Consider the following 40,870-nt stretch of genomic DNA (forward strand, 5'->3'; position numbering starts at 1 on the left):
TCGACCGGTTGAATCCGCAGCCAGAAGCGGCCACTGAAGACAAACGACCCTATGTCCGCTCAGGATCGACAAAGCGCCTCCCGGACGCAAGCGGTCAGGAATTGGGCTTTGCTCCACGCTCATAATGTCATTCATAAAACATGGTTCCTGCGAGGGTGACCGTCGTTTGTGGGTCGACTGCCATGTATATTGACGTATTGCACATCAGTTCGGAATGCCATGGCGACCAACCAAGAACACGATGAGATGACGGCGCGCTATTTGGCGGCAATGGAGAAAGAGTCCCGCGAGCGGCTAGCCAAAGCGGCTGACTTAATTTCGAATTTCACAGCGCTGGCTGCATCTAAGGGAGTGATTCTGGGCAGTGAGTCGTATGAGTACATCCAGACCATCGGCATCGTCGCCAAGGCCCCAGGCATTGCAAGGATGCTGCTGGGACCGATAAAGACCGAGCGTGACGGACTGCTATCGTTCGACGAAATTGCGAGTCGACTACCTCCCAGCCCACATTCCGAAGGCTGCTTCGCCGGTCCCGACTTTATCTTGATGGCCGATCCCTGTTACCGACGTGGGATGCACCCAGTTAACAACTGGGCTCCGAGGTTCATCGATCTGTTTTGGCAGTTCGACGGCCTCGGCATTGAAAAATTCATCGCCCTTGACGATGATCGGGTCCGGATTGATGTTGACCGGCTGGGTTATTTCGAGTTCGATACTTGGTATGGGGCCCCGTTCGACGAGGATATTCGAAAAGTCAAACTTGGCATCGCTAAGCTAAGCCCCCCCATGGACATTGAACCTCGGCATGTCTCGTTCTTGTTTGCCAACATGTATTGCTTGGACATCAAATGGAGCGAATCTGATGGCCTCAAGTCGTTTCAAGCCCTAGAAATGAAGACGGAGGACGTCCAGATTGAGATCGGTGGACAGCGCTACTTTCCAGCCCGCTACTTACACGCCGAATTCGACCTCGTGGCCAACTGCTTCAGACACTTTGATGGCGCAATCCAACTTTTCACGGAAGATGAATACTTCCAACGACGAGATTCCGACTTCAACATGACGTTGAAGAACCTTGCGCACATCAAGGCCAGATCGAGAAAAGTTTTCAAAATTAATGGTCCTTTGAAAACGGGAAAATGGGTCGAATTCTGCTGTCATTTCTTTACAAAAAATCCTCTAATCTTCGAGTACTTCAGTGGTGAGTATCCGAAGCATGTCACTGAGGCTCTCGAAAGGATCAGGAACCACACATCGCAACGCGCTAGAGAGGCCTAATCCCACTGTTGGGCCGGTTCGCGGGGACGAGCAAGGTCTCTCTCAATTATTACGCGCCCTGCAAGCGAAGACGCGGATGATTTCTCCACGAGACTCAGAAAGTATGTGAATCGCCGTTCACGGTAGCAGTGACCGGCGGCTCTGGATCGATCGCTGCCAAAAGACGAACTCCCCGTTCAGTGTGCCAACGCGGGCCGAATTGATCGGTCACCGTTGCAACGAACGAGTCGCGCCTGACTTCACCACCTCAAAAAATCGACCTTCCCGTATAAGTCGTCAACCACTCCAGCGTCAGCGTCCCTGCACTCCGAATATATTAACTTGAATGTGATGCCTTCGGCACCGACGGGACGGAAGGGTGTCTCGCCGTCTTTGACATTCGGGATCGGCCAAGAGTAGTTTAATTTAAGAAAAATATCTTAATATTGGATGTATTCGTTTGGGGCGGTGGAAATCTAAAATGAGGAATTACGTTATTCTGGAATGTCCAGTGTTAACGTGTCAAATCTAGTGGATCGCCGAAAAGATTTTCGAGCAGAGAAGGCTGAACTTTTGATGTCGCGGAACTTGCATAGCTGCATCAACGTTGCTTCCGTAGCTGTTTCAATAAATAAAGTTTGGCTCACAAGTAACTCAATGCAGTTATCCATTGAATTCAATGGGTCGGTGGTCCCCCGTAGTGATCCTTTGGCGCGCTCGCCGAGTGCGATTACGTCAGATAATGAATTGAAACGCGGGCCTGAAAGTTTTGCTACGGTGCGTAGGAAGTTATTTTTAACCACCGATCGATAGCTGAAACCAGGGCGATAGTTCACCCCGCTTCGTGCACGACTTTGCCAATATAAGGGGGCCGAAAAACTATAGCCATCAAACAAATTCAAGCCGCGAAGGCAAATTATCTCCTCGGCGGTCGGCCTCCTCAGTGCTGAACGCTGCTCAATTTCTTTTGCTACATTTTTTGCAATTCTGTGTGCCGCTATCCACACCGCCTCGTGGAAATGACTGGTGCTGCATTTTTTAAAGCTTACGTATGGAGTCAAGGTTGTGGGATCAACATATAGCGAAAGCTCAAATGCCCCAGCGCCGGGTGTTTTTGTTGCTGATCCGCAATAACTTTTGATTGCCTCCTTGTCTAAATAGATGATTGCGGAGTTGGCTGCGCGAGTCCATGACATCGCCACATATAAAGATAAATAATATAGTGTGACAAAAAGCCATGATGGACTCAGGCTCGGCGCGGAACAATTCGCTAATTCACTTATTATATGGGCTCGTTGCTCTGTCGAGTGGTTGAGTAGATGTTGCGCTTCAGCGAATAGTGTTGCCCCAAATTCTCGGTCATTCACTTTTAAGACGAACTCTGATGTGTTTGACGTGAATAGAGTATGGGCGCCCCTAGTGCGCCAACTGTTTAGGTTCCGATCCCTGTACGGCTCTAGCTCTGTAAACGCTGGAATGGCCACCGACAATTTAGGTAACAATGCTTGCCCGATAGGTGCAACATCTGCATCCCATGCTTTCATTTAGAGCATATCCGATTGGATTGCAATTGATCCTGCAAGCGCGCTTCTGACCGCCTTCTTTACCGTCCCAACAGAACGAAGCGAGGAGTCGGCATACGAATATTTCGCTATCGGTCGGATCACTTTTTCAATACTTTCCGTTTTTGCATTTTTATGGGTAAGTAGGCTCTGCCTAACGGCCTGCTCGAACACGTCGAATATCGCTTCCAAAAAAGCGCTCCGCGTTAGAAGTTTTTGATCATCTAGGGCTCGCTCGAAAGCCTCAATGTAATTTGATAGTAGGGAAATTCTTTTTTTGTTATCTAATCCTTGAAGAACCGAAGAATCTAGCGCTTGGCCGACTGCTCGATTGAAAGTTACTCTGGAAACTTTCCCGGTCACTGACTTTGCTGGGCTCATTGGTGAGCTAAATTTTAGATTTGGATTTTGTCTTATTCCGTCAAACAGATCACGTAAAATCCCATCTCGTTCGCCTTCTATCTGCGCTAGTTGCTTGATGTCGAGTAATAGTGCGGCAGGAACCCCGATCTGCTTCGTATTTATGTCAATGAATAATCGGGTTTCTTCCGCTCGACTTAGATTTTCGTAAATGGAAACTGGAACGCGGAGGTCTTTTTTGAAACGATCAAGGTGAATTTGATAACCCCAAAGCCGGTGTTGACCATCCAAAACAAGGAATGCTTTTTGTGCGCGCTCAAATGAAATTGTTTTATTGGTTGTATTGTATTTTATTTGGGCTTCCCCTTGCGAGGATAGTACAATGTTCGTCGGAATGGATCCGGTGTTTTGGTGTAGGTATGATGCAATGTCGTTGGCCCGATTTTCGCTGAGCTCGCGCTGAAACCCGCTAATGTTATCTTCCTTGCGGCTTGAGATAAAGCAGTACGCAAAAAGATCGGATACTGGCACCGATGTCATATAAAATCGATGTTTGTTTTGGGTTATTACCAAGCAGGGGTAGCTAACCTTGGCGCGAGTACGTTTTTTGACTGTTGTCGAAGTCGTTTTCTTGGTTGATTCTTGGGCCATTTTTTCTCGCCTACAGTATTTATGTGTCGCAAGGTAGAGAGGGGGCATGCGCATTGACACCGTCGTTAGCCTTATCCTAACTCTAAACACCCTTGCAGGGTAACAAGGGGATCAAATGCCTCACCGGTAGAGGTGGGAGGTAACCGAGCGTGTTTTTAGAGAAAAATAGGTCACCATCGCTGAGATCGTCTATCCTGACGGTCTAAGAAATGTTGGACGAAGGGGGGGGCGCTTGAGCGACGGCTATCGAGCGCACCGAAGGGCAGTTATGGGTCGATTGCTGCCGATTGATGAGTTCTCCATTGAGTGTGTAGATATTCACTTGCCGCTTCTGCGCCAGATCAAGCACGCTTAACCTCTACACCTCAAAAAATCGACCTTCCCGTATAAGTCGTCAACCACTCCAGCGCCAACGTCCCCGCCAACGAGTTCCCGTTCGCATCGAGCCCCGGCGCCCACACGCATACAGCCATCTCACCAGGCAGCACCGCAACGATCCCGCCGCCGACACCGCTTTTCGCCGGCAATCCGACGCGATACACGAAGTCACCCGCCGCATCATAAGTGCCGCAGGTCAACATCAGCGCCGACAACCGCTTCGCGGAACTCGAATCGACCACCCGCTCGCCCGTCGCCGGCGCGACACCACCATTCGCAAGAAACAGCGCAGCGCGCGCGAGCTCGACACAGTTCATCGTGATCGCGCACTGGCGGCAATACGCATCGATCACCGTATCGGGCGGCATCTGCATGTTGCCGAAGCTCGCCATGAAGTGCGCCATCGCGCGGTTGCGTTCCGCGTGCTGCAGTTCCGACAGCGCGACGCGCGAATCGTAGTCGATGTCGGTGGTGCCGATCAGCCGCCGCACGAATTCGACGAGCGCCGTCTCGGCCTTCACGAAGCGGCGGCACAGCACGTCGGTGACGACCAGCGCGCCGGCGTTGATGAACGGATTGCGCGGCTTGCCGCGCTCGCTTTCGAGCTGGACCAGCGAATTGAATGCGTTGCCGGACGGTTCGCGGCCGACCCGTTCCCACAGCGCGTCGCCCAGCATCTGGAACGCGAGCGTGCACGCGAACAGCTTCGAGATGCTCTGGATCGAAAAACGCTCGTGCGCGTCGCCGACCGTGTAAACATGTCCGTCGAGTGTCACGACGGCCATCCCGAACTTGTCGGCGGGCACTTTCGCGAGTTCGGGAATGTAGTCGGCGACCCGCCCCTGGCCAATCCAGGGGGCGAGTTCGGTGTGGATGCGTTCGAGGATCGTCTGGTAATTCATAACATCAGGCGGGTAGGTGCGCGGCCCGGATTCCGGCGAGCCCGTATGGAACCGTTTCGGCGCCGATTCGTCAAGCACACCCAGCATCGCGCCCTTATTTTTGAGACCGGCAAACGGACGAGCGGCAGGCGCAGTATCATGCGGTACGTTTCGGCCGATGGCCGGTGCCCGGCACCGGCCGGCGCCGCCGTGGCTTCCCCGATGAACCGACCGCTGCCCATGCCTTTTCGCATCCTGCTCGTCGAAGACGACACCCGCCTGTCCACGCTGATCGCCGGCTACCTGCGCAAGAACGACTATGAAGTCGACACTGTGCTGCACGGTGACGCCGCGGTGCCGGCGATCCTGTCCATTCGCCCCGATCTCGTCATTCTCGACGTGAACCTGCCGGGCAAGGACGGCTTCGAGATCTGCCGCGAGGCGCGCAAGCAGTACGACGGCGTGATCATCATGGTGACGGCGCGCGACGAGCCGTTCGACGAACTGCTCGGCCTCGAGTTCGGCGCGGACGACTACGTGCACAAGCCGGTCGAGCCGCGCATCCTGCTCGCACGGATCAAGGCGCAGCTGCGCCGCGCACCCGTGCGCACGACCGAGAGCAACGCGCAGCAACCCGAACGCTACGCGTTCGGCAAGTTCTCGATCGACCGCACCGACCGCACCGTCGTGCTGCCCGACGGCAGCACACCCGATCTGACGTCGGCCGAATTCGACCTGCTGTGGGCGCTCGTGTGCCATGCGGGCGAGGTCGTCAGCCGCGACGACCTGATGCTGCAGTTGCGCGGCGTCGAATTCGACGGCCTCGACCGCACGATCGACGGGCGCATTTCGAAGCTGCGCCGCAAGCTGCGCGACGACGCGAGCAACCCGCAGCGGATCAAGACGATCCGCAGCAAGGGTTATCAATTCAGCAAACACGCGTGGGAATGACGCCGCCTTCGTGCGACGCCGTCACGTCCCGCGCGGGCATTCCGCCCGCTAGACGGGAACCACGATGATCCGACGAACCCGTTCGCACCCCGATGCACCGCCGCTGCCGACGCTGCGCTACGTCAAATGGCGCTGGCTGCATTTCCGCCGTGCGTGGACCGATACGCGCGCCGACCGCATCCCGAGCTGGTCGCGCCTTTATGTGCGCACCTACCTGCATCTGCTCGGCCTCGTGCTGCTGACCGCGCTCGTGCCGGCGCTCGCGCTGTGCGTCGAATTGTCGCCGCAGGTCGTGTGGCATTCGTTCGACTCGCTGCCGGGCGACATCTGGGTCGTGATCGCGTTCGTGCTCGCCGCGCCCGCGCTCGCGGCCTATCGGTGGATGCGGCCCGTCTGGTCGGATCTCGTGATGGTGCGCGAACGCGCGATCGACTTCACGGGCGGCCGCTTCAACACGCGTGCACGCGAATCGCACAGCGTGATCATCGGCCCGCTGGCGCGCACGCTGAACGCGCTCGCGATGCGCATGGAGCGGCTGATCGCCGCGCAGCGCGATCTCACCAACGGCATTTCGCACGAACTGCGCACGCCGCTTGCGCGTGTGCGCTTCGCGCTGGAGATGCTGCGCGAGCCTGCGTCCGCGGGCGAATACCAGAGTGCGCTCGAGAGCATCGCGCAGGACGTGACCGAGCTCGAGGAATTGATCGACATGAGCCTCACGTTCGCGCGGCTCGAATACAGCTCGCTGCAGTCGAACCTCGAGATGACCGCGCCCGTCGCGTGGTTCGAGCACCAGGTCAAGGACGCGCAACTGCTGTATCCGGAGCGCGCGATCGAGTCGCGCATCGCGATCGAGTCGGACTTGCGCGTGAAGATGGACCGGCGGCTGATGTCGTACGCGATGCGCAACCTGCTGCGCAACGCGAGCAAGTATGCGCGATCGCGAATCGTCGTCGGGATCTCGCTCGTGCACGGCAACATTGGGATCTTCGTCGAGGACGACGGCCCCGGCGTGCCGGAGCACGAGCGCGAACGGATCTTCGACGCGTTCGTGCGCCTCGACCGCCGCACCGGCGGCTACGGGCTCGGCCTGTCGATCACGCGGCAGGTGCTCCATGCGCACAACGGCCGGATCGCGGTCGTCGATCCGGTCGAACTCGGCGGCGCGCGCTTCGAGATCAGCTGGCCGGTCGGTGCGGCACGCGCCGCGGCCGGCCCGTCGTCCTGACGGCAGCGCGGCGGACGGTTTCGCGCGCCGCGCACGCGCTCAATACGTGCGGCCGAGCTGCAGGTAGAAGTTGCGGCGGCCGGCGGGCGCGAGCGCCACGCCGATGTAGACAGGCCCGAACGCGGTCGACAGGCTCGTGAAGAACGTATAGCTCTGCTTGAGCGCGCCGCCGCCGACTCTCACCCCGCTCGACCAGACATTGCCGACTTCCGCGCTGGCGCCCACCGACAGCGCCTTGACCGGCGACGCGTTGAACGTCATCAACTGATTCATGTAGGTCACCTGCGCGTACGCGAGTTCGTTGCCGTTCAACTGGTCGGCCGCATAGGCGGACAAATGCTGGAAGCCGCCGAGCGTGAAGTTGAACGCGTTGATCAGGTTGGTGCCGCCGATACTCTTGCCGCCTTCGACCGTCGCGCTGAAGCTGTGCCGGCCGAACTGCTGCGCGATCATCGCCTTGCCGTAGATTTCGGTGTACGGCGCGTCGGTGACCCCGTCGGCGAAGTCCTGCGCCGATTCGCCGTTGCGCGATACCAGCGAGCGCTCGACGCGCAGTTCGGTGTAGTAGCCCTTGCGCGGGAACATCGGATCGTCGAGCTGGTCGATGACGAGCCGCGCGCGCGCAACCAGTGCCTGCGACGTGAAGCTTGGCCAGAGCAACTGCGGGCCATCGCCGAAGTCGAACGGCACGTTGTAGGTCGGCGTGCCGTGACCGGTCACGTAACCGAGACCGATCCGGAAATCGCCGAGCCGCGCGATCGGCAGGCCGAAATCGATCCCGGCGCGCGCCGTCTGCATCAGGTACTGCGTCATCTTCACGTCGCCGGTGGAGTCGTACAGGTTCGCGTAGCGGCGCTGGTATTCGGCGTAGGGCGACACATAGACGCCGTACGCCATCGACAGCGGCTGGCGCAATTCGACGCGCGCCGACTGCAGGTCGCTGCCGATCGTCGTATCCGCGCGGAACTCGAGCCCCGATTCGGTGAGCCACGGCCGCCGGTAGCCGACATGCAGGCGGAAGCCGCCCTCGTCGGTCGAACTGCTCGACATGCCGAGCCCGAACAGCAGGAAGTTCGGTCCCCAGTATTTCTCCCGCGCATTGATTTCGAGCACGTTGTCGTCGCCGTGGCTCACGACCTGCTGGGTGACGCTCTCGAAATTGCCGCCCGTCGTCAGCCCGAGCAGATCCTGGCTGACCGTCTGCGGATCGTAGAGATCGCCGGGCTTCACGTGCAGCGCGTTGCTGACGACGCGCTTCGGCACGCCGCCGCTCGTCTTGATCTCGATGCGCGTGATCCGGACCGGCGGCGGCAGCGGTTGCGCGTGCGCGGAGCGGTAGGCGGCGTATTCCTCGGGGCTGAGCGCGTAGCGCTTCAGGCTCGGCAGCGCGGCGGTTGCCGCCGCCGCGCCGGCGGAGATGGCCTGGCGCGCGTTCTGGAAATCGGTGAAGCCGAGCGAGCCGAGCGCGGGCGTGAGCAGCACGTCGTTCGCGGTGATCTGCTGGCGCTGGGCCGATACGTTCTGACGAATCAGGATGCCGACCATCTGCTGCATCACGTCGGCGGGCGACGCGAGCGCGTCGAGCGGGCGCAATTGCGAGCCGATGTCGACGGCGATCACGACGTTCGCGCCCATCTGCCGCGCGGTGTCGACCGGCAGGTTGCTGACGAGGCCGCCGTCCACCAGCGCGCGGCCATTGATCTCGGCCGGCGCGAACAGGCCGGGCATCGCCATGCTCGCGCGAATGGCGAGCGGTAGCGAGCCGTGGTCGAGCACGACCATCTGACCCGTCTGCAGGTCGGTCGCGACCGCGCGGTACGGGATGGGCAGGCGGTCGAACGGCTGGTTGGTCGGCACGGCGGCCGTCCAGTTCGCAAGCAGCGCCTGCAGCCGGTTGCCCTGCACGAGGCCGACCGGTGCCTTCACGCCGTTCTTGCCGAAGCCGAGCGTCAGACCGTTGATGTACAGGCGCTCGTCTTCCCGGCTGGTTTGCGGCAAGTCCGCGCGCTCGACCACGTCGAACGCGATATCCGCCAGGTTGACCTCCGACAGCCGCTTCTGCATGTCGGCGGCGGCCATCCCGCTCGCGTACAGGCCGCCGACCACGGCGCCCATGCTGGTGGCCGCGATGCAGTCGACCGGGATGCGGTTTTCCTCGAGCACCTTCAGCACGCCGAGGTGCGCGTAGCCGCGCGCGCCGCCGCCGGACAGCACGAGGCCGATCGACGGGCGGCCGGCCGGGCCGCCGTCGGCCGTGCAGTCGTGCGTGGCGGCGGGCGTCGCGTCGGTGGCAGCGGGGGCGGCGGCCACCGACGTGCCGGCAGCAGCGGAGGCGGGCGCGGTGGCGGTGGCCGGCAGCGGTTGCGCGGCGACCGTGCAGCACCAGAAGGCGACGAGCGTCGTGCAGAGCGGGCGCACCCGCGCCCAGCGGAAGGAAACGGTCGCTGTCATGGTGGAAATAACTGGCGTGATCGGGCGTCTGAGGCCTGCCGGGAGCAGGCAAGACCGAGAGATTACCGTGTTTTACAGGCGCAACGCGAGAGGCCGTTGCATAGCCCGAAACGTCAAGAATGGTATTTTTGACAATTGCGTCGCGAAAAAATCATCGGAATTGCCTAAAGTATCGGAACGATTTGCCGCTAAGCTCGTGATAGGGCGGCGTGGACACGCCGCGGGAATGCGGTGCGGCCGTCCCGGCCCGTTCGCTCACAAAGGTTTGATATGTCGACACCGCTGTTCGGAAAGTTGTTTGCGCAACCCGTTGCGATCGACCCTGGAACGGCGAGTACGCAGATCTACACGCATGAGCGCGGCGTGGTGCTGAACCAGCCGTCGGTCGTCTGCTTCCGCAAGGCCGGCGCGACCGACGCGCGGCCGACGCTGGAGGCGGTCGGCGAGCTCGCGAAGGCGCTGCTCGGCCGCGAACCGGGGCATCTCGAAGCCGTGCGGCCCATGCGGCACGGCGTGATCGCCGACGCGCACGCGGCCGAGCAGATGATCCGCAGCTTCATCGACATGTCGCGCACGCGCTCGCGCTTCAGCCGCCGCGTCGAGGTCACGCTCTGCGTGCCGTCCGATGCGACGGCCGTCGAGCGCCGCGCGATCCGCGAGGCCGCGTTCGCGGCCGGTGTATCGGATGTCGAACTGATCGAGGAATCGCTGGCCGCCGGGCTCGGCGCGGGCCTGCCGGTGACCGAGCCGGTCGGCTCGATGGTCATCGACATCGGCGGCGGGACGACCGAAGTCGCGGTCATCTCGCTCGGCGGCATCGTCTACCGTGAGGCGATCCGCGTCGGCGGCAGCCAGTTCGACGCGGCGATCGTCAACCACGTCCGCAACCTGTACGGCGTGCTGCTCGGCGAGCAGACGGCCGAGCATGTGAAGAAGACGATCGGCTCGGCCACCAGCGCGGTGCCGCGCACGTCGACGCGCGCGGTCGGGCGCGGCATCGGCGACGGCCTGCCGCGCTCGGTCGAGCTGTCCAACCACGACGTCGCGGACGCGCTGGCCGCGCCGCTCAAGCAGGTGATCGGCGCGGTGAAGTCGGTGCTGGAAAACGCGCCGGCCGAGCTCGTGACCGACATCGCGAATCGCGGCGTGGTGCTGACGGGCGGTGGCGCGCTGCTCGCCGACCTCGAGCGCCTGCTGTACGACGAGACGGGGCTGGTGGCCCGGATCGCCGACGAGCCGGCCACCTGCGCGGTGCGCGGCGCCGGCGAGGCGATGGGGCGGCTCACGATGTGCCCGGTCGACTGATTCGGCGCGGGCCAGGGCGCGCATCGCGGCGCGGCCATTCACATTCTTTCGATCTCCGGACGACCGGTTCCTTGTCGAGCGTGCGACGGCGGTTGTGTTGCCGACAGCGCGACCACGGGCCGTCGTCGATCCGTCGCGTGGACACGCGCGAGCGCGCCGTGCTAGCGTGACGCGCCCATCCGGGGCCGGGCCGGCCGATCCGGCCGACGACCTGAGAGACCAAAAACCTTGAAATACCACACCAAACGGGGCTTCGCGGCCCGAACGGGCCGCCTGCTGGCCGCCGTCGCATGCATCTGGGTTGCCGCGGCCGTCGCGCTCGTCGCGTACGGGATGCGGATGCCGAGCCAACCGGCGGACGTCGCCGTGATCTTCGGCAACGCGCTCGACGATACCGGTGCGCCGAAACCCGTGCTCGCGGCCCGGCTCGACGTTGGCGTGCGCTGCTACCGCACCGGGCAGTGCCCGGCGTTTCTGGTCAGCGGCGCGATCGACGGCCCCGGGCTGAACGAGGCGACGGCCATGCGCGACTATCTCGTGGCGCGCGGCGTACCGTCCGACCGGATCGCCGTCGATGACCAGGGCGACAACACGCTTGCAACCGCACAGCACACGCTCGCGTACCTGCAGGCGCACCGGCTGTCGCGCGTGCTGATCGTCAGCCAGTACTACCATCTTGCGCGGGCGCGTCTTGCGTTCGAGCGCGTCGGCATCGCGCCGGAGAGCATCTACGCCGCTTATCCGCGCCGCTTCCAGTTGCGCGATGTCTATTCGAGCTGGCGCGAAGTGCCGGCCTACGCGGTGTATGCGCTGCGTCTGTGGGTGAATCCCGACGCGAGGCCGATTTCGTTTCGGCCGATGCTGTACCTGATGAGCCTGTTTTCCTGATGTGGCGCACGGGGGTGAACGCCTCCAGTGCCTGATTTTCTCCGCCTTCCGATTTCCTGCCGCTTCACGCCGGCGGCAGCGTTCCTTTTTTCTCGCCGACCTTACCAGTAATAGTTGCACGGACAAGCGATAACGATTCGCGTTTCAGGTTCGATGCAACGCGAAAATCGCAGCGATTTCGCCGCGCACGCAGAAACCCGGCTCGTATTTGATTATTAAACGGACGCTGATTGTCGGTGTCGGCAATTTGTCGGCGTGAAGATATTGCGGTGCAATAATCGGTTGCATTGTGTCGAAGTCGTAAATCCGCATTTTCTCGGATGCATTGATTTCGACGTCTTTGCGAAAGATCAAAACAAGCAGGCGAAAAACCTGCGAATGCGACGGCCCGACCTGCGTTGGCGGGTAAAAAATACATGCTCGTTGACCCTTGATCCAATGGGTAAACATCGACTGGAAAATGGCAGGACTTTGATATAGCCTTGTCTGACAAAAGCAGGGCAGTAATCAAATCAACCAGAAAGTCGCTGCAGAAAAAACAGGGGCCACCGTCATGTCATTCGACTAGTTACGCGTCCGCAATCCAGGGCCGATCAACCCGCCATCGATGAATAAGCCGACGTCGCATCGCGACCGCCGGCGGGCACGCTTTTGTCCGTGATTCTCTGCTGTATGCCGTCCGGTACAACGGCAATACCAATATCAAATCCAAAACCAAAATCGAGGAAAAGCATGAATCTTGCGCGTTCGAGAAAAGCCGGCGAGCCGTTTCCGAGACTGCTGTTGCCGACGGGTGTTTTCCTGGCGCTGTCCGGAGCGGGAATCGTTCCCGCCTATGCGACCTGCAGCACGGCGGGCACGACGGTAACCTGTTCCGGCATCGCTAACCCGCTGCAGCCGAGCTACTCGAACAGCGCCAACAACGTGAACGCGACGGTCAACCCTGGCGCGAGTGTCGGCGTATTGCTCGGCGTCGGCGGCACCGCGATGTCGCTGACCGGCAACGGCGTCACGCTGACCAACAACGGCACGATCGATCCGTCCGCACTCGGCTCGGGGCTCGGCGTGCTGTCGAGCGGGGCCGTGGTCGGCAATGCATCCGCGAGCGCGAACACCAACGTCGTCAACAACGGCACGATGAACGGCTCGACCGGCGTGGCGATCAGCGGCGTGACGGGCATGGCGCTGTCGGTCCAGAACGGTACAGGCGGCACGTCGAACATTACAAACACCGGCACGATCGGGTCCAACCCGCTGGTCGGTGCGACCCTCGTCGGCGCGGACGCGCCCGTGGTCACCGCATACGGCGGCGGCCAGGTCAACATGAACAACAGCGGCACGATCAACGGCCGCGTATCGTTCGGCTCGAACGGCACGCCCGGGCAGGGCAATACGTTCACCAACTCGGGCACGATCAACGGCAGCGTGTCGATGGGGGCGAACAGCAACAACACGTTCAATGCCGTGACGGGCTCGTCGGTCAACACGGCGGGCGGCACCGGCGCCGCATTCAACATCACGGTCGGCCCGAACACGCTCAACGTCGCGGCGACGGGCGTCGTCGACGGCGGCGCGGGCGGCAACAACACGCTCAACCTGCAGCAGGGCGTCAACGCGAACGGCACGATCGCGGTCAACAACTACACCAACTTCAACCACCTCGACGTCAACAGCGGCAACTGGACGATCAACGGCGCGTCCACTGCGCAGGATGCGACGCTGAACGGCGGCGTCGCGATCATCGGCAACAACGCATCGCTCGGCACCGGTAACGTCACGGCGAATGGCGGCGCGCTGCAGGCAGGGGCGGCAGGCCTCACCGTCGCCAACAACGTGACGCTCAACCCCGGCGGACTGACGGTGCAGGGCGCGACCGGGCTCACGCTGTCGGGCTCGGTGACGGGCGGCGGCGCGCTGACCAAGAACGACGGCGGCACGCTGACGCTGTCCGGTGCGAACGCTTACTCGGGCGGCACGAACCTGAACGGTGGCGGTCTGGTGGTCGGCAACAATGCGTCGCTCGGCACGGGCGCGCTGAACGTCAACACGAACGCGTCGCTCGACACGAGCGCAAACGTGACGCTCGGCAACGCGGTCAATATCGCAACCGGCTCGACGCTGACGCTCGGCGGCAGCAACAATCTCGGGCTGGCCGGCTCGATCGGCGGAGCCGGCGGGCTCGTGAAGAACGGCGCGGCGACGACCACGCTGACGGGCGCGAACACGTACACCGGCAACACGACGATCAACAGCGGCACGCTGGCGCTGAGCGGCGCCGGCAGCCTGGCGGCAACCGGCACGGTGAACCTGGCCGGTGCGGGCGCAACGTTCGACGTGAGCGGCGCGTCGGGTGCGCGGACGATCGGCGCGCTGGCCGGTGCGGCCGGCACGAACGTGAATCTGGGCGGCAATTCGCTGACGCTCGACGGCAGCGGCAACGCGACCTATGCCGGCACGATCGGTGGCACGGGCGGCGTGACGCTGTCTGGCACCGGCACGCAAGCGTTGACCGGTTCGAACACGTACAGCGGCGGCACGAACCTGAACGGCGGCAACCTCGTCGTCGGCAGCAATACGGCGCTCGGCCTGGGCTCGGTGAACGTCAACGGTTCGTCGACGCTCGATTCGACCTCCAACGTATCGCTCGCGAACGGCGTCAACATCGCGACGGGCACCACGCTGACGCTCGGCGGCAGCAACAGTCTCGGCCTGGGCGGCGTGATCGCGGGTGGCGGCGGTCTCGTGAAGAACGGCGCGGCAACCACGACGCTGTCCGGCGCGAACACCTATTCGGGCGGCACGACGCTGAACGCCGGCGGTCTCGTGCTCGGCAACAACGCGGCGCTCGGCACCGGCGCGCTGAACGTCGGCGGCGCGGCGACGCTCGATACGAACGCGAACCTGTCGGTCGGCAACGCGATCAATCTGGGTACGGGCGCCGCGCTGACACTGGGCGGCAGCAACACCCTCGGGTTGAGCGGCGCGATTGCCGGTGCCGGCAGCCTCGTGAAGGACGGCGCGGCGACCACGACGCTGACGGGTGCGAACACGTACACCGGCGGCACGACGATCAACGCGGGCACGTTGGCGCTGGGTGCGGGCGGCAGTCTTGCGGCAACGGGTGCGGTGAACCTGGCCGGTGCGGGCGCAACATTCGACGTGAGCGGTGCAACAGGCGCACAGACGATCGGCGCGCTGTCGGGCGTCGCTGGTACGAATGTGGCCCTCGGCGGCAACGGGCTGACGCTGAGCGGGACCGCCAGCGGCACCTTCGGCGGTGCGATCGGCGGTACCGGCAGCCTGACGCTGGCCGGCACCGGCACGCAGACGCTGAACGGTGCGAGCACGTACACGGGTGGCACGAACCTGAACAGCGGCAGCGTCGTGCTCGGCAACAACGCGGCGCTCGGCACCGGCGCGCTGAACGTCGGCGGCGCGGCGACGCTCGATACGAACGCGAGCCTGACGGTCGGCAACGCGGTCAACCTCGCCGGCGCCGGCTCGACGCTGACGCTCGGCGGCAGCAACGCGCTCGCGTTGAGCGGTGGGATTACCGGCGCCGGCAGTCTCGTGAAGAACGGCGCGGCGACCACGACGCTGACGGGCGCGAACACGTACACCGGCGGCACGACGGTCAACAGCGGGACGCTCGCACTGGGTGCGGGCGGCAGCTTCGCGACGACCGGTGCGATGAATCTCGCGGGCGCGGGCGCTGCGCTCGACCTGAGCGGTGCAACGGGCGCGCAATCGCTCGGCGCGCTGTCGGGCGTCGCGGGATCGACGGTCAACCTTGGCGGCAACGCACTGACGCTGGGCGGGACCGCCAGCGGCACGTTCAGCGGCGCGATCGGTGGCGCGGGCAGCCTGACGCTGGCGGGCACCGGCACGCAGACGCTGAACGGCGCGAGCACCTACACGGGCGGCACGAACCTGAACAACGGCAGCGTCGTGCTCGGCAATAACGCGGCGCTCGGCACCGGCGCACTGAACGTCGGCGGCGCGGCGACGCTCGATACGAACGCGAGCCTGACGGTCGGCAACGCGGTCAACCTCGGCACGGGTGCGGCGCTGACGCTGGGTGGCAGCAACACCCTTGGGTTGAGCGGCGCGATCGCCGGCGCCGGCAGCCTCGTGAAGAACGGCGCGGCAACCACGACGCTGACGGGCGCGAACACGTACACCGGCGGCACGACGATCAACGCGGGCACGTTGGCGCTGGGTGCGGGCGGCAGTCTTGCGGCAACGGGTGCGGTGAACCTGGCCGGTGCGGGCGCAACGTTCGACGTGAGCGGTGCAACGGGCGCACAGACGATCGGCGCGCTGTCGGGCGTTGCTGGTACGAATGTGGCCCTCGGCGGCAACGGGCTGACGTTGAGCGGGACCGCCAGCGGCACCTTCGGTGGTGTGATCGGCGGCACGGGAGGCGTGACGTTTGCCAGCACCGGCACGCAAACGCTGACGGGCGCGAACACCTACACGGGCGGTACGACGATCGACGGCGGCAGCACGCTTGCGTTGGGTGCGGGCGGCAGCCTTGCATCGACCGGTACGGTGAACCTGGCCGGTGCGGGCGCGACGTTCAACCTGAGCGGCGCGTCGGGTGCGCAGACGATCGGCGCGCTGACCGGTGCGGCCGGCACGAACGTGAGCCTCGGCGGTAACGGGCTGACGTTGAGCGGCGCAGGCAACCATGCGTTCGGCGGGACGATCGGCGGCACGGGCGGCGTCACGTTCGCGGGCGCGGGCACGCAAACGCTGACGGGCGCGAACACGTATTCCGGCGGCACGACGATCGACGGCGGCAGCACGCTTGCACTCGGTGCGGGCGGCAGCCTCGCGGCGACGGGTGCGGTGAATCTCGCGGGCACGGGCGCGACGTTCGACGTGAGCGGCGCATCGGGTGCGCAGACGATCGGCGCGCTGTCGGGCGCCGCCGGTACGAACGTGACGCTCGGCGGCAACGGGCTGACGCTGAGCGGTACAGCCAGCGGCACCTTCGGCGGCGTGATCGGCGGCACGGGAGGCGTGACATTCGCAAGCACCGGCACGCAGACACTGACGGGCGCGAATACGTATACCGGCGGCACGACGATCGACGGCGGCAGCACGCTCGCATTGGGCGCGGGCGGCAGCCTCGCGTCGGGCAGCGCGGTGAATCTCGCCGGCGCGGGCGCCACGTTCAATATGAGCGGTGCGACGGGCGCGCAGACGATCGGCACGCTGACCGGCGCGGCCAATACGAATGTCGATCTCGGCGCGAACGCACTGACGCTCAACGGCAGCGGCAACGGCACGTTCGGCGGCGTGATCGGTGGCACGGGCGGCGTGACGCTGGCCGGCACCGGCACGCAAACGCTGACGGGCGCGAACACGTACACCGGCGGCACGACGATCGACGGCGGCAGCACGCTGGCGCTGGGCGCAGGCGGCAGCCTCGCGGCGAGCGGCGCGGTGAACCTCGCGGGCGCAGGCGCGACGTTCAACCTGGGCGGCGCATCGGGCGCGCAGACGATCGGAGTACTGAACGGTGCGGGCGGCACGAACGTGAACCTGGGCGCCAACGCGCTGACGCTGACCGGCAGCGGCGGAACTTTTGGCGGCACGATCGGCGGCACCGGTGGCGTGACATTCGCCGGCGCCGGCACGGAAACGCTGACGGGTGCGAACACCTACACGGGCGGCACGACGATCAACGGCGGCAGCACACTCGCACTGGGTGCGGGCGGCAGCCTCGCGTCGGGCAGCGCGGTGAATCTCGCGGGCACGGGCGCCACGTTCAACCTGAGCGGTGCATCGGGTGCGCAGACGCTCGGCACGCTGACCGGTGCGGGCGGCACGAACGTGAACCTCGGCGCGAATGCGCTGACGCTGAACGGGACCGCCAGCGGCACCTTCGGCGGCGCGATCGGTGGCACCGGTGGCGTGACGTTCGCGGGCACCGGCGCGCAAACGCTGACGGGTGCGAACACGTACACGGGTGGCACGACGATCAACGGCGGCAGCACGCTTGCGCTGGGCGCGGGTGGCAGCCTCGCGTCGGGCAGCGCGGTGAATCTCGCGGGCACGGGCGCGACGTTCAACCTGAGCGGTGCATCGGGTGCGCAGACGCTCGGCACGTTGACCGGTGCGGGCAGCACGAACGTGAACCTCGGCGCGAATGCGCTGACGCTGAACGGGACCGCCAGCGGCACCTTCGGCGGCGCGATCGGCGGCACCGGTGGCGTGACGTTCGCGGGCACCGGCACGGAAACGCTGACGGGTGCGAACACCTACACCGGCGGCACGACGATCAACGGCGGCAGCACGCTGGCGCTCGGTGCGGGCGGCAGCCTTGCATCGACCGGCACCGTGAATCTCGCGGGCACGGGCGCCACGTTCAACCTGAGCGGTGCATCGGGTGCGCAGACGATCGGCACGCTGACCGGTGCGGCCGGCACCAACGTGAACCTCGGCACGAACGCGCTGACACTGAGCGGCAGCGGCGCCGGCACGTTCGGCGGGACGATCGGCGGCGCGGGCGGCGTGACGGTTGCCGGTACGGGTACGCAAACGCTGACGGGCGCGAACACGTACACGGGCGGCACGACGATCAACGGCGGTAGCACGCTCGCACTGGGTGCGGGCGGCAGCCTCGCGTCGGGCAGCACGGTGAATCTCGCCGGTACGGGCGCGACGTTCAACCTGAGCGGCGCGACGGGCGCGCAGACGATCGGCACGCTGACCGGCGGAGCCGTCACGAACGTGACCCTGGGTGCCAACGCGCTGACGTTGAACGGCAGCGGCAACGGCACGTTCGGCGGCGTGATCGGTGGCACGGGCGGCGTGACGCTGGCCGGCACCGGCACGCAGACGCTGACGGGCGCGAACACCTACACCGGCGGTACGACGATCGACGGCGGCAGCACGCTCGCGCTCGGCGCGGGCGGCAGTCTCGCGTCGGCCGGCACGGTGAATCTCGCCGGCGCCGGCGCGACGTTCAACCTCGGCGGCGCGTCGGGCGCGCAGACGATCGGTACGCTGTCGGGCGCGGCCGGCACCAGCGTGAATCTCGGCACGAACGCGCTGACACTGAACGGCAGCGGCGCCGGCACGTTCGGCGGGACGATCGGTGGCGCGGGCGGCGTGACGGTTGCCGGTACGGGTACGCAAACGCTGACGGGTGCGAACACGTACACGGGCGGCACGACGATCAACGGCGGCAGTACGCTCGCGCTGGGCGCAGGCGGCAGCCTCGCGTCGACGGGCGCGGTGACGCTCGCCGGCGCGGGCGCGACGTTCGACGCGAGCGGTGCGACGGGGGCGCAGACGATCGGCGCGCTGTCCGGCGGGGCCGGCACGAACGTGAGCCTCGGTGCCAACGCGCTGACGCTGAACGGCGGCGGCACCGCATTCGGCGGCACGATCGGCGGCTCGGGCGGGGTCACGGTCGCGAGCGGCACGCAGGTGCTGACCGGCAGCAACACGTACACGGGCGGCACCACGATCGCGACCGGCGGCACGCTGCAGCTCGGCAACGGCGGCACGTCGGGCAGCGTCGCCGGCAACGTCGTCGACAACGGCGCACTGATCTTCAATCAATCCGGCAACATGACGGTGGCCAGCGTGCTGTCCGGCACGGGCGCGCTGACGCAGGCCGGCAGCGGGCAGCTGACGCTGACGGGCACCAACACGCTGAGCGGGCCGACCACGGTCAGCGCGGGCACGCTCGCCGTCAACGGTTCGCTCGGCCAGTCGGCCGTGACCGTACAGAATGGCGCGACGCTGACGGGCACCGGCACTGTCGGCGGCCTCGTGGTGCAGGGTGGCGCGACGGCGGCCGCAACGCAGCCGGGTGCGGCGCTGAACGTGGCCGGCAACGTCACGTTCCAGCCGGGCTCGACGTTCCAGGTCGCGGCGGCGCCGCAGCAAAGCGGCAGCGTCGCCGCGACGGGTACGGCGACGCTGAACGGCGGCACCGTGCAGGTGCTCGCGAACCAGAGCGGCTACCAGCCGAGCACGACCTACACGATCCTCACCGCAACGTCGGGCGTGCAGGGCGCATTCAGCCAGGTGAGTGCGAACTACGCGTTCCTGATGCCGACGCTCAGCTACGATCCGGACCACGTGTACCTGCGACTCGTCGCGAACGGCACCGCGCTGCCCGACGTGGCAACGACACCGAACCAGCGCTCGGTCGCGACCGCGCTCGGCGGGCTCGGCGCCGGCAACCCGTTGTACGACGCCGTGCTGACGACCGACGCGGGCACCGCGCGCCGTGCGTACGGGCTGCTCGACGGCGAACTGCAGGCGAGCATGAAGAGCATGCTGTTGCTCGACAGTCGTTATGTGCGCGATGCGGTGACCGATCGCGTTCGCCAGGGTCTCGCGCCCGGATCGGGCCCGCTCGCCGCGCTGTCGTCGGGCGGCGCCGCGCTGTGCGGCGACAACACGGCCGGTGCGGTCGACCCGACGCTGCCGCCGGAACGCCGGATCGGTTCGCGCGACGGTTGCTACGGTGGCACGCCTTATCAGCCGGTCGTGTGGGGGCAGGCGTTCGGCGGCCGCAGCCGGCTCACCGGCGACGGCAACGCATCGACGATCAACCGCAGCATGACGGGCTTCATCGCCGGTGCCGACATGGCGCTCAACGACAAGTGGCGTGCGGGTCTGGCCGCGGGCGTCACGCACAGCTCGCTTGACAACGACCAGAGCGCGTCGGCGTCGGTGAACAGCTACTACCTGTCGCTGTACGGCGGCGCGCAGTACGGTGCGCTCGGCGTGCGCGGCGGCGCGTCGTACACGTGGTACCGGATCAACAGCGACCGTAATCCGGGCTTCGCGGGCTTCTCGGATCACAATTCGGCCGGCTACGACGCGAATTCGGCGCAGGTGTTCGGCGAAGTCGGCTACGCGCTGCCGGTCGGGCCCGTCGCGATCGAACCGTTCGCGGGCCTCGCGTATGTGAACCTGCATACCGATGGCTACACCGAAAGCGGTGGCGCGGCCGCACTGCGCGCCGGCGGCGAGACGACCCACGTGGGCTTCTCGACGCTCGGCCTGCGCGCGGCGTCGCAGATCGGCTCGATCGCGAGCGGCACGTTCACCGCGCGCGGGACGGTCGGCTGGCGGCACGCGTTCGGCAACGTGCACCCGTCGTCGGCGTTCACGTTCGCGGGCGGCGGCACGTCGTTCCAGGTGTCGGGCGTGCCGATTGCCCGCGACAGCGCAGTGCTCGAGGCCGGCATCGACGTGAACATCACGAAGCGCCTGACGCTCGGCCTCACGTACAGCGGCCAGTACGGCAGCGGCGTGCGCGACAACGCGGTGCTCGGCAACATCCTGTGGAAGTTCTGACCGGCGCGGGGGGCGGCGGGGCAGGCCCGCCGCCCCGGCCATCAGAACGCGATCGACCAGTTGGCGTATAACGCAGCGCGCTGCTCGAGCTGATAGCCGTTGAGGTTCTGCGCGACGGGCGTCAGGTACTCGACGCCGATCCGGTGCCCCTTGAGCGGCCCGGAGCGGAATACGGCGTTCAGGCCGGCGCCGACCTTCAGCACGCGGCCGCCATAGTTGCCGGGCAGATCGTCCGGGCTGGCGACGTGTACGGGGCCGTCGTAGGCGCCGCGGATCGCACCCTGCGCGGTGTAGTTCAGGCGCGCGGACGCGCTCAGCCACGGCGTCAGCCGGAAGGCGCCCCAAGCGTTCGCCTCGAACCGGTTGCCGACACGGTAGCCCGAACGGTTTGCGTGCTGCATCGGTAATTTCGCGAGCGCCTGCGCGCCCCAGCTCCAGCGCTGCATCTGGCCGGTATACGTGATGCTCGGGATCGCATCCCAGGTACCGGTCCCCATCTGCATCCCGTAGTGGGCGAACGTGCTGTCCCCGTTGCGGCGCGAGACGGATCCGGTCGGCATGCTGATGCCGAGGCCGGCATGCAGGTGATGACGGCCGTCGTCGTAAAGCCGGAACAGGCCCGCGGCGACCGTGTCGCCGAGCCCGGACGCCCCGTGCGACATCTCGCCACCGCCCGTCCCATGTCCGCCGCCGTGCCTGCCGTGTCCACCGTGTCCGCCGGACAGTCCCTGCATCGTCATCGGCATGTCCATGTACATCGGCATCACCATCAGGTTGAACGCGTCGCTGGGCGCGTACATCAGGTGCAGCATGTGCATGTTCATCTGCATGCCGGTCGGCTTCATCGTGTAGCCGGCCATCGTGAGCGCATGATCGTCGACGCTTCGACCGTCGCGTTTCACGGCGCCGCCGGTGTTCTGATGCGAGTACGTGTAGCCGATCATCCAGCCGCCTTTCTTGTGCATGTGGTCATACATGACGCCGGCGGGCGCGTGGCTGTCCGGCGTGAGGCCGGCGACGGGCGACTCGTGCGCGCTGGCGGGCGTCGCGGCGAAGCCGACGGAGAGGGTGACGGCCGTTGCCGCCGAAAGAGCATTGCGCTTGAGCGCTGGAAAGCGATGAGTAAACAATTTGGATTCCTATTAATGATTCGTGCATGCAGGAACTGCGCGCAGCGTGCCCGTGCGCGGCGGCGAGAAGCCGCTGTGCAGCCAGATAACGCGAGACCGGAACGAACGCCCGCGCGGCCGTGAATTCAACCGGCGCGCGGCGGGCCGCGCGAGAACGCGTGCGGCCACGGCGGCACATGACGAAGCATCCGCGCGCGTGCGGCAGGGCGACGGTCAGTCGCCGGGGCGGGGATCGCGGCCGAGGCCGTGGTCGATATCGGCACGCGCATTGCGCTCGGCGTCGTGCATCGCGCTCAGCTTCGAATCGAAGCCGAACATTGATGCGACGATGAAGCGGCGCACACGCGGCGGAGCGGGATGGCGCGTACGGAGTTCGTAGACGCCGTCCCAGCGCTGATTGGCGCGTTGAACGGCGAATACGCCGTACTCGCGGTCTTTGTATTGAACGAATTGCATAGGGCGGGTGAAAGTCTTGTGAGGACGAACGGCCGCGTCGGCTCGGCGTCGCTGAACAGAGCGCCATTCTTCGCGACGCACGGCGGGCCGGCCATCAATGTCAACAGAATCTCAATGACGCGCTGGAGCGGCGCTGCACGCGTCTGCGGTTCTGGCCTATCCTGTGCGAAACACGCGATGCGCGCCGCGCGTTGCGCCTCGATACAGGAGCATCGATGCCGAATCACGCCGAAGCCACGACGACGCAGGCGCCGCAGGTCGCGCCTGCTGCCCCGACCTCAGCGTCGGGCCCCGCATTCATCGCGCCCGAGACCGATCCGCAGGCACTCGCGCGCAACAACCAGTACGTACTGAAATCCGGCGATGCGTTCGTGGTCAGCGACGCGCTCGGCGATATCGGCGGTCATGACGACGGCCTGTTCGTCGACGACATGCGCGTGCTGTCGAAGTGGCGCCTGACCTTCGGCGGCCGCGCGCCGTCGCTGCTGTCGGGCGCGACGAGCGCCGACAACGCATCGTTTACCGCCCACCTGACGAACCGCCCGCTGCCGCCGCTCGGCGGCCACGAAACGCCCGAGGGCGTGATCCATATCGAACGGATGCGCGTGCTCGCGGGCGACGTGCTTTACGAAGCGCTGACGTTGACGAATTACGGCGCGAGCGAAGCCGAGGTGCCGTTGTCGCTGTCGTTCGCGGCCGATTTCAAGGATATGTTCGAGGTGCGCGGCACGCAGCGCCCGAAGCGCGGCACCGTGGTGGCGCCGCGCGTCGACGCCGGCGCGGTGCGGCTGCGCTACGACGGCCTCGACAGCGTCGAGCGCAACGTGACCGTGTATTTCTCGCCGGCGCCCGATGCGCTGTCGGTCGATCGTGCCGACTACACGCTGACGATCGCCGCGCAGGCGTGCGTGTCGATCTACCTGACCGTCGACGCGACGCTCGGCCCGGCGCATGCCGAAAGCCCGGGCTGCGGGCGCGTCGCGCTGCGCACCGCGCTCGTCGGCGTGCACCGCGAGATGCGCGCGCGGCGCGAGTCGATGGCGCGCGTGAACACCGGCAATCCGCTGTTCGACGCGTGGCTCGACCGTTCGCTCGCGGATCTCGGGCTGCTCACCACGCAGCTCGACACGGGGCCGTACCCGTATGCGGGCATTCCGTGGTTCTCGACGCCGTTCGGCCGCGACGCGGTGATCACGTCGCTGCAGATGCTGTGGCTGCAGCCGTCGCTCGCGCGCGGCGTGCTGCGGTTCCTGGCCGAGCACCAGGCGCGCGAGACCTCCGCGTTCCGCGATGCGGAGCCCGGCAAGATCATGCACGAGTTCCGCCGCAGCGAGATGGCCGCGACGGGCGAGGTGCCGTTCGCGCTGTACTACGGCGGCGTCGACACGACACCGCTCTTCATCGTGCTCGCGGGCGCGTATGTCGAACGCACCGGTGACGACGCGCTGATCGACGAGCTGTGGCCCGCGCTCGAGCGTGCCGCGCAATGGGTGATCGACAAGTGCGACCGCAATCCTTACGGACTGCTCGATTACCAGCGCACGTCGGAGCGCGGCCTCGCGAACCAGGGCTGGAAGGACAGCCACGATTCGGTGTTCCATGCGGACGGCCGCTTCCCGGACGGGCCGATCGCGCTCGTCGAAGTGCAGGCCTATGCGTGCGCGGCGCTCGATGCGATGTCGATGTGCTCGCACCGGCGCGGCCATGCGGCCGACGCCACGCGCTACGCGCTGCGCGCCAAGACGCTGCGCGACCAGGTCGATGCGCTGTTCTGGATGCCGGAAGGCGATTTCTACGGGATCGCGCTCGACGGTCATGGCGACCTGTGCCGCGTGTTCGCGTCGAACGCGGGCCACCTGCTCGCGTTCGGGCTGCCCGACGCCGAGCGCGGCGCGGCGGTCGCCAGCGTGCTCGGCTCGGCGCTGTTCCAGACCGGCTGGGGCATCCGCACGCTCGCGGCCGGCCAGCCGCGCTTCAACCCGATGGCGTATCACAACGGCTCGGTGTGGCCGCACGACAATGCGCTCATCGCGCGCGGGCTCGCGCGCTACGGCGACAAGTCGGCCGCGGTGAACCTGCTGCGCGCGCTGTTCGAGGCGGCGGTGAGCTTCGAGATGCGGTTGCCGGAACTGTTCTGCGGGTTCCCGCGCCGGCGCGGCGAACCGCCGACCGCGTATCCGGTCGCCTGCCTGCCGCAGGCCTGGGCGGCAGGCGCGCCGTTCATGATGCTGCAGGCGTGCCTCGGCGTGAGCATCGACGCGACGCGCCACGAGGTGCGTGTCGAGCGCCCGGCGCTGCCGGAAGGTGTCGACTGGCTGCGGATCGACGCGCTGCGCGTCGGCGACGAAACCGTGTCGCTGACGTTCCGCCGCGTCGACGGCCAGGTCGTCGCGTCGGCGGAGCAGCCGGGCCGTGTGAAGGTGGTCGCGGTGCTTTAGGGCCTGTTCCCGCTAATAACGGGCTTGCGCTGGCCCCCAGAAGGGCCGAGCGCAAGGAGCATGACGCGGCGGTCGGCCCTTCTGGGGGCCAGCCCCACGAATGATTTTTTCCAAACAGGGGAACGCGCGTTGCCGGCCGCATTGCGGCGTCGCGCGTCGCTTGTTTGGCGCGGCCAAACGGCGCACCTTGCTTCTTGCACTACAGCCGGCAACGCACGTTCGCAAGCCCGTTATTAGCGGGAACAGGCCCTGGTGCGGCGCTGCGCGGACATTGCGCGATGTCGCGCCATGTTCGCGCGCAGCGGCATAGAATCGTGACATGACCCTTGAACGATGCGGAGGTAGACGATGACGACCGACAACCGGCCCGACGACGGCGAGCAGAAGCTCGAGAATCTGGAAGCGGCGGTCGACCACCTGCACAAGTCGATCGAATCGCAGAGCATCGCGGTCGGCGCGGCGAAGGGCATCCTGTTCAGCCTGATCGAAACGCTCGGCGCACTGATCGGCGATCCCGACCTGCCCGAGCATGCGCGCTCGGGTTACGAGGCGCTGCGCGACAAGGCGAGCGAATTGCGCGGCGGGCTCGAACGGCATTGATGCACGGATGGCGCCGGCGCTTGCCGCATGGGCCGCGCCGGCGCTGCCCGATTCCGCAGACAAAGCACAAAACCCCGTGCGCTCAATGAGTTAGGTGGCCGATGCGCAGGATATCCACAAGCTTGCCAACACAATCTGTGGAGAACCTGCGCGCACTGGGCCGGGCGTGCCGCACGCACCGTGCAAAAGCCCTTGCGCTGCCACGTCGGTGACCGGTCAAGGTCCCCGTATCGAATCCCCTTTTGTATCAATGTGTTACGCGCCGGATCTGAGGGATATCCACAGGCTTGCCAACAAAATCTGTGGACAACTTGCAATCGATTGCGTCGCGACAGTTGAGGATCCGGCGTGCGGCGACCGCCGCGCGAAGCCCGTGCACACGGGCTGCCCGATGTGTGCGTCGGCACGTTAATTCGTGCGCGATCAACGAGTTAGGCCCCGGGTACCCAGGATATCCACATCCTTGCCAACACTTTCTGTGGACAACAGCGCGGCGCGCGTCACTCGACCGGCGCCGTGTCGGCCGCCTCGGTCACGATCCAGTCACGAAAGAGTGTCATCGCGGGCGTGAGCGGCTTCGACTTCAGCGACGTGAGCCAGTAGCCGCCGGCGCGTACGTCGATGTCGAGCGGTCGCGCGAGCAGGCCGAGCTGCAGTTCGCGCGAGAACATGCAGGCCGGCGCGAGCGCGACGCCCGCGCCCTGCATCGCGGCCTCGACCATCAGCCGCGACGAATCGAACACGGGCCCGTTGACCGTCCACGGTTCGAGCTGCGCGGCCTCGAACCAGCCGAGCCATTCGTCGGTGCGGTACGAGCGCAGCAGCGTTTCATTCGCGAGATCGGCCGGTTGCGCGAGGCGCCGCGCGATCTCCGGCGCGCACAGCGCGGTGAGCGGCGCGTCGAGCAGGCGCTCGTTGCGCGTCGCCGGCCAGTTGCCTTCGCCGAACCGGATCGCGAAGTCGAGGCCTTCGGCGGCAAGATCGACGACGTTGTTGTTGGTCCGCAGTCGCAGCTCGACGAACGGATGCGTATCGCCGAACTGCTTCAAACGGGGCATTAGCCAGCCTAGGGCAAAGGTGCCGACGACACCGAGCGTCAGCACCTCGCGGAAACGCCCGCCGTCGAACTGCTTGAGCACCGTCTCGATACGGCTGAACGCGTCGCTCAGCACCGGCAGCAGCGCGCGCCCCTCGTCGGTGAGCCCGAGGCCGCGCGGCAGCCGCGTGAACAGTGTGCAGCCGAGCCGCTCCTCGAGCGAGCGCACCTGCTGGCTGACCGCGGCCTGGGTCACGCTCAGCTCAAGGCCCGCGCGCGTGAAGTTCAGATGGCGCGCCGACGATTCGAACGCGCGCAACGCATTGAGTGGAAGATGCGGGCGGAGCTTCATCATAAGATTTTCTTTGGTCAGCGCTCAATTATCGTTGCTTGTCAGGCAACCGTAAAGTCCCGATAGTGCTGTCTCGGCGGCCGCCGTCCTGCTTCAGCGTTTTGCCTTCGTTCCGCATCCATTCCACCACGAGACACATGACATGACCTACTCATCGCAACGCCGAACCCTGTTGCTGGCCGCCGCGACGGCGCCGCTCGTCCTTACCGTCACCGCGTGTGCGTCGCCGCGGGCCGGCGCGCCGGACGTTTCGTCCACGACGTCGTTCGATGCGCTCGAGCGTGCCGCCGGCGGCCGCCTCGGCGTGTGCGCGATCGACACCGCGAGCGGCCGGCGCGCGCTGTATCGCGCGGACGAGCGCTTCCCGTTCTGCAGTACGTTCAAGGCGATGCTGAGTGCGGCGGTGCTCGCGCAGAGCGTCGAGCGTCCGGGATTGCTGCAACAACGCGTGACGTACGGGAAGGCCGACCTCGTCAAGTATTCGCCGGTGTCGGAGAAGCATGTGGACACGGGCATGACGGTGGCCGATCTGTGCGCGGCCGCGATCCAGTACAGCGACAACTCGGCCGCGAACCTGCTGATGAAGCTGCTCGGCGGCCCGTCGGCCGTGACCGCGTACGCGCGCTCGATCGGCGACGACGCGTTCCGGCTCGATCGATGGGAGACTGAACTGAATACCGCACTGCCGGGCGACCTGCGCGACACGACGACGCCCGCCGCGATGGCCGCGAGCCTGCGCGTGCTGACGCTCGGCGACGCGCTGCCGGCCGCGCAGCGTGCGCAGCTCGTTGCCTGGCTGCGCGGCAACAAGGTCGGCGACAAGCGGATCCGCGCGGGCGTGCCGGCCGGTTGGACGGTCGGCGACAAGACGGGCACCGGCGACTACGGGACGACGAACGACGCGGGCGTCGTGTGGCCGCCGTCGCGTGCGCCGATCGTGCTGACCGTGTACTACACGCAGACGCGTGCCGATGCGCGGGCGAAGGAGGACGTGATCGCGGCGGCCACACGCATCGCGGTCGCGACGTTCGGTTGAGCAGGGCGGCGCAGCGTGCGCGACGGGATCCGCCAGCACGCCGTGCCGCAGTCGTGACCCGCGCGGCCAAACGTTGTGTGATCAACGACTTAGGTCGCGCATGCTCAGGATATCCACATGCTTGCCAACAAAAATTGTGGACAAGTCGGCGAGCGGCCGCGTTCGGCGCGCCGCGGGCCGCCGTGCCGCGTTTGAAGCGGCGCGGACAAAGTCTTTCGGATCAAGCGCTTGGCTGCGGTATGCGCAAGCTATCCACATGCTTGCCAACAAAATCTGTGGACAAGCCGGTCGGCCGGCCCGTCACGCGACGAGACGGGCTGCGAACGGCGATTTACCGGCCGCGTGCCGCATTCGAAGCGGCGCGGACAAAGTCTTTCGGATCAAGCGCTTGGTCGCGGTATGCGCAGGCTATCCACATGCTTGCCAACACAATCTGTGGACAAGCTTGTCGGTCCCCCGGCGCGGTATTCAGCCGTGCCGATCGTCGACGGTGGGCCAGCGCGCGAACGCGAACACCCACAACATCACGAAGTTCAGGATGGGGACGAACATCGTCAGGATCCACCAGCCCGAATGCCCGGTGCGCCGGACGATGCGGACATACGGATAGACGACGACGGCGACGAGCACGAGCGAAACGAGCAACTGCCACGCGGTGAAGTGTTCCATGGCCTTCCTCGGAGTGATGTGTCGTGGTGCGGCGTCGGCGGAACAGCCGGCACGGTGTGTCGACGCGCGAAGCCGACGATGCGCGGCCGCGTGCGGCTCGCGTGATCTTGACGCTTGGCATGCTCGGGCGTCAAGGCGCGGGCGGTGCGTTGCCGTGGCACCGGATCGTCCGTATTCGCGCATGTTCGAGCCGCACGTTGCCGCAATGGTGACGCGAAGCTCGAACCATTGGCCGATCAACGAGTTAGCGCACGCTTGCGCAGGATATCCACAAGCTTGCCAACAAAATCTGTGGACAAATCGCCCTTCGCACCGGCACCCAGGCTGGTGAATCGAAGCGCACCGTGACGGTGAGGTCGTGGCCGCTCGTACATAACAGATCACGTTATTGACAATTTGCAAAGTTGTCCAGTAATACGCGCGGAGCGTGCATCTTACGATGCGATACCCAAGTAACGGACTGCTGCCTGATTCCTATATGAGTCAAGAACTCCGAAGTATATGTGGAGTAATAACAGATCTGGTCTTGACCACAAGTGACTGGAGATGACGGAGTTAGAAGCGCCGCGTGTTTTCATGCGTCATGCAAGTTTCCTGTTCGATAACATCTATCGACGACTTTGGAACTTGTCCAATAGACGGGCGGAAGGGAATCCAATAAAAAGTGTGAATTCTCCGAAACTTGTCTCAAAGAAATGAACGACGACGATGATCAGCAGAATCTACACGACAACAATGCCGTGTTCGGTCTGATCGGTTCACCTTTGGCATACGACAGAAGTTGGTTTCAGGCCGAAGGTAGCAGCATCCCATCAGCCGTTGGCGATCTCATTGATTCGCTGCAGCGACAGTATTGGCAGGCGCTCATCGATCCGTCGGTGGTGCTCGCGACAGACGTTTGGCCATCGCGCGAAGAGGCAAGCGATTTGATGCTGCCACAGGATGCCGAACCGGAGCCGGTGCAGAGCGACACTGGGTCGATGGAAGAGTGGCTGGGCGGCAGGATGGGCGTCGATGCGGCCTTTGATCTGTTGGGACCGCACGAGAACCTCGATCTCATCTCAGACAAGCCAGTGCCGGAAATTCTGCGTTTGTTCGCGCCGCCCGAATACCTCGGGGCCGAGGCACGCCGTTCGCCAGATCTGCCGCCGCCGCTCACGCGTCGTGAACACCACGTGCTTAGCGTCGACAGCCCGATGTCGATGCCGTTCCAGCCGCCGGCTTACGGTGACCCGTCCTGAATCATTCGTTCTCCATTCGCCATGTTCAATCCGCAGCAATCCCGCACGCTTGCCGTTTCCGGCGAGGCGCTGCCCTCCTGGGGCGGCAGGCCTGTCCTCGTGCCTTCTCGTGTGACCGGTACCGAGAAGTTTGGCAGGCTGTACAGGTACACGCTGGAACTGACCACCGCCGATGATCCGACGTTGCCCGTTTACGAGGCACGGGTGCTGGTGCAGCCCGACAAACTGGTTGGCACCGAAATTGCCGTCTCGTTTGAATTTGACGGTAAGGGAGAGTTCATCGCGGGACTACCAGGCGGCAGCGGCCTGGGCAACGTTGGCGCGGGCACACGCACGATCATCGGCCTGATCACCGCCGTGCACGGCACCGGCTCGAACGACCGCCATGCGTTCTACCAGTTCACCGTGCGTCCGTGGCTGTGGTTGGCCACGCGCAACCGCGAGAACCGGATTTTCCAGAATCAGAGCGTAGTCGAGATCACCGAAACGGTCCTGACGGACCGGCGCTATCCGTTCACTTTTGAATTGAGGTTGGCGGCACCTGGACTGCGTGGCGTCTATCCGAAGCGTGATTACGTGCGGCAGTTCTGGGAGAGCGATTACGACTTCCTCACGCGGCTGTGGCGCGAATGGGGCCTGTATTTCTTCATGGAAGGCGCCACGCTGGTGCTGTGCGACTCGCCGGGTTCGCACCAGCCGCACGGCAACATGTACGACACGATTACCTGGCATGCGCCGGACAGTGCGCGCATCGATGAGGAGCACATTCACACGCTGAAAGTCTCCCGTGCGCTGACGGCGGGCGTGGTGAGCCTCACGGATTACGATTCGACGCAGTCGCTTGCTGATCTGCGTGTGACGAAAGATGACGGCCGTGACGAGCCGTTCGCCAATGCCGAGCACTATGGCTGGGGCAACTATTCGCAACCGTTGGCGGGCAAAGGAGGGCTGGCGGGCACGCCGAACGAATGGCAGGGCGAGGGCGGACATCTCGCGCGTGTGCGGGTTGATGCGCTGCGTTGCCGCCGCCTGCGGGCGAAAGGCCGCGGCAACCTGCGGGGACTGGCGACTGGCCATACGTTCCATCTCAAAGGGCATCACGACCGGCAGGTCAACGCCGAGTATCTGGTGATTGCGACCACGCTTGATATCCGCAACGTGGATGAGACCAGTCAGCTAGCGGGCGGCCAAGCGCGCTACCGGTGCGTGACGGATTTCGTGCTGCAACCGGCCAATGTGTTCTTTCGCAACCGGCCAAGAGAAAAACCACGATGTAGCCCGGAGACGGCGGTTGTGGTTGGCCCGGAAAAACAGGCGATGTGGGTGGACGGCTATGCGCGGGTGAAGGTGCAGTTCATTTGGGATCGCCACGGCAAACGCAACGAGAATTCAAGTTGCTGGGTGCGGGTGGCCTCGCCGTGGCAGGGCAGCGGATTCGGGACCATTTACCTGCCGCGCATCGGACAGGAGGTCGAGGTCAGCTATCACGACGGAAATCCGGACAGACCGTATGTGTCGTCGCGGATGGTGAATCAGTTCAACCAACCGCCGTGGGTGCTGCCGGACAATCAGGCGCTGTCAGGCATACGCTCGCGCGATCTGGAAGGTATGCAGGCGAACCAGATCGTAACGGACGACACGCCGGGCAAATTGCAGGTGCAAGTGTCGAGCGACCATGCGCAGTCGCGCCTGGTGCTCGGCTACAACACACGTATCGACGGCAACGCGGGACGCAAGGAAGCGCGCGGCATCGGCTGGGAACTGGCAACCGATGCGTGGGGCGTGCTGCGCGCTAATCGCGGCATGCTGATAACGACCGAGACGCGCGCGGGGGCGACGGCACCCGTCAAGGAGATGGGTGAGACGGTGCAGCGTCTTACACAGGCTCGCCAGCAGCATGAGGATCTGTCGCAACTTGCGCAGCGCCACCGCGCCCAGGATTCGGACGTGAGACAGAGCGACGCAACGGCAGCAATGAAGGCGCAAAACGACGCGCTGAGCGGCAGCGCTGGCACAGACGACAACCGGTTCCCCGAAATGACTCGGGCCGATCTGGCGATCGCGAGCGCGGCGGGCTTCGCCGTGACGGCAACCGAAAGCGTCCACTTGGTGAGCGAGCGGGATCATGCCGTAACCGCTGGTAGGGATATCAGCATTTCGGGCGGCCGTTCTCTGATTGCGGCGGTGCGTGGTGCAGTCTCGTTGTTTGCGGCGCAGTTCGGCATCCGATTGTTCGCGGGGAAAGGGAAAGTCGAAATTCAAGCGCAGGGCGATGCGATGGCGCTGGCCGCGCTAAAGGATCTAACCATTACGAGCACGGACGGAAAGATCATTCTCAGTGCATCAAAGGAAATCTGGATTGGCGCGGGCGGCTCGTATATCCAGATCAACGGTAGCGGCATCATCAACGGCTCGCCGGGACCAATTCTCGAAAAGACGCCGAAATGGGGGAAGCCGGCTGCGTCGTTCATGCGCTCCCCGTTACCGGTCATGCCCGTTGCGCCGTTGGAGCAGAATCCCGCGGAGCTTTACACGCAGAAGTTTGATGTCAGTACGGTTGTTGAAAACCTGGGGAATGGACTGACCGTGGTGAACCAACCCTATCGTATCTATTTGCCGGACGGCACGCTCAAACAACAAGGCATGTTGACCGATGGCGTAACACTGACCGTCAGCACGGCGGAGCCAACGACGGTCAGATGCGAGATTGGGGGCGGAGATTGGTGCGTCACCGAAGACGCTTACGACCACCACGAACTTGAAGATGGTTCAGAACAGGCTTGAGATCAGCCCGTTCTTTTAAAGTGACTTGTCAAAGGTAACAGATGACGCAACCGAATCATTCGTCTCGTAAGCCTCAACCGGCGCCTCGTAAGGCGACGCCATCGCCTTATGTCGAAGTAGCTTTCGTGTTCAGGGATGCCCTGCAAAAGCCGATTGAAGGACTGTCCGTGCAAATCAAAGCTGGTACGGGCGTACCGCCAGCCCCTGCATGGAAACTTGGAACAGGCAGCGATGATCTGCCATCTGCAGTTCCAGTGGCAGCACAGGAATCCGCTTCTGCTCCCGGCGGTGCATCAGCTCCGGCAGAGATTTCAATTCCATCAATGGTGAATAACCAGATGGATGCAGTGACGGACATGGATGGCTACGCGATGACAATCCAGAACGCCGCACGTAACCAGCCGATCGATGTTCTAGTGAAGAATCGGCGTGGGGAATACGTGTTGAAGGCGACCGTGATGCCGAAAAAGGGTATCAGTGCCTTCACAATTGTCAGTCCCGAGTATCACCTCGAAGCAACTACGAGGATGACGCCAAAGGAGGCACTGGAGCAGAACCTTGATTTACCTGTTGTACAGCAGGGCGAGATCATGACCATAGAACGTCTGGTTCGCGAATTTGGACCGTACATTGGTTGGTCGCAGAAAGTCACTGAGCAAGGGCGAGTGAAGAAGGATTTTCAAACTCGCAAGAAGGAAATGGTTGAGGACAAGAAAACTCATAAAAAGAAAATAAAAGAAACAATTGAACATCACTATAAGGTCGTTGATACACAGAAACCAACAACTGTTGCATTTAATGTATTGGGCTCTCGACTTAATTATCCAAAAACAACTGAGATTTCTGAGTTGAAATTTAGGGAAATTGCGGGCGAGTTGAAAGTTGAGGTGGCTGCGTTGAAAGCGGTGGCGGCGACGGAATCATCTGGTGCTCCATTTTGTCAAAACGGATTGCCAAAAATTCGATATGAACGGCACTATTTTTTTCGAGCGATACAAGATGAGTCGCATTGGGAGGATCGAAATCTATCCAATATGATTAATTTATTTCCTCAGTTTCCAGATCTTTGTTTGCCGAAAGCGGGTGGCTATTCAATCGGTAAGAAAAAAGAGGGTGATGGCGGATGGGGGCATGAGGATGGCGATGTGATGTATCAGTACGAGCGACTGACTAGAGCTGCGGACTTAAACCTACCTGCTTCAATTATGGCGTGTTCCTGGGGGGTATTCCAAGTCATGGGTTTTTTCTACTATCGAATGGGATATTCAAGTCCAATGGAGCTAGCAAACAAAGCGATGATTGGTGTCGATGAGCAGTTCGAGATATTTGTGGCTTATATGACAAAGGTCAGTGTCGGAGCCTTGAGTGCTCTTCAAAAAAAGAACTGGGAGAAATTTGCAAGGAATTATAACGGGGCGGGATATCCCCTGGTCTACCCGGCGCGGATGGAGAAATATTACAATGAATTCAAATAAACTTCTTCGTCTCCTTTGCGCTGTTGTGGGGTCTTTACATCTGCATTGGGCAATTGCAGGGGAGATATCCCTATACGATGAGTCCCGGTTTGTTACTTTTTCAGATGGGGGGAGATTATACGGATATTATTCGGCTCATAATGAATTATTTTATTGTAGATTTTTATTTTATACAAAAAAATCCGTTCGCGTTTTGGGTGGGGGTTTTCCAATAGAAACATTTGATCTCGATTATCGTGATCAGAGGTACAAATATGCTCGAATTGACCCCGCGTCTTCTATTCGTGGCTTTTTGTCAAAAAAAAGTAAAACTATCACGATAAACACCGAAAGGCCGCGTGCTGGATGTCAGAGTGCGGCAGGATTTTTTCCGAGTGATGGCGGTCTTCCGTATACGGAGGTTGGGAGAATTTATGGTGTGGGAATTGGCGTTTTAAATAACAGATCGTCTATTTATAGAAATTTTGATTTGATCGATAGGATTGGCTATCTTTTTCCTGGTGATGTGGTTGTCGTGATTAAGCGAAAAGGTGAATATTCGTACATTCGTTATGTTAACCCGGATATGTTAATCGAAGATGACGATAAGAGGCACATCAAGACCGGCTGGATCCGTTCCGCTGACCTCGTGAATCCATTTCTGTCAACGAGCAAACCATGATTGATCTTATCCGTCTCGGCGATGAGACAGACCACCGCGGCAAGGTTGTAAGTGCCTCGCCAACCATGAGCTATGGCGACATTGCGGTCGCTCGCAAAGGTGATCGGATCACCTGCCCGCAGCATCCTGAAGTGCGCCCCAATGTGATCGAGGAAGGCGATGAAGAGATCACCGACGAAGGTGTTCCGGTTGCGCGTGCCGGTTATCGAGGCACATGCGGCTGCCACCTGATTTCGAGCGTGCGATGATGACTGAATCCGCGCAGTTCAATCCGTCGAGTTTCACATCCACCAGGGTATGGGTATTGCAGGAGGACGTAACCCGGAACCTGCTCGTTCAGCGTAAGGAACCGGACGCTAACGCAGTGAGTGGCTTTCTGTCCTATTTCGATGCGATGCTGGAAGCCCTGTTCTTGAAAAATGCGAGTGGTCTCCGGTGCATGCCGGTTCCCGCTTCGCGGTTCGATACCCAGCCGTTCCGGTCGGGAAATGGCTATGCCATCGCGCTGCACATGGGCTTTGCGGCCAGCCAGAAGCGGCTGATCCTGAACCGGGATAACCAGTTGTCTCGCATCACGATGACGGTGCGATGGGCTAGTGACCGTGACGGACTGGAACTGCCGGCGTATGCGGTTGCGGAGTTTGCCAGGTTGTACGAGGCCGCCGGGATATTTGCGTGGCGTGAAATGTTCTGCGACACGGACTGGAGCCAGGAAAAACTGGACCGCGTGACCGCCCAAATGGAATTGCCGGTCATACCGTGGAGAAAGGTCCGCGCCGAACAGTGTGCGCTGTTCAATTCGGAGTCCGGCCAGTGGCATTTTGTACCACTAAAGGTATGAATTACGAATGGAATGGGAAGCAGTATGAAGTCGGGTACTTTTTCATGGACCCGATTACGTATGTGGTGACGGTGGAAATTGAACCGGGACAGTTTGAATACGTCACAGAGGCATTGGGGAATGGCCGTGTCCTGGTATGTTTTCTGTCGCTGGCCGATGCGCATATCGAAGGGATGCTCCGAGCCAAGCCGGGATTGCAGTATCACGTAATGGAGGCTCGTAGCCTCCCGCCCCGATTGTTCTTGAATTCCGAGGGCGGACTATTCGCAATGCTGCACTTGGCGTGGGGCGTGGCGGAAGGTCGGATGATCTTGTGTGAGGATGGCGCACCCAGAAGGTTCGGAGGGCCGTTGACGAAACCGATCGGCGATCATGAGCCGATCACGTTCAATGTGAACGCGACCGCACTCGGTACGCTGGATCGAATTTACGAGCAGGCCGGGCTGTTTGCTTGGCGTGACACTTGCGAATGGATGCGGACGACGTGGAACCTGTCCAGGTTACAGACGATGGCGAGACGGGCGATCAGGTTGGCGCCGGCGGTAGCTTGGCCGAATGGTACGGGCGAGACCGACGCGGCGCTGTTTGATGTGGAGTTCGGTCAATGGCATGTTGTCTCGCGAGAGGTGGCCGAGGACATGCCGATGGACGACGGGGGGTAGGGTGGCATTTGCATATCGGGAATGCCAGAGATCACACGGTGTGATTTTTAAGCTGCCTTGTGGCAGTGCCAATTGCGGTTCGTCATGCCTCGCACCGGCTTCGGAGCCTTTGATACGCGATGGCCGCATCACGCGTGAAAAATCCCATTGAATCATGGACTTGGTGACCCGGTGCTCAGGATATCCACAAGCTTGCCAACAAAATCTGTGGGTAAGTAGCGCGGCTCGCGTGCGGCGATCGTGTTGTGCGCCACCGTGGCGTCGTGATGCGAACTGAGGCGAAGCGGCGCAAACGATGGCCATCGCACGTGCCGCGTCTGCATCACGCGTGCCAAAGTCCATCGGATCAAGGGTTTAGCGCTGCGGTGCGCAGGATATCCACAAGCTTGCCAACATTTTCTGTGGAGAAGTCCGGGTTTGCATTTGAGCTTACGCGGGGCAAATTCACGCGGTGCAAATTCCGGCCACGCCGACTTTCTGGAACAGGTGAGGGCTGATGACGGCCGACGACGGATAGGCCGACAGTTTTGCGACGAACTCGGGATGCGTGAACGCCGCGCGAAACGCGTCGGTCGATTCCCAGATCGCGTAGTTCAGGTAAGTCGGGCTGTCACCGAGCGCGCGATGCAGCTGGGTCGAGATGAATCCCGGCTGCCGTTTCATGAAATCGGCGTCGTTCTTCCATATAGCCAGAAAGTCCGCTTCGTCTGCGGGCGCCAGCGTGAACACGTTGACGAGGACGACCGGCTCCGCGGCGATGCCGAGCTGCTGCTGGATCGGAAAGTTCGGATCCATCGGTTTGAACTGGGACATGAGAACTCCTGTGGGTCGTGGGTCAATCGAGCGATCACGCGTGGCCTTCCTGGCCATGCGCGCGGGACATCGCCGACAGGACGCGAAGCGTCGCATCCAGGTCAGCGGAACTGAACTCGCCGGCGATGTCGCGAACGTGCTGTTGCCATTGCTCGACCACCGCCTGATAGGCCGCATCGCCGCGCGGCGTCAGTGCATACAGCGGCGATCGCTTGTGCGCCGGGTTGGGCAGCGACCGGACCAGCCCTTCATCGACCAGCACGTTGATCTGTTTCAGCACGGCTTGCCGCGTGATCCCCATTGCGTCGGCAATCTGCGGGATGTTCGGGGCTTCCGGCGCCATCGAGATGGCGCCCAGCACCTGCCAGCGCGCACTGGTCAAGCCGTGCGGCCCGGCAAAGGTGTTGCCCCATTCGATCAGCAGGCCGTTCAACCGGAATACGGATAACGCGACGGCGGTCAACTTCGCGGATTTCGTCATACTCGAGACACGGGATGAATTGACAACTACTTTACGTAATGGACAACTAGTTGTCAAATCCAAGATGCACGTCGTGGATCGAGGGCGGATAGGTAAACTTGTGCCGCGATCCGGCACCGATGGCACCGATGGCAGCGGATTGCCGACCGACAACAAGGAACCTGGAGAGCATCAGTGAGAACGATCCGGAAGACGATCGCCGTTCTGTCGCTTGTGTCCGCATGCAGTCCGTTCGCGCGCGCCTGTCAGCCGCCCGACTATCGGACCGCGTATTTCGGCGACGCGGAACAACACATGAGCGACGCACTCCGCGACAAGGTAGTCGACGACATCCGTGCCAATCACTACACGATCGTCGAACTTCGCATCGGCTTGCTGTTCTACCCGATCGTCAGGAAAGGCGACACGATCTACCTCGGCCACCAGCCGATCGCCACCCGGAACGATTCGTTCTGGTACCTCGGGCACGGCTATTACCAGTTGAACGGCCAGCTCTATTACCTGGGCGAACACGTCAGTGCCTATCCGCTCGGCGGTACCGTCGTCGTTCATGTGGAGGATCGGACCCGCCCCAGGCCGGATGATTATCCGCAGGGCCTCATGTATTGCAGGGTGGAGCAGCACGCGAGCATTCTCGAAACCTCGACCGGCCTGCGGGTCGAGCGGATCGTCGAAGACAATTGAGTCGAGGTCATCGCGGCGGCGCGCATGCGTGCATTTGCAGCGGCATGGCGCATTTGCCGCGCACGGACGACAAACCCTTTCCGATCAATGGCTTGATGCCGTTAATGGAAGGTTGTCCACAAGCTTGCCAACATAATCTGTGGAAAAGCGGCGTGGCACGCGTGCATCAGACTGGTGCAGGAAAGCGCACCGTGACAGTCAGCCCGTGCCCGCCGCGCGTGGTGCCGAGCGCGACCGTCGCGCGATGCTGTTCGGCGATCCGCTTGACGATCGACAGCCCGAGCCCGCTCCCCGACGACGTGACGGCCTGCGCACCCTCGCCGCGATAGAAGCGCTCCCACACGTCCGTGCGTTCGGCTTCCGGGATTCCGGGGCCGTCGTCGGCGACCTCGAGCACGGGCGTCGTGCCGTCGATGCGGGCGGACACGTCGACGCGCGCGCCATCGCCCGCATAGCGGATCGCGTTGTCGACGAGGTTGTTCAGCAGCACGCGCAGCGTGTCGGGATTGCCCGCGGTCATCACGGGCGACGCGACGATCGCGCCGAGATCGATCCGGTGCGCATCGGCGACGCGCGCGCGATCCGCGACCACCGACCGGCACAACGCGGAGAGATCGATGGGCGTGGACGCGGACGCGGCCGCTTGCGCATCGGGTTCGAGGCGCGCGAGCGTCAGCAACTGCTCGGCGAGGTGGCCGAGGCGCGTCGTGCCCGCGTGGATCTGCGCGAGGATGCGCTCGCGCTCGTCGGCGCTTGTCGCGCGCCGCAGCAATTGCGACTGGATCGACAGCCCCATGATCGGCGTGCGCAACTCGTGCGCGGCGTCGGCGATGAAGTGCCGCTGCAGCGTGAACGAACGATCGAGCCGCGCGAGCAGGTCGTTGATCGCTTCGGCGAGCGGTCGGACCTCGTTCGGCATCGACGCGACGTCGACCGGTTCGAGATTGTTCGCATTCCTGCGCTTGAGGCCGGACGCGATCGTGCGCAGCGGCCGCAGCCCCGCGCCGATGCCGAACCACAGGCCGATCGCCAGGACCGGCAGCATCGAGAACACGGGCCACAGCAGGTGCACGGCGATGGCCGCGATCGCTTCCCAGCGCGCATGCCGCGCTTGCGCGAGCCGGATCGTCGTGCCGCCGCGCTCGGTCACATAGGTGCGCCACGGCTGGCCGCCGACGTCGATGCTCGCGATGCCTTTCTGCTCGGGCGGCGGCAGGGTCGACTCGCGATCGGTCGAATACACGAGCGTGCCGTTGCGCCAGACCTGCAGCAGCACCGCATCGGGATCGCTGGCTTCGAAGCCGTGTTTGCCTTTGGCGTCGTTGCTGAACGACAGCTCGCCGTTCGGGCCGACGACGATCTGCTTCGACATGCTGCGCATCTGGTCGTCAAGCAGGTCGTCGAGCTCGCGCAGCGCGCCCCAGTAGGTGCCCGCGCTCGCGACCAGGCCGATCACGCACGCGGCCGGCAGCAGCCACATCAGCAGGCGCCGCCGCAGCGACGCGCTGCGCCAGCGCGCGATCGCGCGTTGCACGCCGGTCATGCGCCGTCACCGATCCGGTAGCCGACGCCGCGCACCGTGCGGATCATGTCGTGGCCGAGCTTCTTGCGCAGGTTGTGGATATGCACCTGCACCGCGTTGCTCTCGATTTCCTCGCCCCAGCTGTACAGCCGCTCCTCGAACTGCTCGCGCGAAATCACCGCGCCGGGTTCGCGCATCAGTTCGTGCAGCAGCACGAACTCCTTCGGCGACAGCGGCACTTCGTCGTCGCCGAGCCATACGAGGTGCTTGACGGGATCGAGCCGCAGCGGGCCGATCGAAAGCGTGGTCTGCGCGCGCCCCGCATGGCGGCGGTTGACCGCGCGGATGCGGGCCAGCAGTTCGTCGAGCTCGAACGGCTTGACGAGATAATCGTCCGCGCCGCTGTCGAGGCCTGCGATGCGGTCCGGCACGCCGTCGCGCGCGGTGATGATGATTGCGGGCAGGGTTTCGTCGCGGCGACGCAGCGCGGCGAGCACCGACAGGCCGTCGCGGTTCGGCAGCCCGAGGTCGAGCAACAGCAGGCCGTAGCCGGTCGAGCGCAGCGCGAGCGACGCGGCGTCGCCGTCCTTCACCCAATCGACCGCGAAGCCTTCCTGTCTGAGGCCCTGTTCGAGCCCGCTGCCGATCAGCGGATCGTCCTCTACGAGCAGTACGCGCATGGATTCCTGTCTCTTCAGCAGGGCGCCGTGGCACCCGGGGTTTTAGGGTCTGTTTACATAGGGA

The 40,870-nt window shown here is 63.6% G+C and carries 31 protein-coding genes; 17 read left to right on the forward strand and 14 right to left on the reverse strand.

Going from position 1 to position 40,870, the window contains the following annotated elements; genetic code table 11:
* Positions 1–219: 219 nt before the first annotated feature.
* Positions 220–1,278 carry a hypothetical protein gene (locus VL15_RS12230; RefSeq protein WP_048245779.1) on the forward strand — a complete coding sequence of 353 codons (1,059 nt, stop codon included), beginning with the start codon at positions 220–222 and terminating at the stop codon, positions 1,276–1,278.
* 473 nt (positions 1,279–1,751) lie between these two features.
* Here VL15_RS12230 and VL15_RS41910 read toward each other — a convergent pair whose 3' ends face one another.
* The 3 genes from VL15_RS41910 to VL15_RS12235 all read right to left on the reverse strand — a co-directional run bounded on the left by VL15_RS41910 (position 1,752) and on the right by VL15_RS12235 (position 5,110).
* Positions 1,752–2,801, reverse strand: coding sequence for a hypothetical protein (locus VL15_RS41910; protein ID WP_155420191.1), 1,050 nt, complete (start codon positions 2,799–2,801; stop codon positions 1,752–1,754).
* Positions 2,802–3,830, reverse strand: a complete 1,029-nt coding sequence (locus VL15_RS39935) for a DGQHR domain-containing protein (protein WP_196319577.1) — start codon at positions 3,828–3,830, stop codon at positions 2,802–2,804.
* A gap of 365 nt (positions 3,831–4,195) precedes the next feature.
* Positions 4,196–5,110 (reverse strand): glutaminase, encoded by a 915-nt coding sequence (locus VL15_RS12235; RefSeq protein ID WP_048245780.1) that lies wholly within the window; start codon positions 5,108–5,110, stop codon positions 4,196–4,198.
* A gap of 219 nt (positions 5,111–5,329) precedes the next feature.
* Between VL15_RS12235 and VL15_RS12240 the strand changes: the two genes are divergently transcribed.
* Together VL15_RS12240 and VL15_RS12245 are read left to right on the forward strand one after the other, a co-directional pair.
* Positions 5,330–6,040, forward strand: coding sequence for a response regulator (locus VL15_RS12240; RefSeq protein ID WP_048245782.1), 711 nt, complete (start codon positions 5,330–5,332; stop codon positions 6,038–6,040).
* 64 nt (positions 6,041–6,104) lie between these two features.
* Positions 6,105–7,268 (forward strand): ATP-binding protein, encoded by a 1,164-nt coding sequence (locus VL15_RS12245; RefSeq protein WP_048245783.1) that lies wholly within the window; start codon positions 6,105–6,107, stop codon positions 7,266–7,268.
* Between the two features lie 39 nt (positions 7,269–7,307).
* On the opposite strand, the gene VL15_RS12250 is transcribed toward VL15_RS12245, so the two are convergent.
* Positions 7,308–9,719: a patatin-like phospholipase family protein gene (locus tag VL15_RS12250; protein ID WP_048245784.1), complete on the reverse strand. Its 2,412-nt coding sequence runs from the start codon at positions 9,717–9,719 to the stop codon at positions 7,308–7,310.
* A gap of 270 nt (positions 9,720–9,989) precedes the next feature.
* Here VL15_RS12250 and VL15_RS12255 point away from each other — a divergent pair, with 270 nt between their 5' ends.
* Entirely contained in the window at positions 9,990–11,024 is a 1,035-nt protein-coding gene (locus tag VL15_RS12255) for a rod shape-determining protein (protein WP_048245785.1), read from the forward strand.
* Between the two features lie 228 nt (positions 11,025–11,252).
* On the forward strand, positions 11,253–11,912 hold the full coding sequence (locus VL15_RS12260; RefSeq protein WP_048245786.1) for a YdcF family protein: 660 nt from the start codon (positions 11,253–11,255) through the stop codon (positions 11,910–11,912).
* 64 nt (positions 11,913–11,976) lie between these two features.
* Here VL15_RS12260 and VL15_RS12265 read toward each other — a convergent pair whose 3' ends face one another.
* Together VL15_RS12265 and VL15_RS42670 are read right to left on the reverse strand one after the other, a co-directional pair.
* Entirely contained in the window at positions 11,977–12,330 is a 354-nt protein-coding gene (locus VL15_RS12265) for a hypothetical protein (protein WP_155420192.1), read from the reverse strand.
* Between the two features lie 175 nt (positions 12,331–12,505).
* The gene (locus tag VL15_RS42670) at positions 12,506–12,646 is read right to left on the reverse strand and encodes a hypothetical protein (protein WP_164992049.1); all 141 of its coding nucleotides are present in this window, start codon (positions 12,644–12,646) and stop codon (positions 12,506–12,508) included.
* Between VL15_RS42670 and VL15_RS12270 the strand changes: the two genes are divergently transcribed.
* Complete coding sequence (locus VL15_RS12270; protein WP_048245789.1) at positions 12,645–21,245, forward strand: autotransporter-associated beta strand repeat-containing protein; 8,601 nt, start codon at positions 12,645–12,647, stop codon at positions 21,243–21,245. The two genes, VL15_RS42670 and VL15_RS12270, sit on opposite strands and share 2 nt — an antisense overlap.
* 41 nt (positions 21,246–21,286) lie before the next feature.
* Here the strand turns inward: VL15_RS12270 and VL15_RS12275 are convergent, their stop codons facing one another.
* Both VL15_RS12275 and VL15_RS12280 read right to left on the reverse strand, forming a co-directional pair.
* Positions 21,287–22,375, reverse strand: coding sequence for a hypothetical protein (locus VL15_RS12275; RefSeq protein WP_053077628.1), 1,089 nt, complete (start codon positions 22,373–22,375; stop codon positions 21,287–21,289).
* Between the two features lie 213 nt (positions 22,376–22,588).
* Positions 22,589–22,912 (reverse strand): hypothetical protein, encoded by a 324-nt coding sequence (locus tag VL15_RS12280; protein ID WP_155420193.1) that lies wholly within the window; start codon positions 22,910–22,912, stop codon positions 22,589–22,591.
* A 134-nt stretch (positions 22,913–23,046) separates the two neighbouring features.
* Between VL15_RS12280 and VL15_RS12285 the strand changes: the two genes are divergently transcribed.
* Complete coding sequence (locus tag VL15_RS12285) at positions 23,047–25,269, forward strand: amylo-alpha-1,6-glucosidase (RefSeq protein ID WP_048245791.1); 2,223 nt, start codon at positions 23,047–23,049, stop codon at positions 25,267–25,269.
* Between the two features lie 348 nt (positions 25,270–25,617).
* Positions 25,618–25,869: a hypothetical protein gene (locus VL15_RS12290; RefSeq protein ID WP_048245793.1), complete on the forward strand. Its 252-nt coding sequence runs from the start codon at positions 25,618–25,620 to the stop codon at positions 25,867–25,869.
* A gap of 500 nt (positions 25,870–26,369) precedes the next feature.
* Here the strand turns inward: VL15_RS12290 and penR are convergent, their stop codons facing one another.
* Entirely contained in the window at positions 26,370–27,260 is an 891-nt protein-coding gene (gene penR, locus VL15_RS12295) for a beta-lactamase transcriptional regulator PenR (RefSeq protein ID WP_048245794.1), read from the reverse strand.
* Positions 27,261–27,399: 139 nt separating this feature from the next.
* On the opposite strand from penR, the gene blaPEN-bcc reads away from it, so the two are divergent.
* Positions 27,400–28,293, forward strand: coding sequence for a PEN family class A beta-lactamase, Bcc-type (blaPEN-bcc, locus tag VL15_RS12300; protein ID WP_048245795.1), 894 nt, complete (start codon positions 27,400–27,402; stop codon positions 28,291–28,293).
* Positions 28,294–28,761: 468 nt separating this feature from the next.
* On the opposite strand, the gene VL15_RS12305 is transcribed toward blaPEN-bcc, so the two are convergent.
* Positions 28,762–28,962, reverse strand: a complete 201-nt coding sequence (locus VL15_RS12305; RefSeq protein WP_048245797.1) for a membrane protein — start codon at positions 28,960–28,962, stop codon at positions 28,762–28,764.
* A gap of 695 nt (positions 28,963–29,657) precedes the next feature.
* Here VL15_RS12305 and VL15_RS12310 point away from each other — a divergent pair.
* The 7 genes from VL15_RS12310 to VL15_RS12335 are packed head-to-tail and all read left to right on the forward strand — an operon-like array spanning position 29,658 to position 36,626.
* On the forward strand, positions 29,658–30,203 hold the full coding sequence (locus VL15_RS12310; RefSeq protein ID WP_053077629.1) for a TagK domain-containing protein: 546 nt from the start codon (positions 29,658–29,660) through the stop codon (positions 30,201–30,203).
* A gap of 21 nt (positions 30,204–30,224) precedes the next feature.
* On the forward strand, positions 30,225–32,987 hold the full coding sequence (locus VL15_RS12315) for a type VI secretion system Vgr family protein (protein ID WP_048245798.1): 2,763 nt from the start codon (positions 30,225–30,227) through the stop codon (positions 32,985–32,987).
* A 41-nt stretch (positions 32,988–33,028) separates the two neighbouring features.
* Positions 33,029–34,462 carry an N-acetylmuramidase domain-containing protein gene (locus VL15_RS12320; protein WP_230684435.1) on the forward strand — a complete coding sequence of 478 codons (1,434 nt, stop codon included), beginning with the start codon at positions 33,029–33,031 and terminating at the stop codon, positions 34,460–34,462.
* Positions 34,449–35,123, forward strand: a complete 675-nt coding sequence (locus VL15_RS41915) for a hypothetical protein (protein ID WP_155420194.1) — start codon at positions 34,449–34,451, stop codon at positions 35,121–35,123. Before VL15_RS12320 ends, VL15_RS41915 begins: the two co-directional genes overlap by 14 nt.
* Complete coding sequence (locus tag VL15_RS39940; RefSeq protein WP_080970806.1) at positions 35,120–35,371, forward strand: PAAR domain-containing protein; 252 nt, start codon at positions 35,120–35,122, stop codon at positions 35,369–35,371. Before VL15_RS41915 ends, VL15_RS39940 begins: the two co-directional genes overlap by 4 nt.
* Positions 35,368–35,964 carry a hypothetical protein gene (locus VL15_RS12330; protein ID WP_048245800.1) on the forward strand — a complete coding sequence of 199 codons (597 nt, stop codon included), beginning with the start codon at positions 35,368–35,370 and terminating at the stop codon, positions 35,962–35,964. The genes VL15_RS39940 and VL15_RS12330 overlap by 4 nt, the downstream gene beginning before the upstream one ends.
* A complete protein-coding gene (locus VL15_RS12335; protein WP_048245801.1) occupies positions 35,961–36,626 on the forward strand; it encodes a hypothetical protein in 666 nt (221 codons plus the stop codon). The genes VL15_RS12330 and VL15_RS12335 overlap by 4 nt, the downstream gene beginning before the upstream one ends.
* A 444-nt stretch (positions 36,627–37,070) precedes the next feature.
* Here VL15_RS12335 and VL15_RS12340 read toward each other — a convergent pair whose 3' ends face one another.
* On the reverse strand, positions 37,071–37,439 hold the full coding sequence (locus VL15_RS12340; RefSeq protein ID WP_048245802.1) for an antibiotic biosynthesis monooxygenase family protein: 369 nt from the start codon (positions 37,437–37,439) through the stop codon (positions 37,071–37,073).
* Positions 37,440–37,473: 34 nt separating this feature from the next.
* Entirely contained in the window at positions 37,474–37,920 is a 447-nt protein-coding gene (locus VL15_RS12345) for a MarR family winged helix-turn-helix transcriptional regulator (RefSeq protein ID WP_048245803.1), read from the reverse strand.
* Positions 37,921–38,214: 294 nt separating this feature from the next.
* Here VL15_RS12345 and VL15_RS12350 point away from each other — a divergent pair, with 294 nt between their 5' ends.
* Complete coding sequence (locus tag VL15_RS12350) at positions 38,215–38,604, forward strand: hypothetical protein (protein ID WP_155420195.1); 390 nt, start codon at positions 38,215–38,217, stop codon at positions 38,602–38,604.
* A 166-nt stretch (positions 38,605–38,770) separates the two neighbouring features.
* Here the strand turns inward: VL15_RS12350 and VL15_RS12355 are convergent, their stop codons facing one another.
* Together VL15_RS12355 and VL15_RS12360 are read right to left on the reverse strand one after the other, a co-directional pair.
* Positions 38,771–40,147 carry an ATP-binding protein gene (locus tag VL15_RS12355; RefSeq protein WP_048245805.1) on the reverse strand — a complete coding sequence of 459 codons (1,377 nt, stop codon included), beginning with the start codon at positions 40,145–40,147 and terminating at the stop codon, positions 38,771–38,773.
* Entirely contained in the window at positions 40,144–40,806 is a 663-nt protein-coding gene (locus VL15_RS12360; RefSeq protein WP_048245806.1) for a response regulator, read from the reverse strand. The genes VL15_RS12355 and VL15_RS12360 overlap by 4 nt, the downstream gene beginning before the upstream one ends.
* Between the last annotated feature and the right edge of the window lie 64 nt (positions 40,807–40,870).

Source organism: Burkholderia cepacia, from assembly GCF_001039005.1.
Taxonomy (GTDB): Bacteria; Pseudomonadota; Gammaproteobacteria; order Burkholderiales; family Burkholderiaceae; genus Burkholderia; species Burkholderia theae.

Excerpts from the sequence above, each read along its gene's own strand:
- VL15_RS12230 (WP_048245779.1), top strand. The coding sequence starts at position 220 with ATGGCGACCAACCAAGAACACGATGAGATGACGGCGCGCTATTTGGCG.
- VL15_RS41910 (WP_155420191.1), bottom strand. The coding sequence starts at position 2,801 with ATGAAAGCATGGGATGCAGATGTTGCACCTATCGGGCAAGCATTGTTA.
- VL15_RS39935 (WP_196319577.1), bottom strand. The coding sequence starts at position 3,830 with ATGGCCCAAGAATCAACCAAGAAAACGACTTCGACAACAGTCAAAAAA.
- VL15_RS12235 (WP_048245780.1), bottom strand. The coding sequence starts at position 5,110 with ATGAATTACCAGACGATCCTCGAACGCATCCACACCGAACTCGCCCCC.
- VL15_RS12240 (WP_048245782.1), top strand. The coding sequence starts at position 5,330 with ATGCCTTTTCGCATCCTGCTCGTCGAAGACGACACCCGCCTGTCCACG.
- VL15_RS12245 (WP_048245783.1), top strand. The coding sequence starts at position 6,105 with ATGATCCGACGAACCCGTTCGCACCCCGATGCACCGCCGCTGCCGACG.
- VL15_RS12250 (WP_048245784.1), bottom strand. The coding sequence starts at position 9,719 with ATGACAGCGACCGTTTCCTTCCGCTGGGCGCGGGTGCGCCCGCTCTGC.
- VL15_RS12255 (WP_048245785.1), top strand. The coding sequence starts at position 9,990 with ATGTCGACACCGCTGTTCGGAAAGTTGTTTGCGCAACCCGTTGCGATC.
- VL15_RS12265 (WP_155420192.1), bottom strand. The coding sequence starts at position 12,330 with ATGTATTTTTTACCCGCCAACGCAGGTCGGGCCGTCGCATTCGCAGGT.
- VL15_RS12270 (WP_048245789.1), top strand. The coding sequence starts at position 12,645 with ATGAATCTTGCGCGTTCGAGAAAAGCCGGCGAGCCGTTTCCGAGACTG.
- VL15_RS42670 (WP_164992049.1), bottom strand. The coding sequence starts at position 12,646 with ATGCTTTTCCTCGATTTTGGTTTTGGATTTGATATTGGTATTGCCGTT.
- VL15_RS12285 (WP_048245791.1), top strand. The coding sequence starts at position 23,047 with ATGCCGAATCACGCCGAAGCCACGACGACGCAGGCGCCGCAGGTCGCG.
- VL15_RS12290 (WP_048245793.1), top strand. The coding sequence starts at position 25,618 with ATGACGACCGACAACCGGCCCGACGACGGCGAGCAGAAGCTCGAGAAT.
- penR (WP_048245794.1), bottom strand. The coding sequence starts at position 27,260 with ATGATGAAGCTCCGCCCGCATCTTCCACTCAATGCGTTGCGCGCGTTC.
- blaPEN-bcc (WP_048245795.1), top strand. The coding sequence starts at position 27,400 with ATGACCTACTCATCGCAACGCCGAACCCTGTTGCTGGCCGCCGCGACG.
- VL15_RS12305 (WP_048245797.1), bottom strand. The coding sequence starts at position 28,962 with ATGGAACACTTCACCGCGTGGCAGTTGCTCGTTTCGCTCGTGCTCGTC.
- VL15_RS12310 (WP_053077629.1), top strand. The coding sequence starts at position 29,658 with ATGAACGACGACGATGATCAGCAGAATCTACACGACAACAATGCCGTG.
- VL15_RS12315 (WP_048245798.1), top strand. The coding sequence starts at position 30,225 with ATGTTCAATCCGCAGCAATCCCGCACGCTTGCCGTTTCCGGCGAGGCG.
- VL15_RS12320 (WP_230684435.1), top strand. The coding sequence starts at position 33,029 with ATGACGCAACCGAATCATTCGTCTCGTAAGCCTCAACCGGCGCCTCGT.
- VL15_RS41915 (WP_155420194.1), top strand. The coding sequence starts at position 34,449 with ATGAATTCAAATAAACTTCTTCGTCTCCTTTGCGCTGTTGTGGGGTCT.
- VL15_RS39940 (WP_080970806.1), top strand. The coding sequence starts at position 35,120 with ATGATTGATCTTATCCGTCTCGGCGATGAGACAGACCACCGCGGCAAG.
- VL15_RS12330 (WP_048245800.1), top strand. The coding sequence starts at position 35,368 with ATGATGACTGAATCCGCGCAGTTCAATCCGTCGAGTTTCACATCCACC.
- VL15_RS12335 (WP_048245801.1), top strand. The coding sequence starts at position 35,961 with ATGAATTACGAATGGAATGGGAAGCAGTATGAAGTCGGGTACTTTTTC.
- VL15_RS12340 (WP_048245802.1), bottom strand. The coding sequence starts at position 37,439 with ATGTCCCAGTTCAAACCGATGGATCCGAACTTTCCGATCCAGCAGCAG.
- VL15_RS12345 (WP_048245803.1), bottom strand. The coding sequence starts at position 37,920 with ATGACGAAATCCGCGAAGTTGACCGCCGTCGCGTTATCCGTATTCCGG.
- VL15_RS12350 (WP_155420195.1), top strand. The coding sequence starts at position 38,215 with ATGAGCGACGCACTCCGCGACAAGGTAGTCGACGACATCCGTGCCAAT.
- VL15_RS12355 (WP_048245805.1), bottom strand. The coding sequence starts at position 40,147 with ATGACCGGCGTGCAACGCGCGATCGCGCGCTGGCGCAGCGCGTCGCTG.
- VL15_RS12360 (WP_048245806.1), bottom strand. The coding sequence starts at position 40,806 with ATGCGCGTACTGCTCGTAGAGGACGATCCGCTGATCGGCAGCGGGCTC.